Here is a 57671-nt window from a genome sequence, read left to right as displayed (position 1 = left end):
CCCTTATCAAAAAGTGCCTGACCAAAATCCCTGCTATCAGCATGCTTCCACGCCACTTCCTGCATCAGATCACCTAAAGCTGACCACCTCAGTTTTCCGAAAGGATCTATCTGATAGGACAGGACTTCAAATGTTTTCTCATATTGAAAGGCTTTTTTGGGTTCCATATATCAATGTTTAGTCACCTCATCTACTGATTCGAAGACTTCCAATCTAATGGAGCTTAAAACTGCGATTCCGAGACCTGCCACTGCGACTATGGCAAATGAGGCTTTCAAGCTCAATAAATCTGCGATAAATCCGATCATCGGCGGCCCGATCAAAAAACCAAAAAAAGAAATAGTCGAAACCATAGCCAGAGATACTCCAGGCGAATAGAGCTTTGACCTCCCTGCAATACTGTAGGATATGGGAATAATCGCCGCTACGCCAAGGCCCACCAACAAAAATCCAACTGTAGCTATCACCGGAACTGGAAAAAGCACAGATAATATCAATCCACTGAAAATCAAAAGACCACTCATCCTAAGGATAAGAACCCTACCAAATTTATTGTTCATCCTGTCTGATATAAACCTGCCTGTCGCCATTGCTCCCATAAATGATACATAGCCCAAAGCCACCAAGCCAGGTTCTATCTCGACAACTTTTTTGAAATAAACACCGCTCCAATCAAACATACAACCTTCACAGAGCATACCCAAAAAAGCAATTCCTGCAATTCTCAATAACAAATCGTCCGGCTTTCTGATCACCAGTCCTCCTCCTCCGTCTGATGGTTTTTTTTCATTGATCAAATACCTCTGTGCAATCAATAATGCCATAAGTACTCCGGAGGATACAATCAGGTAATGATATTTTGGCAAAACTTCCATATAAATCATGACTGCACCCACCCCGGCACCTGTAAATCCCGCCAAACTCCACAAACCATGAAATGAAGCCAAAATGCTCCTTCCATAATTATCTTCCAACGACAATGCCTGAGTATTCAGGGAGATATTCATCATGTTTCCAATCATCCCAAAAACCACCACTACGGGCACCAACATCCAAAGGGAATTGCTGAACCCTATCAAAGGGAGGAAAGTCATGTAACCCACCACACTGATTAAAATCACAATCCGGCTTCCAAAATGGTGTACTGCCCATCCGGCTACAGGTAAGGCTACCAAAGACCCTAATGGTAAACCCAAAAGAAGCGTCCCAAGCTGAGACTCAGAAAGGGAAAATTTTAATTGAATATCAGGAATTCTTGCAGCCCAAGAAGAAAAACAAAGTCCTGCAATAAAAAACAAACTTCCGAGGGCAATCCTCCTTTTTTGAAGCAAAGTCATGAATTTCAATAGGGTTAGGTTCTTGGCTGCAAAGTAAAGGACTTTGTCAAAATTAATTTTGGTTTTGGTCAAATTAAATGGCAATTCGATAAACCATCACATGGAATCAAGGTTAAACAAAAAACAAAAAAAATGGAATTCATAATCGTAGGCTCAATCATAGCTGTGATCATCCTCATGATCAGGTTTATTATCAAAAGGGTTTTTGATGGACAATAAAAAAGCCAACTCTGTTAAGAGTTGGCTTTTGTGGATTTGGAATTACCAGATGAGTACCTCATTGGAAGATTCCTTAAAATTTTTTCTAAATAGCGGAATTATTGCTAAAAATTCATGGGTAGTGTTGGGCAGCAAATAAGATTTGGACATAGGTATTTCATATACATATCCTAAACGGACCATTGGAAATACAAAACCTAGCTGAAAATTATGGGCATATCCTACCCGATGCCCTAATCCCAACCAAATCTTATCCATCATCAATACTTTAAAATTGAATTCTGTATTGGAAGGAAGATTTTTCTGATGCCGGTAAAAAATGTTAAAAGATAAAGACATGTCCTCTGTAACAGTATTTCTAAATCCTCCCTGAAAAATGCCAATTCTTGGACTCCTTTCCATAAACACATCCCCAGAATTGATCATTCCTCTGTTGACATTTTGGACAGCATAAGAAAGATAGTAATTGGGATGAGTGACCGCTATCCCTAGGTTGAAATCAAGGATTTGCATATTTGCAAAACCATTCAGGTATTGCATGATTTTTGGATCCGCAGGTTGATCAGGAGACAGACGTGTTCCATCCAAACTGATGTTTTTATAACTTACACCTGCTCCAAGACGGAGTCCTGTGACTTCATTCAACTGAATTCTTGAGCTGTAGTTGCCCATCATTTCTGTTTCAGAAAACACACCGTATTGGTCATTCATAAAATTGAATCCAAAGGTATTTTTGTTTGCATCCATTAGGTCCTTTTTTCCGGATAGTTCCATCAAATCAAGCTCAACGGAAGCAAAGTAAGTTTTTGGTGCTCCTTCAAAACCAACCCATTGGTTTCTTACCAAACCTCTGACCGCAGAACCTTCATATCCTGTCAATGCGGGATTAAAATAACCCTGCATATGACTGAATTGTGCAATATATTTTCTGGTCTGAGCAGTGGTAATAAAGGAGAGCAGCGCAAAAAAAGTGGAGAGTATTATTATTTTTTTCATGACTTTTCAAATAAAGAGTTCCTGGAGTTTTAGAATCCTGCTGCCTGTTCCGGATTGATGTGATTTGGACAGGCAGCAGGATTTGATTTTGTGAGATACTTATTGCTTGAGGACGTTGAGCATTCCTTTTCGGATCTCACCTGTTTCTTGGACTTCGATTGTCCAGAAGTAGGTTCCGACAGGTACAGGATTGCCATTTTCTGTTCCGTCCCATTTCTGATCCGGATCGGTGGTGATGAACATCCTTACTCCTCCTCTGTCAAATACCTGGATCCTGACTCCCTCATAGAAGCGCATTTCAGGCACTCCCCATGTATCGTTTATATTGTCTCCGTTGGGTGAGAATACATTGTAGACTGTAATGTCTTTGACAGACTCACGGATCCGGGTGATTTCAAGGAATTTGTCAAAGGTATTTCCGTCCCTGTCGGTTACCCTGACGATGACCGTAAAGACTGTTTTGCCTTCCGCTTTATCCTCGCTGATCCAGTACAGCGTATTTCCCCTGATTTCAAAATATTTGTTGTCATAGCCATCTCCGATAAATGTGACTTCATGGATATTGTCCGCCGGATCCACGATGAGGAATTGTCCGATCAGGATTTCAGAATTGTCAAGTTTGCCTTCGAATTCCGCGACATCCAGACTTACATCCTGGGGAGCTGGTTTTGGAAGGACTGTTACTGAAATATTGGATGGCAGTTCATAGGCATCAAAAAGTCCCGGATAAGCTGTGTAGTCTCCGATGATCTGGTAAGCACCTCTTCTGTAAATATCCAGGTTTGACTTATCCCATTTGACGCCAAGGTTGACGATCATGCCCGAACCCAATACTGCCACCAAAGAATCCGGCAACATGGTATCTACTCCGGTGAATCCCCATGGAATATCGAAATCATTGATATTGATAAACATAATCGGTGATCTGTCCCTGACATAATCCGGAACCCCATCCTGGTTTGAACTCAGGTAGCTGATAGGATCCAATGGATTAGTGCTTTGGATGCCTTCAATATAATCCGGCACCAGATCCCCATCTGTATCCAGGTAATCGGTAGGATCAGTTTTGTCAGATCCTTCCTTTATCTCCTGGATATCCGGAACCCCATCCTCATCAGCATCCATTCTGACTGTTGAGATGGTAAATGCAGAAGCTGAGGCTCTATAAAGAGCATGGTTTTTAATTTGGACAGAAGTATCCTGTATTTCCTGGCTATCCTCAAAAAGCCAATCCAAACCTTCCTTTCTAACCAAAGATTTCAACTCAAAATCCTCCGGCTCAGCTTCTTTAGTCCACGAAAACTGCAAGTCCGCAATTCCATCCTCATTTAGGGGAGTGACTTTCCAGAAATATGGTAAAGATTCCGGTTCGCTCCCCGATTCCATGCCGATTGAATAAGCAGTGGCCGTGGATCGGTTGATAATGCTTATACCTGTTTTAGTACCGATACCTACCTTTATGGTAGCAATATCACCTTTTTGCATCATCCGGGTCTTCAATAAAGCATCTGGACTTAATAACTCAATAAATCTTCCAAAAGGCAATTTTATCGCCTCCGCTTGGATGATTTGGCTGTTGTCCCTGAGTTTTATTGAAGGCGCGGAAAATATCGTGCCTTCTCCCGTCAAGCTTAACTTAGCATCTCCAACCAAGGTGAGGCTTTGGGAAAAGAGCTCTGTTGAAATAATAGTAAGAAGAAAAATCCCTACTGAGAGTATTAACCTATTTTTCATATCATTTTTGTGTATGTAAGCTTTTTCAAGCCTATCCAAATAAAAATCGGGTATTAAAGGATTGAATCTAATGCGGCAAAAACCAATTTTATGACCTGCCTTTTATTCAACCTTTTTATTTGATTTCTTTTACCACAATCTTACCAATCAGGTTTACATCTGTTCCTTGTGTTTTCTCAAGTTCCAAAACAACATCCGTTTCTGCTTTGTATAAGAAGTTTGTTGTTGAAATGTTGTAAGAAACATCTGAACCACCTTGTCCAAAATAAATTTCTGTTCCGAGGTATGCACTGTTCGTAGCATCTTTCATTCTGAATGTATGACCACCCGTAGCGTTGTAGATATAAAATGCTACTGTTACTTCGTACATTTTACCTGCATTCAAAGTTATTGATGATCCATTCATTGTAACTCCATTCACATAGGTAGCTGCAGGAAACATTGATGTCAGCGTTTGAGCTCCTAAAGTACTTGCGTTTCCGATGTAAGCATAAGCAAAGTCCGGCATTGATGATGAACCACCAGTTGCGCTAATGACACCACCTGAAATATCAATCCCTGTGCCTGCAGTATAGGTACCCGCTGGTCCGGTAGCTCCTGTTGCACCTGCCGGGCCTTGAGGTCCCATTGGACCTGTTGCTCCGTCTAATCCATCGTTTCCTGCAGGTCCTTGGGGTCCCATTGGTCCTGTTGCTCCGTCTAATCCATCGTTACCTGCCGGTCCCTGTGGTCCCATTGGTCCGGTTGCTCCGTCTAATCCATCGTTACCTGCCGGGCCTTGGGGTCCCATCGGTCCAGTTGCCCCGTCCAATCCATCGTTACCTGCCGGTCCTTGTGGTCCCATTGGTCCAGTTGCTCCGTCCAATCCATTGATACCATCAGCACCATTTAAACCAGCCGGTCCCTGTGGTCCCATTGGTCCGGTTGCTCCGTCTAATCCATCGGTACCTGCCGGGCCTTGGGGTCCCATCGGTCCAGTTGCCCCGTCCAATCCATCGTTACCTGCCGGTCCTGGTGGTCCCATTGGTCCAGTTGCTCCGTCCAATCCATTGATACCCTCAGCACCATTTCCACCAGCCGGTCCCTGTGGTCCCATTGGTCCGGGTGCTCCGTCTAATCCATCGTTTCCTGCAGGTCCTTGGGGTCCCATTGGTCCTGTTGCTCCGTCTAATCCATCAGCTCCATTCAAACCTGCCGGGCCTTGTGGTCCCATTGGTCCAGTTGCTCCGTCTAATCCATCGTTACCTGCCGGTCCCTGTGGTCCCATTGGTCCGGTTGCTCCGTCTAATCCATCGTTACCTGCCGGGCCTTGGGGTTCCATTGGTCCAGTTGCTCCGTCTAATCCATCGTTACCTGCCGGTCCCTGTGGTCCCATTGGTCCGGTTGCTCCGTCTAATCCATCGTTTCCTGCAGGTCCTTGGGGTCCCATTGGTCCTGTTGCTCCGTCTAATCCATCCGCTCCATTCAAACCTGCCGGGCCTTGTGGTCCCATAGGTCCAGTTGCTCCGTCTAATCCATCGTTACCTGCCGGGCCTTGGGGTCCCATTGGTCCAGTTGCTCCGTCTAATCCATCAACTCCGTTCAAACCTGCAGTACCTTGCGGTCCCATCGGCCCAGTTGCTCCGTCTAATCCATTTATTCCATCAGCACCATTTAAACCTGCCGGACCTGGGGGGCCCATTGGTCCGGTTGCCCCGTCCAATCCATCGTTACCTGCTGGTCCCTGGGGTCCCATCGGTCCAGTTGCTCCGTCTAATCCATCGTTACCTGCCGGGCCTTGGGGTTCCATTGGTCCAGTTGCTCCGTCTAATCCATCAACTCCGTTCAAACCTGCAGTACCTTGCGGTCCCACCGGCCCAGTTGCTCCGTCTAATCCATTTATTCCATCAGCACCATTTAAACCTGCCGGACCTTGGGGGCCCATTGGTCCAGTTGCCCCGTCCAATCCATCGTTACCTGCTGGTCCCTGGGGTCCCATCGGTCCAGTTGCTCCGTCTAATCCATTTATTCCATCAGCACCATTTAAACCTGCGGGACCTTGGGGCCCTGTCGCTCCGTCTATACCGTTTAAACCTGCCGGGCCCTGTGGTCCCATCGGTCCAGTTGCTCCGTCCAATCCATTGATACCATCAGCACCATTTAAACCTGCCGGGCCTTGGGGTCCCATTGGTCCAGTTGCCCCGTCCAATCCATCGTTACCTGCTGGTCCCTGGGGTCCCATCGGTCCAGTTGCTCCGTCTAATCCATTTATTCCATCAGCACCATTTAAACCTGCGGGACCTTGGGGCCCTGTCGCTCCGTCTATACCGTATTTACCTGCCGGGCCCTGTGGTCCCATCGGTCCAGTTGCTCCGTCCAATCCATTGATACCATCAGCACCATTTAAACCTGCCGGGCCTTGGGGTCCCATTGGTCCAGTTGCCCCGTCCAATCCATCGTTACCTGCTGGTCCCTGGGGTCCCATCGGTCCTGTTGCTCCGTCTAATCCATTTATTCCATCAGCACCATTCAAACCTGCCGGGCCTTGGGGTCCGGTCGCTCCATCTGCACCATTTAAACCTGCCGGGCCCTGTGGTCCCATCGGTCCAGTTGCTCCGTCCAATCCATTGATTCCATCAGCACCATTTAAACCTGCCGGACCTTGGGGGCCCATTGGTCCAGTTGCCCCGTCCAATCCATCGTTACCTGCTGGTCCCTGGGGTCCCATCGGTCCTGTTGCTCCGTCTAATCCATTTATTCCATCAGCACCATTCAAACCTGCCGGGCCTTGGGGTCCGGTCGCTCCATCTGCACCATTTAAACCTGCAGGGCCCTGTGGTCCCATTGGTCCGGTTGCTCCGTCCAATCCATTGATTCCATCAGCACCGTTCAAACCTGCCGGGCCTTGAGGTCCTTGAGGTCCCAGTGGTCCTGTTGCTCCGTCTAATCCATTTACACCATTTATACCGTCAAGTCCATTCAAACCTGCCGGGCCTTGGGGGCCAGTCGCTCCATCTGCACCATTTAAACCTACCGGGCCCTGTGGTCCCATTGGTCCGGTTGCTCCGTCCTATCCATTGATTCCATTAATTCCGTCAATTCCATTCAAACCTGCCGGGCCTTGGGGGCCGGTCGCTCCATCTGCACCATTTAAACCTGCCGGGCCCTGTGGTCCCATTGGTCCGGTTGCTCCGTCCAATCCATTGATTCCATCAGCACCATTCAAACCTGCCGGGCCTTGGGGTCCCATTGGTCCATTTGCCCCGTCCAAACCATCGGTACCTGCTGGTCCATGGGGTCCCATCGGTCCTGTTGCTCCGGCGAATCCATTGATTCCATCAGCACCATTCAAACCTGCCGGGCCTTGGGGGCCAGTCGCTCCATCTGCCCCATTTACACCTACCGGGCCCTGTGGTCCCATTGGTCCGGTTGCTCCGTCCAATCCATTGATTCCATCAGCACCGTTCAAACCTGCCGGGCCTTGAGGTCCTTGAGGTCCCATTGGTCCTGTTGCTCCGTCTAATCCATTTACACCATTAATACCGTCAATTCCATTCAAACCTGCCGGGCCTTGGGGGCCAGTCGCTCCCTCTGCACCATTTAAACCTACCGGGCCCTGTGGTCCCAATGGTCCGGTTGCTCCGTCCAATCCATTGATTCCCTCAGCACCGTTCAAACCTGCCGGGCCTTGAGGTCCTTGAGGTCCCATTGGTCCTGTTGCTCCGTCTAATCCATTTACACCATTAATACCGTCAATTCCATTCAAACCTGCCGGGCCTTGGGGGCCGGTCGCTCCGTCTAATCCATTGATACCGTCAATACCGTTCAATCCTGCGGGACCTTGGGGGCCGGTCGCTCCGTCTATACCATTTAAACCCGCTGGGCCCTGTGGTCCCATTGGTCCAATTGCACCATTTAATCCATTAATTCCGTCAGCACCGTCCAATCCTGCAGGACCTTGGGGGCCAACAGGACCAGGGATTAAGGTATTAAGTAGTATCCAAGCATTTCCATCGAAATAATAAAAGCCATCTTCTTTATCTAGTTGATAGATTAAAAGTCCAGCTACCGGTGAAGGAATAGCAAGCTTTTGGGATTCTGACATTCTGGAAATAAGCAATCCTTTTTCAGTTGAAAGGATTTCTAAAGCCGCCGAGGCATTTGGCTTTTCGGTTCCAATACCTACTTGGCCATAACCGACCAAAGTGGAAAGGAATAGGAAAATAAAAAGGAAATTCTTCTTCATTTTAGAGGTGTTTTTTTTTGAAATACTTAGTTTATTTAATTTTATAATTGACTTTTACAAAAATCAAATAGAGAAGGTCTCTGCATGATTGACGAATAGGTAATCCTAGGATAGAGTGGAGGAATTTTCTTATGGGTGATGAGTTGTTCCTTCGTATTGTATTGTAAAGCAAACCAATACCCAGGCAGGATTCAACTTTTGTATGTTTCAAAATCGGATTTTGAAACATGCTTCCATTTAACAGGATTTACCCAGATTTGAAATCCAAAATTCTCGTATTAAAATCAAATCGGCATTTATCTATGCAGGTAAGAAATTTTTTGAAAAAACAGAAAATACACCGTTCATATTAGAATTGATGGAAGGTTTTTCCTATGCGCCCCAAAAAAATGAAACCGGGAGAATAGATTATTTTTTAGATTACCTAAGAAAAAAAGATAGTGATTATTGTTAAATGCTAACAATAAATACGGGTTAATTCAAGCCTATTAAGAAGCAGAGAGGGTATCCATCATACCTTTTTGATTAACCGGATAGGTTTCGAAGGAATAAGAATTGATAAAAAAATTTAGAACTAGGTTATTTTACTTGGAATTTAATCAAGTGGGAATTTCTTGGAATTTTTTCCAGAATTCAGAAGGACTAAACCCCATCTCTTTTTTAAAAGCATTGAAAAAAGTAGTCCGGGAATTAAACCCAGAAATCTCTCCTAGAGCTTCCAGTGTATAATCATCAAGGTAGCCTTGCTCTATTTTTGAGATGGCGTATTCTACCCTGTATTGATTTAAAAATTCATTAAAACCTTTTCCAAACTCCCTGTTGATGATGTATGACACTGATTTTGGTGAAACATTGATCCTGCCGGCAAACTGATTCAAAGTAATTCCATTTTTCACGAAAATCTTTTCTTCCTCAATTACATTCAAAATCTGTGATTTGATCAGTTCGGTATCAATTTGGGAAATAAAATCAGGTATTTCGTTGGCAGTTTTGGAAGGCAGATTTGGGATATGGAATGCAATTGTGTCGGTAACCTTGACTTGCATTTCTTCCTCCACTTCCATCTTGCTTTCTTTTTCAGAAAGGAAACCCACAAGGAACCCCGGCTTGAAATTCACAAAAAGATTTAAAAAAAACAGCCCAAGAAGAGACATCCTTCTGATCAGATAATTCTCCGCAGTCCAATCAACAATATGCAAAAGGTTTAAATTTTCAATCACTGCATAAGCAAGCTGAAATACCACCAGCCAGCCCAATACTATAAATGCAATCATAAAATCGTTGCAAATCTTTTTTCCACCAAAAAAATCAAACACTTCAGGTCGGTGCTTAAAGGCTAAATAGATTGAATAGCCAAAATAAACTGTCTGCAAAATTATCCTGAAGATGAAATGAAATTGGATAGGAATCAATCCGCTAGCTTCAACATTGATTTTGGCCGGATCTAAGGTCAAAGTTTCCGACAAAGCCAATTTTACTTCTTGTGATTGAATGTAAAAAGGAATCAGATCTATAAAATGTATCAAAAATGGCAAAAAATGGAGGGCATCCAAGGTTTTAAAACCACTCTTTCCAATAAGTGAATTTCTGAAAAACAAGAAAAAGAAAGGAGCACAGAGGTACATAAAAGGGCTGACTGTCCGTAGTAAATACGGAGCTTCTTTGATAAAACCCGCTTCAAACCATATATAATAGATAAGCAAACAAAAGTTATAAAAAAATAAAGAGGTGTAAAGGAGCTTAATCGGCTGAATGCTTTTGTCCTTGTTGAAAATTAGAATCAGGCTGCTGAAAGTGGCGGTGGCGAGAAGCATTACCACAAAGAGAATCTGGAAATTCATTGGTCAGAATATAGATTATGGTGATTGAGAAAAAGAGAGAAAAACGGTGAAATTTGTTTTTAAATTTAGCATCTTTTATAGAAAAAAAAAGGATAATTTTTATTACAAACCATTATTTATAATAAAAACAATAATTATATACACTTAAATTGATATGATTTTTAAAAAAATGCGAATTAAAACAATTCAGTAAAAAGTAAAAAGATGAAAATACCCTTAGAGAAATAGTTAAATATTAAAATAAATATGTCCCTTTGTGATTTTCCTTGATTAACCTATTTCGGTATCTTTTTTTTTGCAATTCGCTAAAAAAAATTGAAGAAAAACCCTGAATTATATTTTCAGGTCCATAAAAAAGGTTCTTTAGCAGTTGAAAAAAAAAGCCACTTCCCTTCGGAAGCGGCTCAGTGTTTAAGTTCAATTTATAGGTTTTTGAACTACAAATACTATACCAATAGAGACATAGGGTATTTTTAATTTGGTAATTTATGGGAAAACCTTCCATAAACCCAAGTGCCTGCTACTGCGCTGACTAAGGTCACCAGAATAACAGTGAACCCACTTCCTATTTGTGCAAAAAGAGGTCCCGGACACGCTCCTGTCAGCGCCCAACCCAATCCGAAGATAAATCCTCCGATGATCTGTCCTTTTCTAAATTCCTTATCGGTTATGACGATTTTATCGCCTTTGATAGTCTTAATATTAAACCATTTGATAACCTGAATCGAAAGCGCACCTACCACAATGGCTGATCCGATTACGCCATACATAAAGAATGACTGTAACCTGAACATCTCTTGGATCCTAAACCAGGATACAATTTCGGCTTTTATGAAAATAATACCGAAACCAACTCCGATGATCAAGTACATCAATAACTCCAAAGGACTTTCGCCTTTTTGCTCTTTATTTGGAGTTGTTCCGGCATTCGGTTTTTCTCCCTTTTTTACTGCTGTTCCCATTTTTTTCTAAAGATTAAAAGCCTACTAATTTCATCAAAGGACCAAGAAAGAGATGCGTCATCAAGAATCCTCCTGCCATGAAGAAGATCGTGGCGACGACTGACGGCCACTGCAACGAACTGATACCCATGATCGCGTGTCCTGAAGTACATCCTCCTGCGTACCTGGTACCGAATCCTACCAAGAATCCACCTATTACGAAGAACAGTAAGCCTTTAGCGGTAAATAAATTCTCCCAAGTGAAAATCTCGTGAGGCATGATGCTTCTGTAATCCGTGATACCAAGAGCAGCCAAATCACGCTGTGTGGACTCGGCAACTTCTATCATTTCAGGATTTGCAAGTAAGTTATGGCCAATAAAGCCTCCGATGGCGACACCGATGACAAATGCGATGTTCCACAATTCCTTTTTCCAATCATAGGTAAAGAAAGGAATATTAGCCGGCACACACATAGCGCAGACGTGCCTCAAGGAGGAAGATATCCCGAAGGCTTTGCCTCCGACAATCAACAAAGTAGGGACGATAAGCCCGATCATCGGACCAGCTATCCACCAAGGCCAAGGCTGCTTAATCCATTCAATAAACTGTTCCATTGTATTCTTTTTGTTTGTTTAGTTTTAAAATCTGTAATCAATAATAAAGTTTAAATTCCACATATCTACCCTATTGATCCTATACTTGTCGGGAACTTCGTCCTGGTTTTGGGCAGTTTTTTGGGCTACCATAAACTGAATATCCAATCCTTCTAGGTAATTGCTGAATCTGTAGTCCAATAGACCTGTAAAGTGGTAATAAGATGGGATTCCGTATTTGTTTGTTTTGAATGAATCCAACCCTCCATGATTGACTTTGCCTGCTCCAAACTGCGCATTCAAACCATTGATAGGCGTATCATAAGCATATTTGAAGACCAACGCATCCATATCACCACTTCCCTCATACCTCTCCCGTGACATACTTGCATAGAAGTTTTCCCTGCCCCATTCTCGTGGGAAAAGGAATCTACCCCTGTCATTTATTCCAAGAAAATTGGCTGAAATGTGATGCCGTCCTGAGTTCAGTCCGATTTTTGCACCAAATCCAAATGACTTTTCATCCGGAAGCATGTAGGTCTTTTCAATTTCTGAGTTTCCTCCGCCATTGACAGCTGTCTGAAAGAAACCCTGACCGCCCAAGTCGACCGAGGCATGTCCAAGATCAAGAACATAATCACCTTGCAAAAAACTCATGTTAAAGACATTTTCTGCAAAATAATTCCATCCCTGAGCGGAAAAACCATCTTTTCGATACTTCAGTCCGATCATACCCATTCCTTTTGAAGAAATGTTATGGGAATAATTGGATGGTTTTCCAAATGGATTTCTCCCAAAAGGATACACCCCAAACGATTCTTCCATACTAAACCAATCCACAGTCCCCCTTATGGTTACTGCACTCAACCAAGAAGCTGTTGTTTCCCATTTGGACTTTTGGTAATTGACAGTAAGTCCACTAAATATATTGGGCCTCATCCTGTTGTCCTGTTCATTGAGAAAAGGCGAATTGATCTTTTGTCTTCCAAAGACCGTTCTAAAATTTCCTCTTTTGTAAGAAATAAAGAACTCTTCCAATCTGTCAAGATCCGTCATATTCTCAGGATCGTGCATGTCAAACAGCAGGATTTCATACCTATTGCCTGCACCGGTAGTTGGATCAGCTACAGCAAGATTGTTTTCAAACAACTGAAACACAAAAAAGCCACTGAACCCTACTTGGAATCCTTTATATACCGGGCTGAGGTAACCCAATCCCGCACCAACTCCCAGTGCTGAATAATCAAGCAAGTCTCCCCTGTTATGGGTAGACATAAGAAATGACCTGATGTGGAAATCAAATTTTCCTTTTTCAAGATCATGTCCCAATTTCCTGCCGGATTCTTCATGGCCCGAAAGTGAATCTATGTGATTTTCCTGCGCTACTGTTGGGAAAATTAACCCCAAAAACAGCATCAAACTGATCAATCGCATTGTATTCAAAATTGCCCAGATTTCCATCCAATTACAGTGACATTTATCACTTTTTTTGATTCGAAATGAAAATGGCAAGACCGAAGTCTTGCCATGTGGGGTAAAACACAACTCTTCTGTAATTACTTTTTAGAGCAAGGTAGTAGGACATACATAGTCGCTTACTTTGAACAAAGCGGAATCCTTGATGGCGTCAAATCCTCCTTTGATATCCACGAGATTGTCAAAACCTCTTGCTTTCAGTATGGAAATGAACACCATTGATCTATAACCTCCTGCACAGTGGACATAGTAGGTCTTGTCTTTATTGATCTGAGCCATGCTGTCATTGATATAATCCAACGGCGCGTTTTCTGCATCAATCACATGTTCGCTAAGGTATTCACTGTTTTTCCTTACATCCAGGATATTTGCACCTTCTTTTTCGATGATGTGGGATAGCTCGTCAGTAGTTACAGTTTTGATAGAATCTACTTCTCTGCCATCGGCCTTCCAAGCTTCAAAACCACCCTTGAGGTATCCAATACAGAAGTCATATCCAACTCTAGCCAATCTTGTGATGACTTCTTCTTCTCTTCCCTCCTCAGCTACGATCAGGATTTCCTGCTTGAGGTCCGGAACCAATGCTCCTACCCATACCGCAAAACTTCCATCGATACCGATGTTGATAGAGTTGGGGATAAAACCTTTTGCAAAAACCTGCGCATCTCTTGTATCGATAACAACCGCACCTGTTTCGTTGGCTGCAGCCTCAAATGCCGCAGGACTTAGTGGATTGAATCCTCTGTTCAAAACTGTATCAATAGACTCATATCCTTGGATATTCATCATAACATTTTGAGGGAAATAAGCGGGAGGAGGTGTAAGTCCTGTAGTCACTTCCTTGATAAATTCCTCTTTGGTCATCTCCTGAAGTGCATAGTTGGTCTTCTTCTGATTGCCCAAAGTGTCGGTAGTCTCTTTGCTCATGTTTTTGCCACATGCACTTCCCGCACCGTGTGCTGGATAGACGATAATATCATCAGCCAAGGGCATGATTTTATCTCTCAATGAATCATAGAGATGGGCTGCAAGCTTGTCTTGGGTCAAGTCAGCAATGACTTTCTGCGCAAGGTCAGGTCTTCCCACATCTCCGATAAACAAAGTATCACCTGTAAACAAGGCTTCCTCTTTTCCTTCCTCATTGATCAAAAGGAAGCAGGTACTTTCCATGGTATGTCCGGGAGTATGGATTACCCTGATTTTTGCTTTGCCAAGCGGAAATTCCTGACCGTCTTTGGCTACGATGGCATCAAATCCCATCTTCATCCCGGTAGGTCCGAATACAATCGGTGCACCGGTTTTGATGGATAAATCCTTGTGACCTGAAACAAAGTCAGCGTGAAAGTGGGTTTCAAACACATACTTGATGGTATCTCCCCTTCTTTCTGCCTTTTCTATATATGGCTGTACCTCTCTCAAAGGGTCAATGACAGCAGCTTCGCCATCAGACTCGATATAGTAGGCTCCCTGAGCCAAACATCCGGTATAGATCTGTTCAATTGTCATATGCTTTTTTTATTTTTTCAGTTGAATGATATGTAAAATTATCTTTCTGTATTTTTCTTTAAAATGACTTTTGTCACATTTTCAAATTACACTTTCTGACTCAAGTTGTCCTCTATTACTTTGACCAATTGATTGGCAGGAACGACGCCTGATTGTCTCCAAAGGGGTTTACCGTTTTGGAACAAAATCAAAGTCGGAACACCTCTAACCTGATACGCACTGGCGGCATAGGGATTTCGGTCCACATCCACTTTGATGATTTTGACTTTATCACCCACCTGACGGGCTGTATCTTCTAGTATAGGTTGCATCATTTTGCAGGGACCGCACCAGGTGGCAAAGAAATCCACCAAAACAGGTTGGTCGCCTGAAATCAATTCGCTGAATGTTTTTGGTTGTGCACTCATGGTTATTATTATTTAGATGATACAAAGCTACAGACAGGGCCAATGTTGAACAGTAATTTTTATCACAATACCTTAAATGCTGTTAAAAAACAGATGGATTAGGATTTATTGATTATTTTCGCCCGAAACTATTATTTCAAAAACAATGCTTGACTATCAAAAGGCCAATAACCTCACAGGATGGCTGGTTTTTCTTCTATCAACTACCGTCTTTATATTGACAGTGGAACAGACCGCCAGTTTTTGGGATCCGGGAGAATTCATAGCTGTATCCTACAAACTGCAGGTACCACATCCTCCGGGAGCGCCGTTTTTCCTGTTGATTTATAGAATGTTCGGATTTCTGGCATTCGGAGACGGATTAGCTGTAGCCTATTGGATGAATGTCGGAAGTGCTGTTTTCTCAGGATTTACAGTGCTTTTCCTGTTTTGGACCATTACCTTATTCGGTCGTAGACTTTTCCAGATTCAAAAAGGAACAGAAACCAAAGGCCAAATCATCACCCTGATGGGTGCAGGTGTGGTGGGTTCTCTCATCTATACTTTTACAGACAGTTTTTGGTTCTCTGCCGTGGAAGCAGAAGTGTATGCCATGTCTTCCTTCTTTACAGCGATAGTCATTTGGGCATTTCTGAAGTGGGATGTGATCGAAGACCAAAAGGAAGAAAACAGATGGATGATATTTATCGCCTATTTGGTGGGATTATCGATTGGTGTCCACTTGCTGAACCTTGTTACTTTACCGGCTTTGGCTTTGGTGGTGTATTTCAAAAAATATCCTAATCCAAATCTCAAAGGAGGTATCATTGCCCTTTTATTGGGTGGCGTTGCATTGATTATCATCAACAATTTGATCATCCCCGGGCTTCCAAGTCTTGCAGGTTCCATGGAGATTTTCTTTGTCAACAGCATTGGGTTGCCATTTGGATCTGGAATAGTTTTCTTTTCCGCTTTGTTTTTGGGTTCCGTGATTTATGGAATTCTCTATTCCATCAAAAAAGGAAAAGTCATTCTCAATACTGTTTTGGTTTCCCTTGTATTTATTCTGATTGGTTATGGGTCATACGCGCTTATTGTCATCCGTGCCAACCAAGATCCTGTCATCAATGAAAATGCGCCAAAGGATATCATCAGCTATGTTTCTTACTTGAAAAGGGAGCAATATGGTTATCGTCCTTTGATCCATGGTCAGTATTTTGATGCCGAATTGGTTGATCAAAAAGAGGGTGCCCCAATTTATATGAAAGGAACAGACAGGTATGAAATCGTGGATTATTCTACAGTCAATGAATATGATCCTGCGAGGACAACCATCCTACCAAGGATTTATTCCACCCAAGACCGCCACAAACAAATCTACCAATCGAAGCTTGGATTGAGAGAAGGTCAAAAACCAACTTTCGGAGACAACCTCTATTTTATGTTTACCCATCAGCTTGGGCATATGTATTGGAGGTATTTTATGTGGAATTTCTCAGGAAGGGAAAGTGATTTTGCAGATGCGCCTTGGATGGGAATCACAGATTTTTTCTCAGATATCTATCCTGATTATATCAAAGAAAACAAAGCGCATAACAACTACCTGATGCTGCCTTTGATTTTGGGTTTGATCGGTTTGGTCTTTCAGGCAAAAAAAGACAACAAGTCTTTCTTTATCTCAGCCATGTTGTTTCTGATGATGGGTGTTGTATTGGTATTATACCTCAATTCTCCGCCTGTTGAGCCTCGAGAAAGGGATTATATCTATGTGGGTTCTTTCTATGCTTTTGCGATTTGGATAGGTCTTGGCGTGATGGCCTTGGCATACTATATAGAAAGATTGAACAAGAATCTCGTCGTGGCAGGTATCATCGCCACGCTCGCGACTGTGCCGGTGGCGGTATTGATGGCCAACCAAAACTGGGACGACCACAACAGACAGGGAAGATTTTTCTCTGTTGATTCAGCCAGAAACTTCCTTGCTTCATGTGCTCCAAATGCAATTTTGTTTACCGGTGGTGACAATGACACTTTCCCGCTTTGGTATGTACAGGAGGTTGAAGGCTTCAGAACTGATGTGCGGGTGGTGGTATTGAGTTACTTTGATACAGATTGGTATGTGGAGCAAATGGCCCGTCCGGTCAATGAATCGGCTGCTTTGCCATTTTCTTTGGATCCAAAAAATTATAAAAAAGGCACCAATGATGTCCTTTATGTAATGGAAAGAGAGAACCTTCAAGCCATCTCAGCTTCAGAATACCTCAAACTCCTCAACAACGGCAGTGATCTTTTGAAATTGGCAGCGTCAGGAAGCAAAAATACCTATAACATGGTGCCTTCGAGGAACCTGATCTTAGATGTCGACCTGGAAAATGTCTATAACCAAGGCCTAATCCCCGAGTCAATGGAAGGTCTGATGACCGAGCAAATCAACCTCAGGATCAAAGGGAATTACCTCACAAAAGGTAACCTGATGCTGATCGACCTGATTACCACAAATAATTGGGAAAGACCGATTTACTTCAACAATACTTCTCTGTCAACCATTACCTTGGATATTGAAGATTATGTGGTGATGGAAGGCATGACATATAGACTACTTCCTGTGAGAAAACCTGAGGGGATGAGAACCGAATTGGTGAATACCGACCTAGCTTATACCAATATGATGGAGAAGTTTGCTTTCAGGGGAATGGACAATCCTGACAATTATTTCGATGATGAATTCAGGAGATTTACCTCCAATCACCGCTCTGCGGTAAACAGTATTGCCATTGCGTTGTTAGACGAAGAGGATATGGAAAGGGCTGCGGAATTGTTGAAATTCAGTATGAAGGTCATGCCGCATGAGGCTGTTGCCTATGATTTGGCAAGTGGTCAGTCGGTGCCTTTGTTGTTTGAGGTTGGGGAAGATGACCTTGCTTTAGATGTGGTAGATAAAATTTCCCATAAGTCTATTCAGATGTTGGAGTTTTACAAAAAGACAGGTCGGGATTATGACCGGGAAGCAATGATTTCGATCGAAATGCTGAAGTTTTTTATCCCGTTGTTGGATGAAAGAGGGTATTCTGAGATTGCCGGAAATCTCAAAGCGGAATTGGAAAAAATCCTTGGGCCTGGTTCAGCCGGAGGAAGCCTGTTGGATAGAAGATAATTTGTTTGGTTTTTTGAATCCAAAATCCGGGTCCTGCTAAGGTCTCGGATTTTTTTGTTTATAAATTATCTATTGTAGAGTACTTAAAATTTTAATCAAGCTTATCTTGAAGGATTTTAATGATGATTCTCAATTAAACCATATGGCATTTTTCTTTACGTTTCCCCCTCGTGTCACTTTTTGTCTTGAAACAAAAAGTGACCAAAAAGTTCAAGAAATTTTAATCCTCCCCCGCGCTGTGCCACGCCGGCCCGGTAAAATTTCTTCCTCCCCACGGCGTTTCCAATATAAAATTTTTCTTAGGCATAAGATTCTGATATAATGCCCTTTTATATTATTATTCCCAGATCCTCTTCGACTATCAGGCCGCCCCATTGGGGTGAAATCTTGGTAGCCCCGTGCAAGGTGCTTATCTGATTCTAATACCTTCACCAATCTCAATGCACCGTAGCTCGGGGTAATGGAAATGCGATGTTGCCGGTTTTTGGAATCAAAAAGGTAAAGTAAGGAATAGGGTTTACACCAAAAACAGGGAAGGTTGATTCTTTAATATAGATTTATAACAACCGGGTAACAGTAAATGCAAAATAAAGACTGATCGTAATGGAATTACAAATTCCGAAAAATACGAAGGCGCAATTTAAAATTACGCCTAGCAGACACACAATTCTACTCCCAGAAAGGGAATAATTTAACTATTCCCAATTGTACCAAATCATATTATTTTCATTAGAAGAATCTCTAAATTTTCCTTTGCCTACCGGGTCATTTAGAAAATTTTCAATTGATGGATCAATACCAATTAGTACAAATAAGGGGACTATTCTTATTGATTCTTTAGGTTCCTTAGCACCATTCCCTGAAAAAATTTCCCATTCATTAAGTTCAAAACGAAAATACTCTGTTAACCGACATCCTCTTAATGCATTTAAATTAGTAAACACCAGTGACCTTTCCGGAACATCATAATTCCAAGATATTGTATCATCAAGGTATTTCCAAGCCTTGTTATCTTGAACCCAAGGTTTGGTCATATCAGGTGTATCAAGTGTGGATTTCTCGTTGTCAACAGGAAAAATTTGGAATGTGTTTATTTTATCGAGATTGTAATAATCAAGTGCTCCAAACATCATTAGTGAACTCCATGATGAATCAACTTCCTTTATTTCAAAATTACCTAAATCTTTTAAATGAATTTTTCTTGACTTTTTATCTTTCAATAAAACGTTAATAATTCCTTTAAAAATCAATTCTAAGTCATAATTATTTTCATAAAAAATCCCACCACCAAATAAAAGCTCAAATCCTAGGCTATTTAATAATCCAATAGTGTATGAATATCTAGGCGTTTTATGCGGTTTAATAAGATATCTATGATAGCCATATTTATCTATTCTATTTTTAATTTCAATAAATATGTCCTTCATTTTAATCTATTTTTATAATCTTAAAATAGGGAAGATAAAAATACGAGAATCATTGAAAATTTCCCTTGAGCTAGAAATAGGCAATTCAATACTCCCATTACTTCTTAAACAACACATAAAACAAATCCAAACCTTTATCCGTGTGGTCGACAAGGAGATAGTCTTCATGGCTGATTTCGGTGACGGAAGTGCCTTGCTGTTGGTGGAGTTTGTTTCGGTTCATCCTGTTCAGGATTTCGTATGGCCACCGCAGCGCAAAAGCCGGAAGCCTGTATTGAAGATCCAAAATATCAAATCGCATGATTTTGCGGACTGAGGCCCTGTTGGCTTCATGGTAATTCCATACTTTTTCATTCCCCCCGATTCCCAGAGATTCCACTTTATCAAAAATCCCCTTGCACAGATCTGTCAGTTGCGTGCCTGTGTATTCCCTTATATGCCAAGGGTTTCGCGAAAGGGTATGCTTAATATTGGGCGTGGAAATGATCGCTTTGCCGCCGGGCTTCAGCACACGATATATTTCCTGCAAAAAAAGCCTGTCATTTTGGATATGCTCGATGACCTGAAAGCTGACCACGGTATCATAGGTATTGTCCTTCAAACCGGAAAAAGGCGGAATCACGGCTTGTTCAAATTGGATTCCTGGAAATTTGACTTTAAGGTTCTCAATCACCTCTTGGATTTTGTCGATCCCGAGGTAGCTGTCTACATTTTCCAACAAAACCTCTACCCCTCTTCCCTCACCACAACCCACTTCGAGGAGCTTTCCGCTGACCAAAGGTTTGGCAGCAATGTACGCTTTGAGCAGACGCTGATGGATGGGATTGTCACTCACCAACTTATCCGAAGCGATTTCCGTTGTATAGGTAGCCATTCAAATTTTCATTAATTTGGGCAAAAATAAGGTTAATTTTTAATACAAGATGATAGGACAAAAAATCAGCGACAAAATAAAGCCAATTATAGGCCTGGTATTATTCCTCTTTTGCATTCCCTCAATCATTTTAGCACAACAAAATCTCGAAACGGCCAATCAGGCACTGAGGTATTCTCGTTACTCAAGGATATCTTTAAAAATCATCCCTGTCGAAGAATCAAACAGGACTTTCCTGCTCCAGATGACTGTCGAAAAGATCGAGGAAGATATAGAGTTTGGCAGCTATGAATTTTATTATGGTGTGGTTTCAAGTTTTCAGGAACCCCTGACTGACCAAAATTTGATCAGGCTCAACAGTCAGGACATTATCCGTGATACAGACTACCACTATTATTTTGAGAAAAGAGTGACTGTGCCTGAAAGTCAGCAAATGGCGATTGCCCTGATAAAAGCGGTAGATACAAGACAGGGGGATGAATATTTTTACCACATGGATCTGATTAGTCCTTTTATATTCGGCCAATCTAATTTTGGTGTTTATTATGAAGACAAGATTCCTTTTGATCAAAACTTTTTGATTCAAAATGAACCGATAGAATTTAAAGGCAGAGGGATTGTCAACCTCCATACTTTCTTTTATCCCAACACCTTTGATGTCCCGATGCCACCGATGGAAATCCGGCCTGCACCTGTCCCAAGGGAGGTAAAAGTAGAATATCAAGGCAGTTTTTTGGCAAATCTCCCAAAGGCCTTTGCAGGCGAGGGATATTACTTCATACAGTCTGATACCAATTCTACCCAAGGGGTAATGTTAAAAACTGTGCATGACATTTTCCCAAGGGTAAAGGATTACGATGAAATGGTGGATATGGTCACTTACATTTCCACAAGAAGGGAGCATGAACTCCTAAAAGAAGCCGCAGATAAAAAAATCGCTTTGGACCAATATTGGTACACCTTGACCAAAGACACTGTGTCTGCCAAAAAACTCATCAAAGAATATTTCAAGCAGATAGAGTTTGCCAATATCCTATTTACGGATTTCAAAGAAGGTTGGAAAACAGACCGTGGAATGGTCTATACAGTCATGGGGCCTCCAAACGAAGTGTACTTCAGGCAGGACAGTGAAAGTTGGTCTTATGGAACACCTGACTCAATTTCAAAAATAACCTTTACCTTTGCGCGGGTCAAAAATATTCTGACCCCTAGTTTTTACACACTCAATAGGTCAAGGGCCTTACAGCCCGAATGGTTCAAAAGCATTACATTATGGAGAAACGCGCAGATGGTTTTCTGATCAACAAAGGCGAGCAGGATAAGGATTTTATATTCGGTACTAGGGCTGTCATAGAAGCAATCCTAGCCCACAAGGAAATAGACAAGATTTTGATTGACAAAGAAGTCAACAATGAACTTATCAAAGAACTCCTCAAACTGGCAAAAGACGAGAAAATCCCCGTTGTCCGTGTCCCTGACGCCAAGCTCAACAGAATTACAAGAAAAAACCATCAGGGAGTAGTAGCCCATATGTCCTCCATCGAATATGCATCTTTGGACAATGTCATTGAAGAATGTTTTTCAAAAGGGATTTCCCCCCTTATTTTGGTTTTGGATAGAATTACAGATGTGAGAAACTTCGGCGCCATTGCCCGGACAGCAGATTGTGCAGGAGTACATGCCATCGTCATCCCCGAAAAAGGAGCTGCGCAGATCAACTCAGATGCAGTCAAAACCTCTGCAGGAGCACTGAACCACCTTCCGATCTGTCGGGTAAAAAACCTATATTATACAGTAAAAGACCTGAAAAAAATGGGGCTTAATGTCATCAGTGTCAGTGAAAAAACTGACAGATTGATGTACGAAGCTGATTTTTCTATTCCTACCGCTTTGATCTTGGGTTCTGAAGAAGACGGAATTTCCCCTGAGCTAATCGGACTGAGCGATGAATTCGTTAAAATCCCCATGTCGGGAAACATCGGAAGTCTCAATGTCTCCGTCTCAGCGGGTGTGGTGATTTATGAAGCTATCCGACAGCGATCCAAATAAGCGTTAAGTCTATTTTGGATCAGAATCAGATTTCCCTTTTGGCTTTTCCTCAGGACTTATTTCTCCTGGTTTCATGACCTTTTCTCCAATTAGACCCGGAAAGCTTTTCACATAAAGATCCCTTTGAGGAAAAGGAATTTCGATTCCATTTTCTTTAAATGATTTGAAAATTCCACGCATGACCTGATCTCTGATCAATACCCAGATATCCACGTCATTGACCCAAAAGAGCACCCGGAAATTTACCGAATTGTCCCCAAAAGTCTGTAAAAAAACCTTTGGCGAAGGCAAATTCATAATTTCTTCTGCCACCAATTGCTTTTGAATCAGTTCTGTCACCAAATCCATGTCGGAATCATAAGCCACGCCAATTGTCAATTCCACCCTTCGGGATTTATCAGAAAGTGTCCAATTGGTCAAGTGGTGCGCCAAAAGATCACCATTAGGGATTATCACCTCAGCGCCATCCCAATTTCTGATTTTGCTTGCACGGATTCCAATATCCTTGACAACGCCTTCCACAGTCCCTACTTGGATGGTATCTCCAATCTGAATGGGTCTTTCAAAAGCAAGAATAATCCCTGAAACAAGGTTATTAACAATCGTCTGTAATCCAAAACCTATACCAACAGACAAAGCACCAAGTATGATGGTGATTTTATCAATTGGAATGCCTGAGGCAGCGATAGCAATTAGAAATCCTAAAGTAAATACCGCCAATTTGATCAATAGAATGGAAGAGCCCAATCTTTTGCTTCTCTCATTCCCATGCTGCTCATCTTTTATGGAAGCAAAATAGCCAATGGTATTTGCCAGAAAAGAGGACAGATAAATGATCAGAATAAAGACGGCAATCTGAGAATATGTAAAAGAAGCATTGAGGATTTGTCGTGGCTTATCAAAGAAATTAAAAACCATTTCCAAAAAGGTATCCAACAAATGGAGACTTTCTAAGAAATAATACCCCCAAATGATAATAGCAAGGTATGTGAAGAACTTATTTACTCTTTTTTGAATATCATAAAATGCAACAGCAGAAGTAAAACCATCTCCGTTCTTTTTGCTGACTTCAATTTGGATATAGATAATTTCCTTGAGTATGATTACAAAAATTATCAAACTAACGGCATGCAACAAACTGATAGAACCAACAATTCCAATCATTTTTGACAAACTAAACCTTCCAAAGATATTTGTCAAAAAAGAAACCGATTCGAAAATCATATAGATGATCACGATGGTTTTAATATAAGAAGGCAGGTTTTCTTCCTTTTTCTGCTGAAGTTTGATCATTTTCCAACCAAGGATAATCCCTAAAAAATTGAATAATATCAAATGCCATCTTTCCTGATAGGCAACCTCCCAATAAAGGTTGCTGATCACACTTATGAAAAACAGGAAATACACCAATAGCCAGAGTCTGTATGCCTTTGATGACAATCGGCTTCTTAGTAGAATAGTAGCTATAGTGACCAAAATAAACATAAGCAGGGCGAAAAACACTGCCGGCGGATAAGGATAAAAAAATGGAGAAACGGCTAATACAACTACCAAAGCCGCAAGAAAGGGATGCTTGTTTAGGTATTTTAACCTCCCAAATATGATTCCCGAAAACTCTTTTTCAAGCGTTATCTTTTTGATGTTTGAGTTGATGTAGAAATAAAGGAGATAAACCAGACCAAAAAGAAAAAGGGTAAGAGGGATATTCCTAGACAAATAATTCCCAATTATCCACCTATTGATCCTGAGTGCATCAAAAAAAATGTCGACAAGCCTGTCTGTATTTGGAAAATCCTTTGGTTCCCAGATATAATTGTTTTCTTTTTCAAATAGGGTTCTTTCCAATTGGATCCGCGCCTGTCTCAAATCTTCCACCCTCAAATCAATATCATTCAAAATAGTGGAAACTCTTGATTGGATAACTGCAGTCAAAATCCTCTGGGAATTAAGTAAACTGTCCGTTTCATGAACCAAAGTTTTCAATGACTTGATAGAAACCTGATATTCGACAAGCATAGTTGTATCCCTAAAGCTGTATTTGAGCAGGTCATCGTTCTGGATACTGTCCATTTTTTCTTTGAGCCCGACCAATTCTTCCATCCTATCATAAATCACCTTATCCTTATCCCTTATTTTCCTTTCGTTATAAGCCAGTAGGTTTTCTAATGCAGTGAGGTATCTCAGGTTAATCTTAGTATTCTCAGGGGAAAGTGTCTCGGTAATCCTGTCCAAAACTCCCTGGGCATTAGGAACAATCTGCATGATTTCAGTCGTATCAAGTTCTTTTTTCAAAACCTGATTCATGCCATTTAGCGTCGTGGTATATTGTTGGACCTTTTTGATACTTCCTTCCAAAGAAGGTTTTTTGTCTACAACAACTTCCTTCATTTGTTCTTCCAAATTCAGTTCAAGAAGACTGTCGATGGAACTTACAACGGGGATTTCCTGAGCAAATCCAAAATGGGAGGTCAGAAAAACAAAAGCAAAAAGAAAAAAGATTTTATAGCCCATGGGTATATTTTTACAATCTAAATGTAAGGAGATTGGGGAATTCGGCCAAGGTGGGGCACTTTTTCAAATCCTCTCTTTTCATGTATAAGCTAAGATAGGAAAACCTTTTAAAGCAACAAATCGCGTCATAATGACCGAATTAATGAGTAAATTAAAGGAATTAATGTCAAAATGGCTTGATTATTCAGTTGGTACAAAATTTAATAAATGTAACGGTGAGGATAAAATTGATTAAACCAAAAAATATCAAACCATGAAACTCGTAAAATACAACCAACTTGACCCGGCCTATCCGGCTACCTTTAGCACCCTTTTGGATAGATTCTTCAATGACTCTATCGGACAAAACCTCAAGCAGTTTACTCCCGCTGTAGACATCTCTGAAGATGAGAGCAAATATGAGCTCCATGTTTCCGTCCCCGGGATGAAAAAAACAGATTTCAATCTTGATTTGACTGAGGGAAGACTTACTGTATCAGGAGAAAGAAAAATGGAAGAGAAGAAAGAAGGGAAAAATTACCACTCACTTGAAACTCACTATGGTTCTTTTAGCAGGTCATTCTATTTGCCAGATGATGTTAATTCTGACAGCATAGAAGCTGTATATGAAGATGGACTGCTCAAAATCAACCTTCCAAAAGCGGAAAAGAAAGTCAACAAAGCAAAAATCGAAGTAAAATAAGGCAAGTGGGGAAACCCACTTCCTTTTTTTTTGTTGTACAATAGTGGAAACTTTCCACTTCAAATTCTTTTCTGTTAATCCTTGTTAAAAACTTATACCTATTCTATAAATAAGCTTGGTATTTGATAACAGGACAATGTAAATTTCGTGTACAAACCAGAACTTAAACCACTATAAAAATGAATAAAAAGCAGTTTTTCCTGGGAATCATCCTTGCTTCCCTCTTAGGTGGAGTAATTGCTCTTGCGGGGGCAAGCTACCTGATCAAACCAAATTCAGCCTCCAATTTCACAGACAAACAGGACACAAGTTTAGTCAATTGGTTGTCTGATGAAAAATTTAATGTACCTGATGGTATCAATTTCGTCGCCTCAGCAGCTGCTGTCACACCCGCGGTAGTCCATGTTAAAAGCAGCGTCCCTGTTTCCCAAAACCAAAGAGGATCGGATCCATTTGAAGAATTTTTTGGCTTTCGTAATCCAGAAAGGGACATGCAGCCAAGAGAAGGGATGAGTTCCGGATCGGGAGTAATCATATCCGAAGACGGCTATATCGTTACCAATAACCACGTCATCGACAATGCTTCCAAAATCGAGATTTCTTTGGAAGATAATTCAAGATATACTGCCCGTGTCATTGGAACAGATCCTACTACGGATTTGGCTTTGCTGAAAATCGAAGCAAACGGTTTACGGTTTGTAAAGTTTGGTGATTCAGACAAAATGAAAGTAGGTGAATGGGTATTGGCCGTGGGTAATCCATTTGATTTGACTTCTACAGTTACAGCAGGTATTATCAGTGCCAAAGCGAGAAATATCGGCATTTTGAGGAATTTGGAAAACAACCTTCAGATCGAATCATTCCTTCAGACTGATGCAGTTGTCAATCCGGGCAACTCAGGAGGAGCCTTGGTAAATCTTGCCGGAGAACTGATTGGTGTGAATACAGCCATTGCTTCAAGAACAGGAACATTTAACGGTTACGCATTTGCTGTTCCAAGTTCTATTGTCAAAAAAGTAATGGATGACCTTTTGGAATATGGCGCTGTACAGAGAGGCTTATTGGGTGTAAGTATCCAAGATGTATCCCCTGAATTAGAGGATAGAATTTCTGAGAAATTATTCACTTCAAGAGGTGTCTATGTAGCAGGAGTCAATGAAGGCAGTGGCGGTGAAGAGGCAGGGTTAAAACCAGGTGATGTCATCATCGGTATCGATGGTGTTGAAACAAACAATGTCGCAAAGCTTCAGGAAATGGTCGCCAGAAAACGCCCGGGAGATAAAGTAGAAATCAAATACCTGAGAAAAGGAAAAGAAGCAAAAGCTACTGCAACGCTTAAAAACATTTCAGGGGATACAAACATCGTCAAAGTCATTCCCCCAAAAATCGTCAGTTTCAACGGCGTGACTTTTGAAGACATCAAGCCTGCTATGAAAGAAAGACTAAGCATAGAAGGCGGTGCTGGAATCACAGCTGTTGAAGATGAAAATTGGAAAAAATCAGGTGCTAAGCCAGGTTTTATCATCACTTCAGTAATCGGCTCCAACGGAAGAAATAAAATCAGCAATTCTGAACAATTGGTAGATATATTAAAAGACAATATCGGCGAGGAGATCGTAATCCTTGGTCTGTATCCTAATGGTCAGGAATATTATTTTGAAATAAAAGTAGAATAAGGTTAAATGTCGATTTGATTAACAAAGCCGGTCTGAAATTCAGATCGGCTTTTATTTTACCTGAAGGTGCCAAAACACCTCTATGCGAAGTCATATAATTAATTTTAAAAACAAAAAATGAAGTTGGAAGGTCTAGTCAATCATTAGCCCAACTATTAAAGAGAAAAAATCAATGGCAAACTGTGATTTCGGTGGTCAGATTTCCTTCACTGAATACAGGAAGCTTTGGACTGATGAAATTGATTCCCAAGCCCATTCCTCTTACGATAAATAATATCCCGATAAACATGGCGAAATAAGGAAGTGCATTGGTCAATTTGGTTCGTATAGATAGCGAAAGGATTTTTCCTGAAATCATAACCACAATCAGCATAGGTGTTGTCCCCAAACCAAAAAAGAACATATACATCGCCCCTTCAAGCGGACTTTGGAGAGCAAGAGAAGCAATCAAGGCAATATACACCATCCCACAGGGAAGTAATCCATTCAACAATCCGGATGCAAAAAAGGCAGGTGTCCCTCCTTTTTTAAGAAAATAGCCCAACTTGGATTTCAATTTATTTACCCCACCGTATAAACCGGATTGGGTAATAAGTCTCTCAGAACTTTTGTAAAAAAATGCCATCAATAAAATAAGGGAACCCATTACAATGGAAATCCATTGTTGGATTCCTGCCAAAGCAAGGGAAAAACCGATTAGACCGATCAAAGCACCCAAAATAGAATAAGTAACAGTTCGGCCTAGGTTGTAGATGATTTTATTTCGTAAAAATCGGGAGTTGTCTTTGGCAGACACCGCCAAAGCAATGGGTCCACACATGCCCAAGCAGTGAAACGAACCCAAAAACCCCAATAAAAACGCCGTCCAGATCATTTAAATATTGATTTTTTCTTCATGAAAATAATCCACCCCATTTTCAGACCAAGTCAATTTTAATTTCCAATAACCCGGTTTCAAAGTTTTTAAGTCAAAGGCATTTGCATTTTGACCTGTAATTTCAAAGTCAATTTTTTGATCAAGCCTGGCATCCGAGGGCCTGAACAAATGCATGGTTCCTTTTGACCCTGCAGGAAGATGTAAATCCACTTTTTTGAGTTGACCGTCATAATCCAACACCTTGTAATCAAGAGAATTTGCATTGATCATCTTTTCGATTTGATCTTGGTACCTGATCTCTTCTCCATAATAATCTTCGGTGACAAGATGGATATCATCTTGTTTTACACAGATCGTGACTAATCCTACCATTAAACTGATGAAGACAATCAATGTGATTACTATTCCTTTTCCCCAGTTCATATTTTTTTTGGTTAAATGATTATTTGGTTCTTAAGTTTCAAAGTTGAAATGTTGGAAGGTTATTCGGTTATTTGGTTAACTGAGTACTGACTACTGTAAACTGATCACTGATTACTAAAAACCGGCCCAACAAAACTCGTACTGATTTTGTCAATTACCTCACCGTTTTGCATCAGCAGTAAGGTCACATCTTCCTGATTAACAAGCATGTCCTTTTGGTCTTTTACCAAAAAGAACCTTCCGTTAAATTTCGCCTGACCATCCAAAGTCCAGTTTTGGTCTCCGACTACCTCTACGGTATATTTTTCATTTTCAGAAACTAAAGCTACTTTTTGGGCATCAAATGTCTTATTGATAAAACTTACTTCGTAAAGGTTACTGATCTGTCCTGTATCCCGTGCCTGATAAGTCATCCCCCTAAACCTGGTCACAGTCGCTGCCAAATCTTCCCTTGTAGCTATCAATGCGATAAATGCCCCCATCAACACCACCAACATGATTGAATAGACTTTCACCCTCGTGGTAATCAGTTTTTGGGTACGGTGCATCACACTGTTGTCAGAAGCATATCTGATCAAACCCTCCGGCCTATCCACCTTGACCATGACTTCATCACAGATATCGATGCAGGCAGTACAGTTGACGCATTCCATCTGTACACCATTTCGGATATCAATCCCTGTCGGACAAACCTGAACACATAGTCCGCAGTCGATGCAATCACCCTTAGGCGCTTCCTCAACTTTATTTTTTCGGATAGGTCCGCGAGGTTCTCCTCTGACATGGTCATAGGTGACATTGATCGAATTGGCATCCAACAATACCCCCTGTAGCCTTCCATAAGGACATACCACAATACAAGCCTGCTCTCGAAACCAGGAAAAAACAAAAAGAAATATTCCGGTGAATGCCATCAAACCGATGAATCCAGCCATATGGGCTGAAGGTGGCTGACTGACGATTTCCATCACTTGGTCTACCCCTATCAGGTAGGCCATGACCAAATGGGAAATCATCAAAGAAATGATTACGAAAATGGTCATTTTCAGTCCTTTCTTCCAGATTTTCTCACTGTTCCATGGCATCTCATTCAGCTTTCTTTGTTGGTTGGCATCGCCTTCGATGGCATATTCGATTTTGCGGAAAACCATCTCCAAAAACAAAGTCTGAGGACAAGCCCATCCACAAAAAATCCTACCAAACACTGCCGTGAACAGGATTACAAACACAAACAATATCAACAATAAGAAAATCAGCAAATGGGTATCCTGAGGCCAAAATGCAGCACCAAAGATGATGAACTTTCTTTCGAAGATATTAAACAGCATGTAGGGCCTTCCGCCCACTTGGATAAATGGTCCTGCAAATAGTATTGCCAAGAGCACCCATGATAAATAAGTCCTCCATTTATAGAATTTGCCCGATACCTTTTTGGGATAGATCCAGTTTCGCTTTCCCTCTGAACTTACCGACGCGAGTGAATCCCTAAAATGCTCCGGGTCTAAATTTGGATTGATCTTACTCATAATCTTGGAGTTGAAAATTTTAACCCCTGAGAGATAGTCCTCTCAGGGGTTATTACTTATTTGGCTTCTGCTACCGCTTCTACAGCAACAGGGGCTGCGACTGAATCTGCCTTGGCAGGCTCAGCGCCTGCAGGTACATATCTTTCTCCTTCTGCTGCTTTGGGATTGGCAGGGGTGGTTCCTTGGAGTGTCAAGATAAAGCTAGCAACTTGCTGCATTTGTTCAGGACTCAATTGATCTTGCCAAGGAATCATTCCTTTTTCCGGAACACCATATTTGATCACTTTGAAGATATCATTGATTGATCCTCCGTGCTTCCAATACTCATCTGTGAGGTTGGAACCTACGCCTCCACCCCCATCTTGTGCGTGGCAAGCTACACAGTTGGCACTGAAGATACTTAGTCCTGCTGCAATGGCTGCGGGAGTTTCATCAAATACCACAGAATTCTCATCAATGCTACTTACTGCAAGTGCCTTATATTCCTCTATCTGAATAGCCGCAATTCTCTGCTCCTCTGCATATTCTTCGAGTTGGGTTTTGCCCAAGCCCAAAACAGTGAAGTAGGTGAAATAAATCACAGCAAATCCTATGGTGAGGTAGAATACATTGGCCAACCAAGGCGGCATATGGTTATCAAGTTCCACAATACCGTCAAAAGTATGTTCCTTCATGAGTTCTTTCTCTTCTTTACCTCCCACAGGTTTCATTTTTCCTGTGACGTATTTGATCTTAAACTCATCCCACCATGAAGGTTGGTTTGCCATTTCTGGATTTTCTTTTCTGAATACTGCCGTCATAAACGTCATCAGATAAATCATCAATATCAGAAGTAAGACGATGACACCAAGCACTACTCCAAGAATCACAAGAAGCGTGAGTTGGGTACTGTCCATACTTTGAAGGTTGGCAAACCAGGTTGATTCGCTTGTCTGCGCAAATGAAGGAAGTGCTAAAAACATCCCTGCAATCACTAGAAATAAGGATTTAAACTTTTTCATAGCCTTCTAAATTTTGTGGTTTGTCATTGAAAGGCATTTCCTTCATATGGTTGATGTATTTTTTATCCACACTGATCACCCATATAAACATCCCTATAAAGAAAATCACGAAGATCAACAAGGAGATGATGGGGTAGATTTCTATGTTCTCGATGGAACTTAATATGTCCTTTTTCATAGTTCCTGAAATTTATGGGTTAGAGGCTGTTGTTTTTTTGATATCTGTACCCAAGCGTTGGAGATAGGCGATCAATGCGACCATTTCGGATTCAGGCATTACTTCTACACCTGCTGTTTTCAGGTTGGCAGCTATCTTATTGGCTTGTAAAGTCAGGTCTGCATTGGCTTGCTCATCATATCCTTCAGGATAAGGAACACCCAATTTTTGCAAGGTTCTGATTTTGGCAGGAACATCAGAGTGGTCCATGATATTGGTAGACAACCACGGGTATGGAGGCATCAATGAACCCGGCGACATGGATGTAGGATCTACCATGTGGTGGTAATGCCAGCTATCTGGATATTTTCCTCCCTCTCTATGCAAATCCGGACCGGTACGCTTGGAACCCCAAAGGAATGGCCTGTCATAAACAAATTCACCTGCCTTGGAATATTCACCAAATCGTTCTGTCTCCGAACGGAATGGTCTGATCATCTGTGAGTGACAACCCACACAACCATGAGAGATATACAAATCTCTACCCTGAAGCTCAAGAGGAGTATAAGGAGTTACACTTGATATCGTCGGCACATTGGATTTGACCAAGATGGTTGGAATGATCTCTATGGCTCCACCTATCAAGATGGCTATGGTCGCCAAAACTGTAAAGAATACAGGCTTTCTTTCCCAAGCCCTGTGCCAGAATTCTCCCTCAACAGGTACGTGCGGTTTCAATGCTGGTGCTTCATCAGCCTCTTCAGCCATGAATTTACCCTGCTGTGCTGTTTTTACCATATTGTAAACCAACAAGAATGCACCTGCCAAATACAATAGACCACCAAAAGCCCTCAACATATACATAGGTTTGATTTGGATGACAGTCTCCAAGAAGTTTGGATATGCCAATCTACCGGCTTCGGTAAATTCCTTCCACATCAATGACTGAGTCAAAGCTGCGACATACATTGGCAATGCGTAGAATATGATACCAATGGTACCCATCCAAAAGTGGGTGGTGGCAAGTTTTGTTGAATACAGGTTTGTTTTCCACATTTTTGGCCATAACCAATACAACATGGCAAAAGTAAAGAAACCATTCCAGCCCAAACCTCCTATATGCACGTGTGCTACGATCCAGTCAGTGTAGTGAGCTATGGCGTTTACATTTTTCAATGAAAGCAAAGGTCCTTCAAATGTGGACATACCGTATGCTGTGACAGCGACAACCATGAATTTCAAAACAGGATCAACCCTTACTTTGTCCCAGGCACCTCTCAATGTCAAAAGACCATTGACCATACCTCCCCATGAAGGAGCAATCAACATGACTGAGAAAACAGTACCCAATACCTGCGCCCATTCCGGTAATGCCGTATAAAGCAAGTGGTGAGGACCTGCCCAGATGTACAAGAAAATCAATGACCAAAAGTGAACAATGGATAACTTATAAGAATAGACTGGTCTATTGGCTGCTTTGGGCAGATAATAATACATCAATCCCAAGAAAGGCGTGGTCAGGAAGAATGCTACTGCATTGTGTCCGTACCACCACTGAACCAAAGCATCCTGAACACCTGCATAGGCTGAGTAGCTTTTGAAAAAGGATACAGGCAAAGCAAGGGAATTGAAAATATGGAGAACGGCTACTGTAACGAAAGATGCCAAATAGAACCAAATGGCGACGTACATGTGCTTTTCTCTTCTTTTGATCAAGGCACCGATCATATTGGCACCAAAAGCAACCCATACTATGGCTATCAAAATGTCAATCGGCCATTCTAATTCGGCATATTCCTTTGAGGTCGTCAAACCCAGCGGAAGGGTAATAGCCGCCAATAGAATGATCAATTGCCAACCCCAAAAGTGGAACCAGCTAAGGGCTTTGCTCCACATGGGTGTTTTCAATAGTCTAGGCATGGAATAATAAATCCCTGCGAAAATCGCATTTCCTACAAAGGCAAAAATCACCGCATTGGTATGGAGCGGTCTGATTCTTCCAAAAGTGGTGTAGGGATTTCCCAAATTGGCCTCGGGCAAAAACAGCTGGGTGGCTGCTATAACCCCGACCAGCATTCCGACAAGGCCCCAAGCTATGGTGGCGACGCCGAAGTACTTTACGATCTTGTTGTCGTAACTGAACTGTTCAAGTGTTGTTCCTGGCATACTTACTTAGATTTTGTTGATGGTGATGGTTCTTTTTTGTCTTTGGATTTTGTTTCATTATCAAATAGGATCCGGATAGCCGGAGTATGGTTGTCATCAAACTGTCCTCCTTTCATCGCCCTGAAAAACAGGAAAAGAAAAGATCCTGCGAGGATGAGACTGATTGCGATCAATACAAATATGACTTCCATGGTTACCAGATTTTGTCTTTTAAGCCCCTTCTGTAGGCGAGATAATTGGTGGTCAGCGTGGTAAATACAACTACCGAAATACTGCTGATAGGCATCAGGATAGCACAGAATACAGGACTTACCAGTCCTTGTACAGCAAAGTATACCCCGACTATATTATAGGTAAAGCTCAATCCAAAACTGGCTTTGATGATTTTTCTACTGGTTTTTGTAAAATCCAAAAAGGCAGGTAGTTTTTGGATGACTGCTGCATCCATGATGGCATCAGAGGCAGGCGAAAAATTCGTGATTTTGTCTGTCAAGGCAATACCAACTTGGCTCTCTCTCAAAGCGCCGGCATCATTGAGGCCATCTCCTATCATGAGGGTATGGGCGCTGTTTTGATTCAGGTTTTTGATATAGGCAAGTTTGTCACTTGGGCTTTGGTTGAAATTCATCAGTATCTGATTTCCAAAAACCTTGACAAGATTCACCCGCTCATGGTCTTGATCGCCCGAAAGAAAATGAACAGGAAATTTCTCATTGATATCAGAAACCACATTTTCTATACCTTTGCGCAAACCGCTCTGAATGAAAAAATATCCCAGAAGCGTACCTTCCACTGCAAAAAACACGAGATTTCCACCTTCCGGCAATCCTTGTGTCCCAGCTCCGACAAAGTCCGCTGAACCCAACTTTATTTCTTGGGTCTTGTAAATTGTCCTAAGGCCTTTTCCTGAAATCTCCTCAACCTCTCCCAGTTTGATGGCTTTCACTCCATCAAGAGCGGTATTGATGCGGTTGCTGAGGGCATGGGTAGACTGATTTACCAATGATTTGATGATGGACTTGGATTCTGTCGAAAGTGGCTCTCCGAAATATTTGACAGAAGCTTCAGAAGTGGAAGTAAGTGTTCCTGTTTTGTCAAAAACAACTGTATCGACTTTGGCAAGCTTCTCAATGACATGTGAATTTTTGAGAAAGAATTTTCCTTGGCCAAACACCCGAAGGGTATTTCCCAATGTAAATGGAGTGGACATGGCCAAAGCACAGGGGCATGTTATGATCAACACTGAGGTAAAGGCCAAAACCCCCATAGATAGCTGACCTGTAACCCCCCAATATATCAAAGCGCCAAAGGCTATTGCCAAGACAATGAAAGTAAACTTTCCAGAAATCCTGTTTGCCAAAGATTCCAGACTGTTGACTTTTTCTTTATCAAAGGAATCATTGTTCCACAAATCAGTCAAATACCCCTGAGAAGGTGATTTTTGAACCGCCAAAGTCAAAGCCTTTCCTTTTTGTCTTCCACCCGCATAGATCAGCTCACCTTTTCTTTTGGCAACAGGAACTTCCTCTCCGGTAACAAAACTGTAATCAACAAACGCTTCTCCTTCCAATAAAATGCTGTCCGCCGGTATCAGTTCTTCATTTCTGACTTTGATGATATCCCCGACATTCAGCTTGATCAACGGAATGACATCTTCCTCATCTCTTACTATTTTGGTGACGGCTACCGGAAAATAAGATTTGTAGTCCCTGTCAAAGGAAAGTGTGTCGTAGGTCTTTTGCTGGTAATATTTTCCGATCAAAAGGAAGAAAAGCAGTCCACCCATCGTATCCAAATAGCCTTCATTTCCCAACATGAAAATATCGAAAAGACTATAAGTAAATAAGGTGACAATCCCGATGGCTATCGGCACATCCATATTGACTGCCTTATTCCGGATCGAAAGCCATGCTGAACGATAATAATCAGTCGCAGCATAAAAAAATACAGGAAGAGAGAGCATGACGTTCAAATAATTGAAGGTTTTTTTGAACCCTTCTCCCAACAATTCTACTTCTGCAAAATATTCAGGCAAACTGAAAAGCATCATGTTGCCAAAGCAAAATCCGGCAACGGCAAGTTTGTAAATCAGTTTTTTATCAGTGACTACGACTGTCTTTTTGTCGGCATCTGCCAGGTTGATCGTGGGTTCATATCCAATCCGGGAAAGCAGACTGACCAATTCTTTAAGGCTGATTTTGTCTTGGAGGTATTTGACCTGGACTTTCTTTTTGATGAATTCTACCCTTCCGGAAATTATGCCGGGGTGAAGTTTATGGAGGTTTTCAAGAAGCCAGATACAGGAAGCGCAATGGATCAAAGGAATCGAAAAAGTAATATGGGTTTCCTCTGCGTTTTGGAAGTCTACCAACTTCCTGACAATGTCTGCATCATCCAAGTAATCAAATCTGTTATCTCTTCCGGAAACTGATTTTTGGCTTAATCCAGGCTTATCTGCTATTTCATAATAAGTACATAAGTCACTTTCGCTCAACACTTCATAGACCAGTTTGCACCCGGTGCAGCAAAAATCCTTTTCTCCGATATGGAGAATTTCATCTTTGCATTCTTCCCCGCAGTGGTAGCAAGTGGAAGTTTCCCGTCGGATGGATGTATTGACCTGATTTGACATTTCGTACAATTTAGCTAGATAAAACCCTTAAAAACATGACAAAAATCATCTAATTCAATGATTTATAGGGCTAGGTAAAATGACAAACGATCGTACCACATACCGCCTTTGTAAAAATGAAAAAGGACTTTGGCCAGATCGGACTGGTAATTTTTTGTAGTCACCAAAAGTGTACAGTGGTGTTTGACAGCATATGACCAAAAATCACCAATCCTGTTGAAATTAAATTTAATAAAAGAAGTCTCAGCCGTAGAGCCTGTTACTAATTGCACGATCTCTTGCTCTTCTCTCATTTTTGATTTGGGGATAAAGCTTGGAGAAATGATGGTGGCTTTGCTGCTTTTAATGTTATCCTGAAAGAGTTCAATAAAGTTTTTGATTAATCTGGCAGAAGCTGGAGTTCCATCGTAATGAAAAAGCAGGTTTTCAGTGGACATTTCCCTGTCAAAAAGTAGCACCGGGATTCCACATGGCTCATTTTCCAAAGCTTTTGGTTTTTCAAGTCCATGAAGCCAGTCAAGTACTTCCGGTAAATGAGCTGTATAAAGTGTTGGCCCCTGATGAGGATTGCACATCATTCCGGCTCCTCCTTTGGTAAGGTTTACCGGGAATCCCGAAGGTAGTTTTTCACAATAGTGAGACTTTATTATTTCCTCCGGAATTGCAAAATTTACTGTGTTGTCTACTTTCGAAACCATAGCTTTTCCAATCCTAAGCTACAAATCTAAAGTAAGGGTCAAATTTTTAGGGTGACATTAAGTAGGTTCAAACATGATTAAAATCATGTTTTTGGTCAAAAATGATTTTTATAAAATTTTTCTGATCTCAAAGACAATCATAACCATAGGCCTCACATTTTTTATTTCATTGAAAAACAATTACTTCTTGTTCAATTCGGACATATTTTGGATAATAATATGAGAAATCCCAGATTGATTTCCCAAATTAATATATAAAAGAATCAAGCTATGAAACGACTTCTGATTATCCCTCTTCTATTTTGCTCCCTCAGCCTTTTTTCGCAGTCTATCCGATTGTTTGATGGAAAATCTCTGGACGGTTGGTACATGGATATCCCTGACCTTCAAAAAGACAGTAGCAATAGAATTCCCTTTATTGTCAGGAATGGAATGCTCGTGAGCTTGGGAACACCAAACGGACATTTGCTGACTGACAAGGAATTTGAAAATTACAGACTGGAAATCGAATACAGGTTTGCATCTGAACCGGGAAACTGCGGTATTTTGGTCCATGCCTCAGGATCAAGAAATTTATACAATATGTTTCCCAAATCTATCGAAGTGCAGATGATGCATGAAAACGCCGGAGACTTTTGGTGCATCGTAGAAGACATCAAAGTTCCGGATATGGAAGCGCGTCGTGGCCCGAAGGAAAACTGGGGAATCACAGAAGGCAAAGGCAGGCGCATTCTCAATCTGACAGACGGATCAGAAAAGCCATTGGGCGAGTGGAACAAAATGACAATCAAATGTAAGGCTGATACCATTACTGTTTGGCTGAATGGGGATTTGGTAAACCAAGGCTACGGAGCCACTGCAAAGAAGGGAAAAATCGCTCTTCAAGCCGAAGGGGCTGAAGTGGAATTCAGAAGGGTGGAATTGTTTCCATTAGAAAAATGATCATCCATCAAAATAATGCCGTCACCTGCATCCTTCCAATATGAACCAAACGTTCAAGACCTTGTGAATTTCTTCCTTCGTAAACCACATTCATCTGAAGACCCTCTCCTATTTTTTGGAGCCAATTAAATGTCCAGGTCAGGTTATTGCCCGGAGTCAAAGCCTGTAACATTTCGTATCCCGCAGGTGAATTTGGCTGACCGTTGTACTCAATAAAAGTGTATTTGAAATTGGCGTTGATGGTGGTTTTAACAGCCTTTGCAAACCTAAAATCCAGACCCATCTGATGGGTACTTGACCTTTCATCGATTTCTTGGTTTGCGAGATTATGTTTATCAAGGTATTGATATATGACCGTTGACCGGAAAAGACTGCTTGGCTGCCAAGCTAATTCAGGGCCTATTCCCTTTTGCTCAATGAAATAATTTCTGTTGCTCAAAAAATCCGAATTGGCTATTCTGCTTCCTGTCTGAGCCAAGATCCTGAGGTTCAATACTGGACTGAAGTTATACCTCATATTTAATCTCCAATCTTTTTGGATCAGGTCATCAAAACCTCCTGAGAGCAACTGTTTGTTTTGACTATCAAAAAGCGACAAATCAAATCCATACTTGGCAGAAGACCTGTTGAAGAAAAAGGATGATCGGATCACCTGTCTGACAGAAATCAAATCCTCAGGAGAAAACCCGCCAACAAAAGGATTGACCCTATCCCAAAATTCATCGGAGGTGATTTTCTTCTCAATGCTTAGGCTTGTGGTATTTGAAAATTTCTGAAGAAATTGCAGGACCCCTCCGCTAGTTTTCCAGGTATCCGGAAATCTTGCATTGAGTCGGTAATTGAAAATGGTGGTAAACGCCTGTACAAACTCAGACGTGGGAACAAACACCTTGATAAAACTTTTTTCTTCAGGATTGATGGCGATGTAGAATTCATTCAGCTGCTGGATTCCGTCATTGTTATCATCTCTCCATGCGTGGGTTCCTTCCCCGGTCGGGACAGGAAGAAAAATAAATTCACGTCTAAACTCACGCCCATTGCCTAAAGCATAACTGAGCTCATTTCTGAGATTGCCTTTGGCCAGTGTTCCCAAATAATCGACTTTGCTCAGTACAGTGGTTTCTTTTTCTTGATTGAGCCTGAGAAATTCAAGTTCTCTATAGGTAAATGTCGCTGTCAAATCATGGACCCCGAATCTCCTTTTCAATCCAAACATGCCTTGAAATGCCTCCGTATCAGGGGTAATCACGCCATTGACCGGAAATTTATCTTCTCTAATTGAGGCATTCAGAAAGAAAGAGTAGGGCAAGGTATCATTGGATTTGAGGTACACAAGGTGTTCCAAAAAATTCATTGCTGTACTCACCACGGAATCCTTTTCGATATCTCGAACAGCGTTTCTGTCGACCATGATCCTATACCCGGGAACCAAAACTTTGGAGCGGAATTGAAAATCACCGGTATATCTGAGCCAATCCGAATTCAGATTTCGGACATTGGAATTTAACAGGAAAAAACTGTTTTTGACAAAAAACCGCTTTCCTAATTGTTGATCCCATTTTGCAAGATGCTGGGTTCCGGCTAAAACCTGACCTCGATTTCTGAGGTTGAACCGATAGCTGAAGGCATTGTTGAAGTCCTTGACCAATTCAATCTGGGTGTTGAAAATTCTCTCATGACCTGCTTCCATGGCATCTTCCGGATTGAGACTCCAATCCCTGTCAAATTCGATATATCGCAACCGGTCTATAAAGCTGAAATGTGTAGAGTTGTATTCATACTCAGCCAATGCCCTAAATTTATATCCTTTAAAGCCATCCAAAACTCTGTTATCTGACACGATTCCTGATTTGACACCAAAGCCTCGGTTGGTCTCATTATCGATATCAGAAAAGAGGTTTTGGTCTGTATTTGAAAAAGCCATCTCACTGTATACCTGCTCGTAGGCATTGAGTTTTATCCTTGTCCCGGTGGTAAACATCTGTTTTTTATTGGGAGCCGGAAGCGGTGAAAAGATGGAATAATTTCCTTGTGATACTCCATTGACCTTTGATACAAAAGCAAAAACAGGACCATTGGACAATTGGCTTTGCCTGATGTAATCCCCATTTCCTTGGCCAACTTCACTGAATGAGACCACAAAGAAGGCTTCATCAGGATTATTGGAATATTCGAAATATTCAAAAGGCCTTCCTTGGTCATCTATATCGGTAACTTTCCTATACAGGATCCGGTTGGGATCAAATACAACACTATCTACTCTTGGCACAGCTGCAGATTCTACATCATTGCCAACAGATGCCAAAAGCGATTTGTCTTGGTCAGACAGCTCAAAAAACAGCGGTCGGTTTCTATTGTCTTGCTCCCTATATAAATTCATGTAAAAAGAAACCTTATCGGATTCCTGAATATGGTTGGCAGTCAGGATTGACCGTGAATAATTTCGCTCTGCATATTCAAAATCTACCCGGATTCTAGTGTATTGGGTGATCAAAACTTTTGGCGTAAAAGTGATTTCACCCTGATTATAGTCGATGACATAGTCATAATTGAATCCTCTCTGAAGCTGGACACCGTCCAAAAATACCCTTTCAGAATTGGCCATGATGATGACAAATCTTTCATTTTGAGGTCCTTGAATCCTGTATGGACCAAGCGTTCCTTCTGCTACTTCCAAAACAATGGAAGCAAACTTACCCTTTGCAACAGAGGCGGCAGCTTGGGTAGATGCCCGCCACTTATCACCTACCAAATAATTGGTGGTAAATTGGGCTCCCTGCACATTCTTATAGTATCTCAAAAACTCAGATTTTCTCTGTTGCAACACCACATCCCCCGCAGCCAAACTCAGTTTGTCATTGTAAAGCTCCACGAGGATATTGTCAAAATCCTGAACTTGTTGGGTATTTCCTTCCGGCTGAAAAGGCACATTCTGGTCAGTGATACTGGCCCTGATATTCAGGTTTTCGGTAAGCTGGCCACTCATCTGAAGATTCAAAGATGAGTTTACAAACAGGTTTTGGGTATTGCCAAAAGAAATCCCCCGGGTAAGGTTGCCAGATTTGTTCAAATTGGTACTTGGGAATAATTCCTCACGAAAGTCAAATGTTGGAGCTGCCTGAACCCTGTTGTTTCTAAACATGGCTGTCGAATCATAATCTGCCAACAAAGTCCTTTTGGAAGAAGTCTGATTCAGGGCATAAGGAAAAGTTTTGTAACAGATAAGAAGCGAGTCAACCTCAATTTCTCGATCCAATTGGATTTGTAAATTGCCTGTATTGAGATCATAAGTGAAAAGATAATCCTTACCAGACCTATCCTTTATATTGATACTTTCCGTCAAGACACTTAACGAATCCAGCAAAAACGATTTTGAAAATTTTTCGGAGGGAACCCACTTGCAGACTGAATTTTGGGAAAAAACGGAGGTGCTGAATCCCAAATTCAAAATTAGAATCAAGACAAAATACCTTACCCGAATCATACTGTTATGCATATATCCTTGCTAAGGTAATATTTTCATCAAAAAGATGGATAACTCTCAGATTAAAAGCATTTTCTCCGATTTAAAAGCAAAAAATCCAGACAGAACAAGAAACAAACAAGTCGATTTTTTCACTGAACAGGAATTTCCTCCACCAAGTTGAAAGAAAGAAAAAATGATGTTCCTTTACCTTCTTCTGTTTCAAACCATATTTTTCCACCTTCTGTTTCTACCCCTCTTTTTGCAATTGCAAGGCCCAAACCGGAACCCTCTGATTTTGTACTGAAATTTGGCATAAAAATCTTATTTCTCAATTCGACGGGTATGCCCTTGCCGTTATCCTTTATTTCCAATACAACTTGGTCCTCAATAACCCTTAGAAAAACGAGGATTACGGATTTTTTGTGAGGTTCAGTTGCCTGAAATCCATTGATGATCAAGTTGGCAATGATTCTCCCAAATAGCTGTTTGTCGCCCATCACCGGGAGATTGCCTTCTTCGGTAAGATCCCCAAAGATTATTTTTTCGTTTTCCCTGTTTTTAAATAATTCTAATGTTCCCAATACCACCTGTTTGAAATCCATAAGTTCCTTTTTAGGCTTCGGCATTTTTGCAAAACTGGAAAAAGAAGTGGCAATATCACTCAATGTATCTACCTGATGGATCAAAGTTTCCAAGGGCTGTTTGAGTTTTTTGGGATCGTCAAGCTTTCCTTCAGACTGCAACCGCAACAAATGCTGCAATGTAAGCTTCATCGGGGTGAGCGGATTTTTGATTTCATGGGCTACCTGCTTGGCCATTTCTCTCCAAGCGGATTCTTTTTCAGAACTTGCGAGGTCCTTTTTACTGGCTTCCAACTTAAAAAGCATGTTGTTATATTCATTTACCAGCAACCCAATTTCATCATGGGTAGGCCAAAACATAGGTTCATTATTGTCCAGTCCCGTGACTTTTAGTTTTTGGGTAAGTAACTTGAAAGGAAAAGTCAGATTCCTGGAGACAAAATAGGAAATGAATAAAAACACAACAAAAACCAAAACGAATATATTGATGATATTGCTCAATACATCTGCAATCAACAAATCCAACTCAGTCTCCGACTCAAAAAACGGGATAGCAACAATCGCCTGCACTTCCTGACCATCCTTAGACCTGATGGCAGAATATACTGATTTGAAAGTAAGGTTGCCTATCTTCTCTTCCAAGAGCACAAGGTTGTTCTGTCCTTCTACCAATTCAACAATCGCATTTGGATTTATATAATTGGTCAAAACCTTTTTGTCAAAAATGTTGGGTTGAGATGTGCTGACCAATATGCCTTCATTGTTATACAAATTTATATCCGTATTCGCATTCCCGGAAAGGTTGTTTATCGTTTCTAAGATCTCATCTTTTTCCAACAACCCACTGTTCCTCTTTTCGATTACCGGGGAAAGGTTGTCTGTAACAAGTGAGGTTTTTTGAAGGTATTGCCTATGCAGTTCTTCCTGATAGGAGCTGGTAAACAAGCCTACGATGATAATACTGATAATCAGTATTGGGAAAAAGAAGGCGAAATTTAGGTATAATTGAAGCTTTGTGGCATAGTTAAATCTCAAAGATTCGATTTTCTTTGAGAAAGCACCTATGATCAAAGCACCAAGTGTAAATATGATAAAACCTAAAAAGAAAAGAGAAATATCTGCCAAAATGTAATATATAGGATATACAGGAGAGGAAACCACCACTACCTTGTCCTGTTCCTTTACACCGACATGATGGAATTTACCTTTGTAAATTCCTGAACTAAAAAGGATGGATTGGTCCAGTAACTTCTCAATTCCCGCCGCCCGGTAGTTGAATAAACCCACACCGTATTTGAGCTCGCCTTCCTCATAAACAGCATAGTCAAACTTTTTATCGTTCATCCCTGCCATATATTTTTCATCTATAAGAAGCTTTGGAAAAACCGATCCGGGAACAATCCTTAACTGTCTCAGTTCCAAAAATACTGTTCCGATAAACACATCATCCTTATACATCGGGATAAAAGCAAAATATTGATTTCCGTCCCCTTCTGTCCCTTTATGGATAAAATATAAATCTTTGACTGAAGTGGCAAAATCGCTTTTTACAAATTGTATTTCATTTTCCTGCAACGTATTTGAATTATTCCGGTCCAAAAGATTCTCACCGAAATAATTGAAAACCTTCACTTTGAGAACATATTGATCAAAGTAATTGATCATGTGGATTTTCCTGATTTTTTGCTCAATGAGCTCCTTTCTCATCAATAGGTCTGTCATGGAGTTTTTGATAAAAATATCCTGACTGATTCTTTCGATAATATCAGATAGAAAAAACTCCGCGAGGATATCATTTTCTACCAACATTTCGGTTCCAAAACTTGCTTTGGATTTAAAATTCCTATCCAAATAAACCTGATGGGAAGCCACTCCGGTAATTATCGCAGCAATTAGGCAACCAAAGAAAAATGTCAGGAAAGTATTCAATCCAATAGTAAAAATGTATCTGTAAAGGTTAAAGTTGATGACAGCCACCAAAAAAATAAAGTGCGCCAGATAGGCCACCATCAATATCCAATTAAAGTAGGCCAAAACTGCGACTATGGGAACAGAAAAATAAATGATGATGTAAAGCGCCTTAGACTTGTTCAAAGGACTATTGTAAAACACCAGCTCCAAAGCCAAAACTGTAAATAAAAAATACCCCGCTCCACCTAGAAATACGATGGATAAACTGACAACCTTGAACCAATCCAAAGAAGGAAGACTCAATATATTAAGGTCCCATTGGGAATTGCTCAAAATATCAATGTATAAAGCATAAAAAAGGACCAAAAAAAGAGTCGAAAATAAATAAGCGATGATCAAAAACAACCTGCTGTCTTTTTTTATCTTTCTTTTTTCAAGCCAATTTTTAAAATCGTTGCTCGCTATAATTCTCAGAACCATAGCCAAGAGCACAGCTAAGCAGGTTATATTTAGAAAAAGGTCACCAAGACTTGGATTGATCCAAGAAGAAGCATAACCCGATGGATCAAACAACTTGTAGTCAAAATAATCCTTCGGAAACCTGAAGGCGAGCATGAGTGCTCTTATGGTAACCAAAACAGCAGAGGCTGCAATAAATGCTTTTACTTGCTTTCCTTTTCTCCACAATCCCAAAATAAGGTTTCTTGTTACCAATAGGACAAGGAAAAAAAGTGAAAAAAAGAAAATCATCAAAGCGAAACGACTGGAAGGTTCTGTAGGGATTTGATCAGGATCAAAATAAACAGAGAACAAAAACTCACCTTTGGATCCTTTTACATCCAATAATCCCTCTTCCTGAATAGCAGAAATACTCTTAAGGCCACTTGGGAAAATTTCAGAATTGAAACCAGATTCTAGATACTGATTTTGAAAATCTCTTTTAAAATACAGTGGATATAACTGGATGATCCAATATCCTTGATTATTGCGTGAGAACCTTCGTACCTTAGAAAAAAATATCCCCCTTTTATCTTCCATAATTCTTTGATTGGCTTTGGGGTTTATCCAATCAAAATCAGGCATAAATGAAAAATCAGACCAGTATATCAACTTTCCTGATTCACTGAACAGATAATAGGAATGAAATGAATCTATTGTCAGATTGGTAAAAGAAAATTCCTCTTCAGGTCGGTTTTTCAACAAAAGTTGTAGAAAGTCAGCATCAAACTCACCGTCAATTCTTTGGATTTCTTTTGAAATTGGCTTAATCAGTCTTTGCTCTTCATCTCTTTCAGTTAAAAAAAAATTAACCGCCAACAAAACACCCAGACTGATGAGGGTAACAAAAAGTAAAATCGTCCGAGTGTTTCGCATAACCATAAGTTAAGCAAAAAGCAAAATCTGTACCCAGATCTTGGCCATTAATTAAAATTTTTCTCCGTGAAAAAGGAATTTACTTTTTCTTTTTTTTGCATTCCTATACCAAAGGTATCCCAATACGACAGCCAAGGTGTAGGGCATGATCAAAAGGTAGAGGATCCCCATATTCAAACCTGCCCCAATAGTAGTTTCCCCATTGCTTACATTATTTTCAATCCCTGCCCGGCACATGGCACATTGAGCCCAAGTTGAAACATGTGACATCATGAAAAAGAGAAAAACCAAAAGATATCTATAAGTGAGTTTCATATAATTCCAAACGCTAGGTAAAACAAATAAGTTTAGAAGTTATAATATGGACTAATCATTAGATAAACGATCACTCCGGTGACAGTAACATATAGCCATATTGGAAATGCAAACTTAACAACCTTTCTATGTTTTACCCTTTGATCCGTATGACCATAATAGTAGGCCAATAGAATAGGAAATAATGCAACCGCTGCCAATACAATATGGGTGATCAGGATAAAGTAATATACTGGTCTGATCCAACCTTCACCTCCAAATGTAGTGCTTTCTGCTGTTGCATGATAAACAACATAAGAAATCAAGAAAATAGCTCCCAAACCAAATGCAGCGGTCATTGCTGCTCTATGATACTCAATATTCCCTTTTTTGATGAATACCACACCTGCTATCAGTGCCAATGTAGCAGCTGAATTAATGACAGCATTCAAATGGGGAAGAAAATATACCCAATCACTTGCTACGTCTATTTTGGTAGGCATAAACAAAAGGATCGCCACCAAAACAGGTACAATCACCGCTATAATAGAAATCCATCTGATTATTCCTTTCTCGGAATTTACAACACTACTTTGTTCCATGTAATAGAATTTTTGTCTCTAATATCAATTTATCAACGTCTTCGCGGTTTGTTCCACTATAATATCCTCTAATTCTTCCTTGTCCATCTACCAAAACGAATTTGTCACTGTGAACAAACTCTTCAGGCTGACCCTCTCCGTCAATTGTTGGAAGTATAAATCCACAGCGGGCCAGGTTATAAATCAAGGATTTGTCCCCTGTCAAAAAAAACCATTTACCGGCTGTAGCCATATGCGTTTGGGCATATTCAGCTAACACCTCCGGAGTATCATATTCCGGATCTATAGAAATAGAGTAAATCCGGATTTGATCATCATTTCTGAAAGCATCATCAACTCTTTCAAGCTCTGTAGACATGACAGGGCAAATACTTGGGCAGGAAGTAAAGAAAAAATCCACAATGGTAATTTTTTCGGCCATTTCTTTGCTTCCTCGGGATTGGCCATTTTGGTCCAAAAGGGTAAATCCAGGAATATAATGCTGACCTGAATCTGTCATTTTGCATTCACTGAGTGGATCCTCAACTCCATTTTGGAAAAACACCGGAATATCATATTGGTTATTCCCGAAAGTTTTCAAAAACAAAAAAATCACTACGGGAACCAGTAGAATACAAACCAAAACCAAACCCTGAAGAATTCTCAATCTTTTCATTATTGTTTTTTTACTTAAACAAAAAAAGAGGTTGAAGTTCCCACTCCAACCTTCTTTTTTTGAATTATTTTTAATTTTTCACCATCTCATAAGGAAAATATCAGAACCCTCCTTAACCAAAGCAATAACTAACCAAACAAGGAAAATCAATGGAACAATAATGGAATAGAAAAGGGGTTTTGCTTCCTCACCCAAGTGCATGAATTCCATCATGATATATTTTGCTTTCCAAATAGTCAAGGCAATAAATATCGCATAAAGGATTAAACCTCTTGGAAGGGTAAATGCAAACACAAATTCTACAAGAGTCAACAAAAGAAGTATTCCTGCTGTTTTCCAGATTTTTTTGATTTTTGCCTCATCCCGAGGCATTACGTCTAGCGCAGATTTATTTTGGAGGGAAGCCATATCTTAGAATTTTATAATTTAGATCAAATAGAATAAGGTAAATACAAACACCCAAACCAAGTCAACAAAGTGCCAATAAAGACCGATTTTTTCAACCATTTCATAATGCCCTCTTTGTTCGTATACTCCCACTGCTGCCTGGTAAAAAGCAAGGAACAACAAGAAAACACCAAGTGTCACGTGAAAACCGTGGAATCCTGTAATGAAGAAAAACAGCTGAGCAAAATTGGAAGGACCATATTCATTTACTGAAAGGTTTGCACCAAATATGGTTTCGGTTACTGTTTGTCCAAAATTATTAACATATGTAATCAAAGATCCATTTGGTGTGCCATGGATAAAGTGGGTCCATTCCCAAGCTTGACAACTTAAGAAAGTGATACCTCCAAGCAAAGTCCAAAGCAACCATTTGACTACATCCTTTTTATCATTTCGATGACCTGCTTCCACTGCTAATACCATGGTGACAGAACTCAAAATCAAAATGAAAGTCATTAAACCAACAAAAGCCAAGGGAATATGAACTCCGTGGAAAAAAGGAATCGCATCAAATACCAATTCAGGTACCGGCCAATATTCATTTGACCCTACAAAAGCGTCGGCAGGTCCTCCATAGGCAGGAAAACTTACACGAAGTGAAATGTAAGTGATCAATAAAGCGGCAAATGTGAAGATATCAGATAGCAGGAAAAACCACATCATGAGTTTCCCATAACTGGCTTTCAGGGGCTCATTTCCTCCACCCCAGACTCCTCTTTTGGGACTTACCCCAATTGCAGTTGCAGTCGTTGACATATATTATATTGTTTACTTTTTAATGATTCAATAACAAAAACATGAACAGGTATAACCAAAGCCCCCCTAAGAAATGCCAATATGTGAGGCACATTTCCATAGTGTCGAGGTTTTTGGAATGGACCTGATACCTGAAGGACGAAATTAATACAATAATTAGAAATATCACACCACTGACTAAATGTAATGCATGTAATCCTGTGAAAACATAAAGAAAAGAACCTGCCGGATTTCCTACAAAAAAGACATCCCTATCTACCAAAGCTACCCAGCTATACCATTGTCCCACCAGAAAAGCAAAGCCAAGAGCGGAAGTGACTATCATTCCTGTCCTAAGAGATTGCAAATCATCCTTTTTTGCAGATAAATATCCCCAATGCAGGGTAATACTACTCAATACGATAATTCCTGATGTGTACCAAAATATTGATGGGAGGTCAAATTCCAACCAATTACCTTCTGATTGTCTAACAATGTAGGCACTGGTAAGGGAAGCAAAAATCATCACGACTGTGACTATAAATAGCCACAAAGCGAATTTCTTAGGATGCATTGCAATCGGCTGCTCAGCATTTTCTATGTATTCAAATTTCTCTTCCATGGATTAAACTTTATCTAATAAATAGGCAATCTGAACAATCGGCAAGTAGAGAAAAGACCCAAACATTATTTTAAGTGCTGATTTTCTGGAACAATCTTTCATCAGTGAGAAAGTCTGCGCCAAAAACAATACACCACATATGGTAGCCACAATACCTGAATTGATTCCTGTCAATCCAAAATATGTTGGAAGTAAGCCAAGAGGCAATAGGAAAAGTGTATAAATCATAATTTGGATGGCTGTATTCAGATCTTTTTGTCCTCCGCTTGGAAGCAATTTGAATCCTGCTTTTTTATAATCTTCATCACTCACCCATGCTATCGCCCAAAAATGGGGAAATTGCCAAATAAACTGTATTCCAAAAATAATTAAGGCCTCATGGGAAATCACTCCCGTAGCAGCTGTCCAACCCAATAAAGGAGGCATTGCGCCGGGAATTGCTCCTACAAAAACTGCAATGGGACCGACTCTTTTTAATGGTGTATAAACAAAAACATAAAGTACCATACTTAAAACACCAAGCAGGGTAGTCAAAGGATTGGTGAAAATCCAAAGAATTGAAATCCCAATTAAAGCAATGATTGAGGTAAACCAATATGCCTCTTTTAATGAAATAAGGTTTAGAGGAAGAGGACGATTTTCTGTCCTTTTCATTAGTTTATCTATATCCCTTTCCCAAATTTCATTTGCCGCCCCAGAAGCCCCACTGATAAGAAAACCACCAACCATTAGAGCAAAAAACTTACCCCAGGAAAATATAACTCCAGAATCTCCAAGGATAAATCCAAAGACTGCTGAAAACGTAACAAGTGCGGATAATCTGAATTTGATCAAATCATTATAAGCACCGACCCTTAGCATAAGGAAATCGGTTATAGAATTTTCAGAAATATTTATAGTTCTCATGAACCTGCATTTTCTAGATTTAACTTCCTTTGGGCATAAAGTTGCAATAAAATGACAAACTGTATCCCAATTATCAAGGTTCCCAACAAAAGATGTATAGGCTGCAAAAATGCTGGAACGCCAAAATAAGCCATTCCAACACCTGTCAGAATCTCCAATAAGATCACAAAGATAAGAACCTGAGACCATTTAAAGATACTAACATGTCTCAATGTGTATTTGTATACTTTGTAAAAGAAAATAAGATGTACTACCAATAACAAAATTGAATACGATCTGTGAACAAGAAATACCAATCCAAGGTGCTCAACCCATTCACCCCTTAAGAGATTACCAAATTCAAATGCCACAATATCCATTTCCTCTCTAACCTGTGTTCCAAACACAATTTGGACAAGCATCAATAAAAACCCTATGACCAAGATCCCAAACAGCTGGCTTGGTTTTTCTGTATTCACTTGAGTATCATAGATCAATTTATAAGATTGGAAATGAACATAAAGCAGAATACATACTATTACCAGAGCCAACATCATATGAAGGGTAATCATCCATGGCAATAAGTTGGTAGAAACAACTATAGACCCAATCCAAGCTTGAAACAAAACCAAAAACAGGTTGAATACAGACAGGATCGGGATGGATTTTTTGAGTGACCAAAGAGGAACTGATTTAACTACAGTAAAAAGGACCAAAATACCAATAATGGCACCAATCAGCCTGTTTACATATTCGATCCAGGTTTTTACAGGGTTAAATTCTTGCTCAACCAAAATGGATCTGTCATTTTTGATTCGGTAGGCTTTTTCTTGAAAACCTAATTTCTCAAGTTGGGTGGCAAACTTATTGTTCTTTTCTACTCTTTTTTTAGAATAGATTTCCTGATAATTAGATGGGAGCTGATCCACACTTGTTGGTGGAACCCAGCTCCCAAAACATTTAGGCCAATCAGGACATCCCATACCTGACCCGGTACTTCTGACTATCCCACCGACAAGTATCAGAAAATAAACAGCTACCACAGTAATCAAACTGATACTACGGAAGCTGTTTATTTGATTAAGATTCTTTTGATTCATTGGCTACTAGAACTTCCTCTTCGTCTGCAATGATTGCTTTTTCCAATTTCACCAATTCCTGCTCATGAGGTAGGTTTGATTCAGGAGTTGCAGACAACGGAACAGTCTGTGGTATAAAATCCTCAGCAGCTCCAGGCTTTGAGTAGTCGTATGGCCATCTGTATACAGTTGGTATTTCACCAGGCCAGTTTCCATGCTTTGGATGAAGAGGAGTAGTCCACTCTAGAGTATTGGATCTCCAAGGATTCAAAGAGGCTACCCTTCCTCTATACATAGAATAGAAGAAATTGAACAAGAAGATCAATTGCGCACCAAAAGTAATAATGGCGGCTACTGAAACAAACATATTCAAGTCAGTATACATATTGGAGAACTCAAAGTTAGTCCAGCTATAATATCTTCTTGGGAAACCTGCGATACCGATATAATGCATTGGGAAAAACACCATATAAACACCGATAAAAGTCAACCAGAAGTGGATATACCCTAATCTAGCATCCATCATCCTTCCAAACATTTTAGGGAACCAATGATAAACACCTGCCATCAATCCAAAGAAAGATGCTGAACCCATTACCAAGTGAAAGTGGGCAACAACAAAATAGGTATCATGCAATTGAATATCAATAGCAGAGTTACCAAGGAAAATCCCTGTCAAACCACCTGAAATGAAGAACGACACCAAACCGATTGAAAACAACATTCCTGGAGTAAAGATCAAGTTACCTCTCCAGAGTGTTGTGAGGTAATTGAAAACCTTCACAGCTGAAGGAATAGCAATAATCAAAGTTAAGAACATGAATATTGATCCCAAGAAAGGATTCATGCCTGAAACGAACATATGGTGAGCCCAAACGATAAAAGATAAAATCGTGATGCCCAACATAGATATAATCATTGCTTTGTAACCAAAAATAGGCTTTCTTGAATTTACAGAAATAATTTCTGAGGTAATACCAAGTGCAGGCAACAATACAATATAAACTTCAGGATGGCCTAGGAACCAAAACAAGTGTTGGTAAAGCACAGGGCTACCGCCTGTGTTTGGAAGAGCTTCGCCCCCGATATAAATGTCTGACAAATAGAAACTTGTACCAAAGCTCCTGTCAAACACCAAAAGCAATGCAGCTGAAAACAATACAGGGAATGAAAGTAGACCAATTACAGCCGTCAAGAAGAAAGCCCATATTGTCAAAGGAAGTCTTGAAAATGACATTCCTTTTGTTCTCAGGTTGATCACTGTGGTTATGTAATTTATACCTCCCAACAAAGAAGACGCAATAAAGAATGTCATTGCAATCAACCATAATGTCATTCCCAACCCTGAACCAGGCATAGCTTGTTCTAGAGCTGATAAAGGAGGATAAACAACCCAACCTCCTGATGCAGGACCAGTTTCTATGAACAATGAGGTGAACATGATTACACCGGAAAGAAAAAAGAACCAGTAAGATAGCATATTCATGAATCCTGAAGCCATATCTCTTGCTCCGATTTGAAGAGGAATCAAGAAGTTGGAGAATGTGCCACTCAAACCTGCAGTCAATACAAAGAAAACCATGATGGTACCATGCATTGTCACGAGAGCCAAATAAAAATTAGGATCCAGTTTACCGGCATCATCTATCCATCCTCCAAGTAATGGTTTTAACCAATACAATTCCATATCCGGAAATCCGAGTTGTAACCTGAAAATGATTGATAACAAGCCACCAATAATTGCCCAGAATATACCTGTCACAAGGAATTGCTTGCCGATCATTTTATGATCAGTACTGAAAATATATTTTGTTATAAAATTATCGTGATGCTCATGTTCATCATGGTGATCATGAGTACTAGCACTGTGAGTAGCTGTATGAGCTGTTGCCATAATTATAATGTTTAATTACTTGTATTCGCTGATGGTTATTTCAGCTAATTCTTTCAATTCAGGAGATAAATTCTCAACAAGCGCAGGGTTATTGACAATATATGGTTTTTGTTCTGATAACCACTTTCTGTACTCCGCAGGCTCAACAACGTTGATGACTCTTCGCATAGAAAAGTGTCCTTTTCCACATACTTCGGTGCATGCAATCTCATATTCAAATTCAGGGTCATTTAATTCCGCTCTCATTTCTTCAGTAGTTTTGGTAGCGACAAACCAAAATTTCGTCGGCATTCCAGGAACAGCATCCATTTTCAACCTCATGTGAGGTGCGAAAACAGAATGAAGAACATCACGCGCTCTGATTTTGAAAAGAACAGGTTCACCTTTAGGTATAACAACTACTGGTGTATTAAAATCATCATGTGCATTTTTGTCAGAAAAATCCACACCTGAAACATTTGATGCATTGGTTAATCTATAATCGTTAGCCCCAAGCACATTGTCCATTCCTGGATATCTCACTTCCCAAGCAAACTGATAACCCAACAACTCTACAACATGCGCATTTTCGGGCGCAGGTTTGGTAATGTCAGACCAAGCTTTCCAACCTCCAATTACCAACAAAGCCAATACGATTGCAGGCACGACAGTCCAGATTACCTCTAGTTTATTGTTATCAGGATAAAAAGCCGCTTTTCTATCTTCTTTATACTGGTACTTGTATGGAAACCAGAAAAGAAGAATATGGGTAATAATGAAAATAACTCCGGTAACAGCCATGGTGATCCAAAACAACTGGTCTGTTACTGCACCATGCTCTGAAGCTAAAGGAGGATTATAATTATCAAATTCTTTGATAGAATACCAAAACATCAAAGCGCCTGATCCCAAAAGAAATAGAACGAACATGAAAGCGTTCACCTTATTACTTCCTGAAGCAACTTTTTTATCACTGCCCTTTACTACTGAAACAAGGGATTGTATTCTATATACCATCCATATTATGGATATGAGCAATAAAATACCAACTGCGATTAGAAATCCGTACATAATTATTAGTTTATCGGATAATTAAATATGATGATGATAACTTTCTTCCAACATTGGATGATTTTTAGCAATGAGGTTTCTTTTAGATAGGTTGTTTAAAACAACATATGTTACAAGAGAACCAAATACCAATAACATTCCTATTTCCATTAAACCAAATCCACCATTATGACCTAAAGTACCTGGCTGAACCATCAGGAAGAAATCAAACCAATGGCCGATGATGATTAAGGAACAAATAAGCTTTAGAAATATTCCGTGCCTTTTTGCATCTCTTGTCATAAGAACAAGGAAGGGAAGGAAGAAGTTTAGTGCTAGATTTACAAAAATGAACGGGCTGTACACATCACTTTGAAGTCTCTCTATAAAATAAACTGATTCCTCAGGTATATTGGCATAATAGATCAACAAGAATTGCGAAAACCATATATATGTCCAGAAAATTGAGAATGCAAAAACAAATTTTCCAAGGTCGTGAATATGGTTTTCATTGACCATTTCCAAGTATCCTCTTTCTTTTAAGAAGACAGTCACTAAGGTCATTGCAGACAATCCGGCTACAAACCATGAAGCAAATACATACCATCCAAACATTGTGGAAAACCAGTGAGTGTCAATAGACATAACCCAGTCCCAAGCAGAAACAGAGGAAGAAACAGCAAAGAAAACAAGGAATAGCGCAGACCACTTTCTGATCTGAAACCAAGTCTGATTTCCAGGATTGAGATCTTCCTGATAAGATAATTTTCTTAATTTATTGAAGAACAACACCCATGCTGCGAAGAAAACAACCATTCTAATGATAAAGAATGCAGGGAATGTCCCTTTTTCAAGTGGCCAAAAGAAAAAAGCCCCTTTTCCATCGATAATTTTATCATATTCAGGACTGTTTACGTCAAAGAGCTCTTTATGTGTCCAATGGAATATATCATGACCTAAGATTGCATAACTAACTATCATGATAATGCCGGCAAACGGCAACCAATAGCCAAAAGAAAGGAAAATCCTCAATAATGATGCTGACCATCCTGCCTGTGCAGCATATTGAATAGCAAAGAAGAAAACACCTATCACAGCAATACCTGTAAAATAGACATTATTAATCCAAAGATTGGCATAAAGTCTTTGGTACCAATGAAAGGCATGGCCTCCTTCAGCATGTGCATCACCATGGCCTCCGCCTAAAGCAGCTGTCAAGATACCTGCAGTTAGGATAACTGCACCTATGATCAAAATTGTAAATATTGTCTTTTTCAGCCCTGCTGTAAAATCAAATTTTTGATCCAAATTATAGTTTGTAGTACTGTGACCCATGATTATTGCTTCTGAATTTCTTGTTTAACATAGTGAACAATTTTCCAAATTCTTTCCTGAGGAATCTGAGAACCATGCGCCCCCATTCTACCTTTTCCTTTCATGACTACATGGAAAATATGGCCTTCAGGTAGGTTAATATAGGCACCCCCTTTAAGGTTGGCTACACCACCTATAACTTCTCCGGCTTTTCCGTCTCCCTCACCACCTTGTCCATGGCATGCTGAACAATATTGTGTGTACAGTACCTTTCCTTCAGCCAAAACCTGAGGAGTAAGCGTCACGGGGTTTTCATTCAAAGCGGCAGCTTCTAATTCAAATTGCTTTAATCTATATGGGAGAGAACCATCTTTGGACCTTGGCACAGTGTTGGCAACAGGTTCCCGCATATTCATTCGGTTGGGATTATTGATGTTACTATTGAAAAACTCTCCTTTTCCGTCTTCTCTAGTAGATAACCATGCCCCTTCATCCTCATTCACAATCTGTGAAAGTGGTTCGTATGCTATAGAATTATACATTTGAGGTGCATATTCATAACCGGGATCCTCACCGGAGGCACCACAGGAAGCAAGTCCTAAGACTGCTCCAAGAAATGCAAACGTGTATATAGAACGTGTAATTTTCATATATCTATTTACCTATTCAAAACTTTTAAAATTAACTTCAGAAGCACCGGAATTTTTCAAAACATCAGTTAATTGATTTTCTGCCATTGAAGAATTTACAGCTAAATCAATTGCCATAACATGCTTATCATCTGTGATTCGGATGTCAAATATTCTTGGCTGACCCCAAGGTTTTAGATTACTTGCTATCATGAAAACACCTACCATTCCAAATGCAGCCAATAAAACTGTAAGTTCGAATGTTACAGGAATAAAATCAGGCACTGCAGCATGGTCTTTACCACCAATGATCATTGGCCAGTCAAATTTCATCATATAAAACTGCATGGTCAAGGCAAGTGTAGTACCCAGCATACCAAATAAGAATGCTGCAATTGGAAGTTTACTCCTTTTGTATCCCAAAACATCATCAATACCGTGCACAGGAAAAGGTGAATAAACCTCATGAATTTTCACTCCGCTGCCTCTAACTTTTGATATTGCATCCAACAAAACATCCTCATCGTCATATACGCCTAGGATGAAATTTTTATCTCTTTCCATGCTTTATTTTGTTACTTTTTCTGAGGTTGATTTCACAATAGATTTAATTTCAGCCATGTTGATTACTGGGAAGAACTTCGCAAAAAGGAAAAATAATGTGAAGAACAATCCGAAGGTGAACAGATAAACCCCAACATCTGAGATGGTTGGATAGAACATTGCCCAAGACGAAGGAAGATAATCTCTATGCAATGAAGTCACGATGATCACGAATCTTTCGAACCACATACCGATGTTTACAACTAGAGACAATAAGAAAGTGGCAACTATAGAAGTCCTGATTTTTTTAAACCAGAAAAGCTGAGGAGAAATTACATTACATGTCATCATTGACCAATATGCCCACCAATAAGGACCAAACATCCTGTTCATAAAGGCATATTGCTCAGCTGCAACACCTGAATACCAGGCAATGAAGAATTCTGTGATATAAGCAATACCTACAATAGATCCGGTGATGATGATAACAATATTCATCAATTCAATATGACCGATAGTAATGTAATCCTCCAAATGGAAAACTTTCCTTGTCACAATCATCAATGTCAATACCATTGCAAAACCTGAGAAAATCGCTCCGGCAACAAAGTATGGAGGGAAGATAGTAGTGTGCCATCCCGGAATCACGGAGGTGGCAAAGTCAAAGGATACAATCGTGTGTACTGAAAGTACTAATGGAGTTGCTAAACCAGCCAATATCAAAGCAACAGATTCATACCTGCTCCAAGTCTTGGCAGCGCCATCCCATCCAAAAGATAATGCACCATATATGGTTTTTCTGATACCGGATGCCCTGTCTCTTATTGTAGCAAAATCAGGGATCAAACCAATATACCAAAACACCAAGGACACAGAGAAGTAAGTTGAAATAGCAAACACGTCCCAGAGTAGAGGTGAATTGAAGTTTACCCATAGTGATCCAAAGGTATTTGGAAGTGGCAAAGCCCAATAAGCACCTAACCAAGGCCTACCCATATGTATAACAGGGAACATTGCGGCACAGATTACGGCAAAAATCGTCATTGCTTCTGCTGCCCTGTTGATGGCCATTCTCCACTTCTGCCTGAACAATAAAAGTACAGCAGAGATCAAGGTACCTGCGTGACCGATACCAACCCACCAAACGAAGTTGGTGATATCCCAAGCCCAGCCAACAGTTTTATTGAGTCCCCACATGCCGATACCTTCCCAAAGAGTTGCTACCAATGCAATGGATCCTAATAACAAAACCCCTACTGAAAATAAAAAGGCTAAAAGCCAGCCCATACTGGGCTTAGCCTCTACTTGCCTTGATATATCATGAGTGACGTCTTTCAGAGTTTTACCGCCTGTAATCAGAGGCTGGCGTACGGATGAAGTAACATGCATATCTTATAAAATTATTTATTACGCTTCTGATTTATCCTTATTTCTGATTTTGGTAAAATACCACACGTTAGGGCTCACATTGATTTCTTCCAATACGTGGTAAGCTCTTTCTTCATTTACTTCTTTCATTGCTGAAGTTGTGTCTTCTTGAATTTTGAGCATTTGTGTGAT

47 protein-coding genes (2 of these 47 cut by a window edge) are annotated in these 57671 nt (G+C 40.5%); 6 read left to right on the top strand and 41 right to left on the bottom strand.

Going from position 1 to position 57671, the window contains the following annotated elements; genetic code table 11:
* From NU887_RS15300 to trxA, 12 genes are all read right to left on the bottom strand, one after another.
* Positions 1 to 167, bottom strand: the 5' end (the start) of a protein-coding gene (locus tag NU887_RS15300) for an acyl-[acyl-carrier-protein] thioesterase (RefSeq protein WP_258424249.1). Its footprint begins 550 nt before the window's first position; only the first 167 of its 717 coding nucleotides appear in the window; its start codon is at positions 165 to 167; the stop codon falls past the left edge of the window.
* Positions 168 to 170: 3 nt separating this feature from the next.
* The gene (locus tag NU887_RS15295) at positions 171 to 1337 is read right to left on the bottom strand and encodes an MFS transporter (protein ID WP_258424323.1); all 1167 of its coding nucleotides are present in this window, start codon (positions 1335 to 1337) and stop codon (positions 171 to 173) included.
* Between the two features lie 261 nt (positions 1338 to 1598).
* A complete protein-coding gene (locus NU887_RS15290; RefSeq protein WP_258424248.1) occupies positions 1599 to 2552 on the bottom strand; it encodes a PorP/SprF family type IX secretion system membrane protein in 954 nt (317 codons plus the stop codon).
* Between the two features lie 99 nt (positions 2553 to 2651).
* Positions 2652 to 4286 carry a T9SS type B sorting domain-containing protein gene (locus NU887_RS15285; protein WP_258424247.1) on the bottom strand — a complete coding sequence of 545 codons (1635 nt, stop codon included), beginning with the start codon at positions 4284 to 4286 and terminating at the stop codon, positions 2652 to 2654.
* A 115-nt stretch (positions 4287 to 4401) separates the two neighbouring features.
* Positions 4402 to 7317, bottom strand: coding sequence for a collagen-like domain-containing protein (locus NU887_RS15280; protein WP_258424246.1), 2916 nt, complete (start codon positions 7315 to 7317; stop codon positions 4402 to 4404).
* A gap of 18 nt (positions 7318 to 7335) precedes the next feature.
* The gene (locus NU887_RS15275; RefSeq protein ID WP_258424245.1) at positions 7336 to 8511 is read right to left on the bottom strand and encodes a collagen-like domain-containing protein; all 1176 of its coding nucleotides are present in this window, start codon (positions 8509 to 8511) and stop codon (positions 7336 to 7338) included.
* Between the two features lie 599 nt (positions 8512 to 9110).
* Entirely contained in the window at positions 9111 to 10352 is a 1242-nt protein-coding gene (locus tag NU887_RS15270) for a helix-turn-helix domain-containing protein (RefSeq protein WP_258424244.1), read from the bottom strand.
* Positions 10353 to 10825: 473 nt separating this feature from the next.
* Positions 10826 to 11224, bottom strand: a complete 399-nt coding sequence (locus tag NU887_RS15265) for a YeeE/YedE family protein (RefSeq protein WP_258424321.1) — start codon at positions 11222 to 11224, stop codon at positions 10826 to 10828.
* 103 nt (positions 11225 to 11327) lie between these two features.
* A complete protein-coding gene (locus NU887_RS15260) occupies positions 11328 to 11909 on the bottom strand; it encodes a YeeE/YedE family protein (RefSeq protein ID WP_258424243.1) in 582 nt (193 codons plus the stop codon).
* A gap of 24 nt (positions 11910 to 11933) precedes the next feature.
* On the bottom strand, positions 11934 to 13322 hold the full coding sequence (locus NU887_RS15255) for a hypothetical protein (protein ID WP_258424242.1): 1389 nt from the start codon (positions 13320 to 13322) through the stop codon (positions 11934 to 11936).
* 129 nt (positions 13323 to 13451) lie between these two features.
* Positions 13452 to 14870 (bottom strand): MBL fold metallo-hydrolase, encoded by a 1419-nt coding sequence (locus tag NU887_RS15250; protein ID WP_258424241.1) that lies wholly within the window; start codon positions 14868 to 14870, stop codon positions 13452 to 13454.
* Positions 14871 to 14956: 86 nt separating this feature from the next.
* Complete coding sequence (gene trxA / locus NU887_RS15245; protein ID WP_258424240.1) at positions 14957 to 15277, bottom strand: thioredoxin; 321 nt, start codon at positions 15275 to 15277, stop codon at positions 14957 to 14959.
* A 145-nt stretch (positions 15278 to 15422) separates the two neighbouring features.
* Between trxA and NU887_RS15240 the strand changes: the two genes are divergently transcribed.
* Positions 15423 to 18410 (top strand): glycosyltransferase family 117 protein, encoded by a 2988-nt coding sequence (locus tag NU887_RS15240; protein ID WP_258424239.1) that lies wholly within the window; start codon positions 15423 to 15425, stop codon positions 18408 to 18410.
* Between the two features lie 695 nt (positions 18411 to 19105).
* Here the strand turns inward: NU887_RS15240 and NU887_RS15235 are convergent.
* Both NU887_RS15235 and NU887_RS15230 read right to left on the bottom strand, forming a co-directional pair.
* Positions 19106 to 19837 (bottom strand): hypothetical protein, encoded by a 732-nt coding sequence (locus tag NU887_RS15235; protein WP_258424238.1) that lies wholly within the window; start codon positions 19835 to 19837, stop codon positions 19106 to 19108.
* Positions 19838 to 19934: 97 nt separating this feature from the next.
* The gene (locus NU887_RS15230; protein ID WP_258424237.1) at positions 19935 to 20711 is read right to left on the bottom strand and encodes a class I SAM-dependent methyltransferase; all 777 of its coding nucleotides are present in this window, start codon (positions 20709 to 20711) and stop codon (positions 19935 to 19937) included.
* 49 nt (positions 20712 to 20760) lie between these two features.
* On the opposite strand from NU887_RS15230, the gene NU887_RS15225 reads away from it, so the two are divergent.
* Both NU887_RS15225 and rlmB read left to right on the top strand, forming a co-directional pair.
* Complete coding sequence (locus NU887_RS15225) at positions 20761 to 22011, top strand: GWxTD domain-containing protein (protein ID WP_258424236.1); 1251 nt, start codon at positions 20761 to 20763, stop codon at positions 22009 to 22011.
* Positions 21984 to 22760 (top strand): 23S rRNA (guanosine(2251)-2'-O)-methyltransferase RlmB, encoded by a 777-nt coding sequence (gene rlmB, locus NU887_RS15220; RefSeq protein ID WP_258424235.1) that lies wholly within the window; start codon positions 21984 to 21986, stop codon positions 22758 to 22760. Before NU887_RS15225 ends, rlmB begins: the two co-directional genes overlap by 28 nt.
* A gap of 9 nt (positions 22761 to 22769) precedes the next feature.
* Here the strand turns inward: rlmB and NU887_RS15215 are convergent, their stop codons facing one another.
* Complete coding sequence (locus NU887_RS15215) at positions 22770 to 25271, bottom strand: mechanosensitive ion channel family protein (RefSeq protein ID WP_258424234.1); 2502 nt, start codon at positions 25269 to 25271, stop codon at positions 22770 to 22772.
* Between the two features lie 253 nt (positions 25272 to 25524).
* Here NU887_RS15215 and NU887_RS15210 point away from each other — a divergent pair, with 253 nt between their 5' ends.
* Together NU887_RS15210 and NU887_RS15205 are read left to right on the top strand one after the other, a co-directional pair.
* A complete protein-coding gene (locus tag NU887_RS15210; RefSeq protein ID WP_258424233.1) occupies positions 25525 to 25953 on the top strand; it encodes an Hsp20/alpha crystallin family protein in 429 nt (142 codons plus the stop codon).
* A 179-nt stretch (positions 25954 to 26132) separates the two neighbouring features.
* A complete protein-coding gene (locus NU887_RS15205; RefSeq protein ID WP_258424232.1) occupies positions 26133 to 27629 on the top strand; it encodes a trypsin-like peptidase domain-containing protein in 1497 nt (498 codons plus the stop codon).
* A 169-nt stretch (positions 27630 to 27798) separates the two neighbouring features.
* Here the strand turns inward: NU887_RS15205 and NU887_RS15200 are convergent, their stop codons facing one another.
* From NU887_RS15200 to NU887_RS15160, 9 genes are all read right to left on the bottom strand, one after another.
* Positions 27799 to 28503: a sulfite exporter TauE/SafE family protein gene (locus NU887_RS15200; protein WP_258424231.1), complete on the bottom strand. Its 705-nt coding sequence runs from the start codon at positions 28501 to 28503 to the stop codon at positions 27799 to 27801.
* Positions 28504 to 28929, bottom strand: a complete 426-nt coding sequence (locus tag NU887_RS15195; protein ID WP_258424230.1) for a FixH family protein — start codon at positions 28927 to 28929, stop codon at positions 28504 to 28506. It lies immediately after the preceding gene.
* 104 nt (positions 28930 to 29033) lie between these two features.
* Complete coding sequence (gene ccoG, locus NU887_RS15190; protein WP_258424229.1) at positions 29034 to 30455, bottom strand: cytochrome c oxidase accessory protein CcoG; 1422 nt, start codon at positions 30453 to 30455, stop codon at positions 29034 to 29036.
* Positions 30456 to 30511: 56 nt separating this feature from the next.
* The gene (locus NU887_RS15185; RefSeq protein WP_258424228.1) at positions 30512 to 31456 is read right to left on the bottom strand and encodes a cbb3-type cytochrome c oxidase N-terminal domain-containing protein; all 945 of its coding nucleotides are present in this window, start codon (positions 31454 to 31456) and stop codon (positions 30512 to 30514) included.
* The gene (locus tag NU887_RS15180; RefSeq protein WP_258424227.1) at positions 31443 to 31634 is read right to left on the bottom strand and encodes a cbb3-type cytochrome c oxidase subunit 3; all 192 of its coding nucleotides are present in this window, start codon (positions 31632 to 31634) and stop codon (positions 31443 to 31445) included. Before NU887_RS15180 ends, NU887_RS15185 begins: the two co-directional genes overlap by 14 nt.
* Before the next feature lie 12 nt (positions 31635 to 31646).
* The gene (gene ccoN / locus NU887_RS15175; protein ID WP_258424226.1) at positions 31647 to 33779 is read right to left on the bottom strand and encodes a cytochrome-c oxidase, cbb3-type subunit I; all 2133 of its coding nucleotides are present in this window, start codon (positions 33777 to 33779) and stop codon (positions 31647 to 31649) included.
* A gap of 2 nt (positions 33780 to 33781) precedes the next feature.
* Positions 33782 to 33970 (bottom strand): cbb3-type cytochrome oxidase assembly protein CcoS, encoded by a 189-nt coding sequence (gene ccoS, locus NU887_RS15170; RefSeq protein WP_258424225.1) that lies wholly within the window; start codon positions 33968 to 33970, stop codon positions 33782 to 33784.
* A gap of 2 nt (positions 33971 to 33972) precedes the next feature.
* Entirely contained in the window at positions 33973 to 36411 is a 2439-nt protein-coding gene (locus NU887_RS15165; RefSeq protein ID WP_258424224.1) for a heavy metal translocating P-type ATPase, read from the bottom strand.
* A gap of 62 nt (positions 36412 to 36473) precedes the next feature.
* The gene (locus NU887_RS15160; RefSeq protein ID WP_258424223.1) at positions 36474 to 37109 is read right to left on the bottom strand and encodes a hypothetical protein; all 636 of its coding nucleotides are present in this window, start codon (positions 37107 to 37109) and stop codon (positions 36474 to 36476) included.
* A gap of 270 nt (positions 37110 to 37379) precedes the next feature.
* Between NU887_RS15160 and NU887_RS15155 the strand changes: the two genes are divergently transcribed.
* Entirely contained in the window at positions 37380 to 38051 is a 672-nt protein-coding gene (locus NU887_RS15155; protein WP_258424222.1) for a 3-keto-disaccharide hydrolase, read from the top strand.
* A gap of 7 nt (positions 38052 to 38058) precedes the next feature.
* Here NU887_RS15155 and NU887_RS15150 read toward each other — a convergent pair whose 3' ends face one another.
* The 17 genes from NU887_RS15150 to NU887_RS15070 form a co-directional block, all read right to left on the bottom strand.
* Positions 38059 to 41535 carry a hypothetical protein gene (locus tag NU887_RS15150; RefSeq protein ID WP_258424320.1) on the bottom strand — a complete coding sequence of 1159 codons (3477 nt, stop codon included), beginning with the start codon at positions 41533 to 41535 and terminating at the stop codon, positions 38059 to 38061.
* A gap of 131 nt (positions 41536 to 41666) precedes the next feature.
* Positions 41667 to 45383: an ATP-binding protein gene (locus NU887_RS15145; RefSeq protein ID WP_258424221.1), complete on the bottom strand. Its 3717-nt coding sequence runs from the start codon at positions 45381 to 45383 to the stop codon at positions 41667 to 41669.
* 51 nt (positions 45384 to 45434) lie between these two features.
* The gene (locus NU887_RS15140; protein WP_258424220.1) at positions 45435 to 45698 is read right to left on the bottom strand and encodes a hypothetical protein; all 264 of its coding nucleotides are present in this window, start codon (positions 45696 to 45698) and stop codon (positions 45435 to 45437) included.
* Between the two features lie 32 nt (positions 45699 to 45730).
* Positions 45731 to 46279, bottom strand: a complete 549-nt coding sequence (locus NU887_RS15135; protein ID WP_258424219.1) for a DUF420 domain-containing protein — start codon at positions 46277 to 46279, stop codon at positions 45731 to 45733.
* Entirely contained in the window at positions 46266 to 46934 is a 669-nt protein-coding gene (locus NU887_RS15130; RefSeq protein ID WP_258424218.1) for an SCO family protein, read from the bottom strand. The genes NU887_RS15135 and NU887_RS15130 overlap by 14 nt, the downstream gene beginning before the upstream one ends.
* 78 nt (positions 46935 to 47012) lie before the next feature.
* Complete coding sequence (locus NU887_RS15125) at positions 47013 to 47342, bottom strand: cytochrome C oxidase subunit IV family protein (RefSeq protein ID WP_258424217.1); 330 nt, start codon at positions 47340 to 47342, stop codon at positions 47013 to 47015.
* 18 nt (positions 47343 to 47360) lie between these two features.
* On the bottom strand, positions 47361 to 48137 hold the full coding sequence (locus NU887_RS15120) for a cytochrome c oxidase subunit 3 (protein WP_258424216.1): 777 nt from the start codon (positions 48135 to 48137) through the stop codon (positions 47361 to 47363).
* A gap of 19 nt (positions 48138 to 48156) precedes the next feature.
* Positions 48157 to 48738 carry a cytochrome c oxidase subunit 3 gene (locus tag NU887_RS15115; RefSeq protein WP_258424215.1) on the bottom strand — a complete coding sequence of 194 codons (582 nt, stop codon included), beginning with the start codon at positions 48736 to 48738 and terminating at the stop codon, positions 48157 to 48159.
* A gap of 3 nt (positions 48739 to 48741) precedes the next feature.
* Positions 48742 to 49644: a heme o synthase gene (cyoE, locus tag NU887_RS15110; protein ID WP_258424214.1), complete on the bottom strand. Its 903-nt coding sequence runs from the start codon at positions 49642 to 49644 to the stop codon at positions 48742 to 48744.
* Positions 49641 to 50723 (bottom strand): COX15/CtaA family protein, encoded by a 1083-nt coding sequence (locus NU887_RS15105; RefSeq protein WP_258424213.1) that lies wholly within the window; start codon positions 50721 to 50723, stop codon positions 49641 to 49643. Before NU887_RS15105 ends, cyoE begins: the two co-directional genes overlap by 4 nt.
* The gene (locus NU887_RS15100) at positions 50704 to 52596 is read right to left on the bottom strand and encodes a cytochrome c oxidase subunit I (protein ID WP_258424212.1); all 1893 of its coding nucleotides are present in this window, start codon (positions 52594 to 52596) and stop codon (positions 50704 to 50706) included. Before NU887_RS15100 ends, NU887_RS15105 begins: the two co-directional genes overlap by 20 nt.
* A gap of 15 nt (positions 52597 to 52611) precedes the next feature.
* Positions 52612 to 53646, bottom strand: coding sequence for a cytochrome c oxidase subunit II (locus NU887_RS15095; RefSeq protein ID WP_258424211.1), 1035 nt, complete (start codon positions 53644 to 53646; stop codon positions 52612 to 52614).
* Positions 53647 to 53667: 21 nt separating this feature from the next.
* Positions 53668 to 54960: a quinol:cytochrome C oxidoreductase gene (locus tag NU887_RS15090; protein WP_258424210.1), complete on the bottom strand. Its 1293-nt coding sequence runs from the start codon at positions 54958 to 54960 to the stop codon at positions 53668 to 53670.
* A gap of 2 nt (positions 54961 to 54962) precedes the next feature.
* Positions 54963 to 55589, bottom strand: a complete 627-nt coding sequence (locus NU887_RS15085; RefSeq protein ID WP_258424209.1) for a c-type cytochrome — start codon at positions 55587 to 55589, stop codon at positions 54963 to 54965.
* 12 nt (positions 55590 to 55601) lie between these two features.
* Positions 55602 to 56132: a DUF3341 domain-containing protein gene (locus NU887_RS15080; RefSeq protein ID WP_258424208.1), complete on the bottom strand. Its 531-nt coding sequence runs from the start codon at positions 56130 to 56132 to the stop codon at positions 55602 to 55604.
* A gap of 3 nt (positions 56133 to 56135) precedes the next feature.
* Positions 56136 to 57500, bottom strand: a complete 1365-nt coding sequence (nrfD, locus tag NU887_RS15075) for an NrfD/PsrC family molybdoenzyme membrane anchor subunit (RefSeq protein ID WP_258424207.1) — start codon at positions 57498 to 57500, stop codon at positions 56136 to 56138.
* Positions 57501 to 57518: 18 nt separating this feature from the next.
* Positions 57519 to 57671: the 3' end of a TAT-variant-translocated molybdopterin oxidoreductase gene (locus NU887_RS15070; protein WP_258424206.1), read on the bottom strand. Its footprint extends 2928 nt past the window's final position; the window shows 153 of its 3081 coding nt (coding positions 2929-3081); its start codon lies off the right edge, out of view; the stop codon is at positions 57519 to 57521.

This window comes from Aquiflexum gelatinilyticum, assembly GCF_024741135.1.
Taxonomy (GTDB): Bacteria; Bacteroidota; Bacteroidia; order Cytophagales; family Cyclobacteriaceae; genus Cognataquiflexum; species Cognataquiflexum gelatinilyticum.
Note: the sequence above shows the minus strand (reverse complement) of the source record. Positions and strands in the feature narration are given on the sequence as shown.

What these genes read in the sequence shown, in the direction of transcription:
- NU887_RS15295 (WP_258424323.1), bottom strand. Translation starts at nt 1,337, where the DNA reads ATGACTTTGCTTCAAAAAAGGAGGATTGCCCTCGGAAGTTTGTTTTTT.
- NU887_RS15290 (WP_258424248.1), bottom strand. Translation starts at nt 2,552, where the DNA reads ATGAAAAAAATAATAATACTCTCCACTTTTTTTGCGCTGCTCTCCTTT.
- NU887_RS15285 (WP_258424247.1), bottom strand. Translation starts at nt 4,286, where the DNA reads ATGAAAAATAGGTTAATACTCTCAGTAGGGATTTTTCTTCTTACTATT.
- NU887_RS15280 (WP_258424246.1), bottom strand. Translation starts at nt 7,317, where the DNA reads ATGGGACCACAGGGCCCGGTAGGTTTAAATGGTGCAGATGGAGCGACT.
- NU887_RS15275 (WP_258424245.1), bottom strand. Translation starts at nt 8,511, where the DNA reads ATGAAGAAGAATTTCCTTTTTATTTTCCTATTCCTTTCCACTTTGGTC.
- NU887_RS15270 (WP_258424244.1), bottom strand. Translation starts at nt 10,352, where the DNA reads ATGAATTTCCAGATTCTCTTTGTGGTAATGCTTCTCGCCACCGCCACT.
- NU887_RS15265 (WP_258424321.1), bottom strand. Translation starts at nt 11,224, where the DNA reads ATGTACTTGATCATCGGAGTTGGTTTCGGTATTATTTTCATAAAAGCC.
- NU887_RS15260 (WP_258424243.1), bottom strand. Translation starts at nt 11,909, where the DNA reads ATGGAACAGTTTATTGAATGGATTAAGCAGCCTTGGCCTTGGTGGATA.
- NU887_RS15255 (WP_258424242.1), bottom strand. Translation starts at nt 13,322, where the DNA reads ATGCGATTGATCAGTTTGATGCTGTTTTTGGGGTTAATTTTCCCAACA.
- NU887_RS15250 (WP_258424241.1), bottom strand. Translation starts at nt 14,870, where the DNA reads ATGACAATTGAACAGATCTATACCGGATGTTTGGCTCAGGGAGCCTAC.
- trxA (WP_258424240.1), bottom strand. Translation starts at nt 15,277, where the DNA reads ATGAGTGCACAACCAAAAACATTCAGCGAATTGATTTCAGGCGACCAA.
- NU887_RS15240 (WP_258424239.1), top strand. Translation starts at nt 15,423, where the DNA reads ATGCTTGACTATCAAAAGGCCAATAACCTCACAGGATGGCTGGTTTTT.
- NU887_RS15235 (WP_258424238.1), bottom strand. Translation starts at nt 19,837, where the DNA reads ATGAAGGACATATTTATTGAAATTAAAAATAGAATAGATAAATATGGC.
- NU887_RS15230 (WP_258424237.1), bottom strand. Translation starts at nt 20,711, where the DNA reads ATGGCTACCTATACAACGGAAATCGCTTCGGATAAGTTGGTGAGTGAC.
- NU887_RS15225 (WP_258424236.1), top strand. Translation starts at nt 20,761, where the DNA reads ATGATAGGACAAAAAATCAGCGACAAAATAAAGCCAATTATAGGCCTG.
- rlmB (WP_258424235.1), top strand. Translation starts at nt 21,984, where the DNA reads ATGGAGAAACGCGCAGATGGTTTTCTGATCAACAAAGGCGAGCAGGAT.
- NU887_RS15215 (WP_258424234.1), bottom strand. Translation starts at nt 25,271, where the DNA reads ATGGGCTATAAAATCTTTTTTCTTTTTGCTTTTGTTTTTCTGACCTCC.
- NU887_RS15210 (WP_258424233.1), top strand. Translation starts at nt 25,525, where the DNA reads ATGAAACTCGTAAAATACAACCAACTTGACCCGGCCTATCCGGCTACC.
- NU887_RS15205 (WP_258424232.1), top strand. Translation starts at nt 26,133, where the DNA reads ATGAATAAAAAGCAGTTTTTCCTGGGAATCATCCTTGCTTCCCTCTTA.
- NU887_RS15200 (WP_258424231.1), bottom strand. Translation starts at nt 28,503, where the DNA reads ATGATCTGGACGGCGTTTTTATTGGGGTTTTTGGGTTCGTTTCACTGC.
- NU887_RS15195 (WP_258424230.1), bottom strand. Translation starts at nt 28,929, where the DNA reads ATGAACTGGGGAAAAGGAATAGTAATCACATTGATTGTCTTCATCAGT.
- ccoG (WP_258424229.1), bottom strand. Translation starts at nt 30,455, where the DNA reads ATGAGTAAGATCAATCCAAATTTAGACCCGGAGCATTTTAGGGATTCA.
- NU887_RS15185 (WP_258424228.1), bottom strand. Translation starts at nt 31,456, where the DNA reads ATGAAAAAGTTTAAATCCTTATTTCTAGTGATTGCAGGGATGTTTTTA.
- NU887_RS15180 (WP_258424227.1), bottom strand. Translation starts at nt 31,634, where the DNA reads ATGAAAAAGGACATATTAAGTTCCATCGAGAACATAGAAATCTACCCC.
- ccoN (WP_258424226.1), bottom strand. Translation starts at nt 33,779, where the DNA reads ATGCCAGGAACAACACTTGAACAGTTCAGTTACGACAACAAGATCGTA.
- ccoS (WP_258424225.1), bottom strand. Translation starts at nt 33,970, where the DNA reads ATGGAAGTCATATTTGTATTGATCGCAATCAGTCTCATCCTCGCAGGA.
- NU887_RS15165 (WP_258424224.1), bottom strand. Translation starts at nt 36,411, where the DNA reads ATGTCAAATCAGGTCAATACATCCATCCGACGGGAAACTTCCACTTGC.
- NU887_RS15160 (WP_258424223.1), bottom strand. Translation starts at nt 37,109, where the DNA reads ATGGTTTCGAAAGTAGACAACACAGTAAATTTTGCAATTCCGGAGGAA.
- NU887_RS15155 (WP_258424222.1), top strand. Translation starts at nt 37,380, where the DNA reads ATGAAACGACTTCTGATTATCCCTCTTCTATTTTGCTCCCTCAGCCTT.
- NU887_RS15150 (WP_258424320.1), bottom strand. Translation starts at nt 41,535, where the DNA reads ATGATTCGGGTAAGGTATTTTGTCTTGATTCTAATTTTGAATTTGGGA.
- NU887_RS15145 (WP_258424221.1), bottom strand. Translation starts at nt 45,383, where the DNA reads ATGCGAAACACTCGGACGATTTTACTTTTTGTTACCCTCATCAGTCTG.
- NU887_RS15140 (WP_258424220.1), bottom strand. Translation starts at nt 45,698, where the DNA reads ATGAAACTCACTTATAGATATCTTTTGGTTTTTCTCTTTTTCATGATG.
- NU887_RS15135 (WP_258424219.1), bottom strand. Translation starts at nt 46,279, where the DNA reads ATGGAACAAAGTAGTGTTGTAAATTCCGAGAAAGGAATAATCAGATGG.
- NU887_RS15130 (WP_258424218.1), bottom strand. Translation starts at nt 46,934, where the DNA reads ATGAAAAGATTGAGAATTCTTCAGGGTTTGGTTTTGGTTTGTATTCTA.
- NU887_RS15125 (WP_258424217.1), bottom strand. Translation starts at nt 47,342, where the DNA reads ATGGCTTCCCTCCAAAATAAATCTGCGCTAGACGTAATGCCTCGGGAT.
- NU887_RS15120 (WP_258424216.1), bottom strand. Translation starts at nt 48,137, where the DNA reads ATGTCAACGACTGCAACTGCAATTGGGGTAAGTCCCAAAAGAGGAGTC.
- NU887_RS15115 (WP_258424215.1), bottom strand. Translation starts at nt 48,738, where the DNA reads ATGGAAGAGAAATTTGAATACATAGAAAATGCTGAGCAGCCGATTGCA.
- cyoE (WP_258424214.1), bottom strand. Translation starts at nt 49,644, where the DNA reads ATGAGAACTATAAATATTTCTGAAAATTCTATAACCGATTTCCTTATG.
- NU887_RS15105 (WP_258424213.1), bottom strand. Translation starts at nt 50,723, where the DNA reads ATGAATCAAAAGAATCTTAATCAAATAAACAGCTTCCGTAGTATCAGT.
- NU887_RS15100 (WP_258424212.1), bottom strand. Translation starts at nt 52,596, where the DNA reads ATGGCAACAGCTCATACAGCTACTCACAGTGCTAGTACTCATGATCAC.
- NU887_RS15095 (WP_258424211.1), bottom strand. Translation starts at nt 53,646, where the DNA reads ATGTACGGATTTCTAATCGCAGTTGGTATTTTATTGCTCATATCCATA.
- NU887_RS15090 (WP_258424210.1), bottom strand. Translation starts at nt 54,960, where the DNA reads ATGGGTCACAGTACTACAAACTATAATTTGGATCAAAAATTTGATTTT.
- NU887_RS15085 (WP_258424209.1), bottom strand. Translation starts at nt 55,589, where the DNA reads ATGAAAATTACACGTTCTATATACACGTTTGCATTTCTTGGAGCAGTC.
- NU887_RS15080 (WP_258424208.1), bottom strand. Translation starts at nt 56,132, where the DNA reads ATGGAAAGAGATAAAAATTTCATCCTAGGCGTATATGACGATGAGGAT.
- nrfD (WP_258424207.1), bottom strand. Translation starts at nt 57,500, where the DNA reads ATGCATGTTACTTCATCCGTACGCCAGCCTCTGATTACAGGCGGTAAA.